The sequence below is a fragment of the Pantoea sp. Seng genome (genome assembly GCF_009829935.1).
Taxonomy (GTDB): Bacteria; Pseudomonadota; Gammaproteobacteria; order Enterobacterales; family Enterobacteriaceae; genus Pantoea; species Pantoea communis.
The window spans coordinates 115,344-159,377 of record NZ_SZZV01000013.1 but is presented as its reverse complement, the minus strand read 5'-3'; the positions used below and the strand labels follow the sequence as shown (position 1 = coordinate 159,377).

The following is a 44,034-nucleotide window of genomic DNA, read 5'->3' as shown; positions in this document are numbered from 1 at the left end:
GTCACCAGATGCAGCAGTTACTGATTGAGATTTGGGAAAAGCATCGCCTGACGGTGATGTTTGTTACGCACGATATTGAAGAAGCCGTCAGGCTGTCGGACCGCATTGTCGTGATGGGCCCAGGAAAAATCGATACCACTTTCGCGGTGAACTTACCGCGCCCCCGTCATGAGGGGATCAATCGCGTACCTGAATTTATCGAGCTGCAGCATAAGGTGCTGAGCCGCATTCACCAACACGAATTCACGCACTGACAATATTGAGGATTAACTATGGCCGTTTCATTTCATGATCTGTCAACGTCTGACGTATTACCTGCGCAGCTATTCAAACGCACCGAATCTGACCTGTCGAGTTTTGCCGAAAAGGTGAAGCCGATTATTGAAGCAGTCAGAACTGAAGGGGATCAGGCGTTAATTCGTTTTGCCCGTGAATTTGATGGCGTGCAGCCAGAAACCTTTGCCATCAAGGCTGACGAACAGGAGTTCGATGCGGCATTCGAACGCGTTGATCCGCAGGTGATCGACGCGATCCGTTTCGCGGTGGAGAATATCCGCGCGTTTCATGAAGCACAGAAGCCCGAGGAGATGTGGTGGAAAGAGATGCGTCCTGGTGCTTTTGCCGGTGATCGCCATGTTCCGATTGATGCCGTAGCCTGCTATGTCCCGCGCGGTAAGGGTTCATTTCCCAGCGTATTGCTAATGACAACCATCCCCGCCATCGTCGCCGGTGTGCCGCTGCCCATTGTGATTACGCCCCCAGGCCCGGATGGCACTGTGGATGATGCAACGCTGGTTGCTGCGCGGTTGGTGGGAATTGAGCACGTGTACAAATGTGGCGGTGCACAAGGGGTGGCGGCAGTGGCGTTTGGCACCGAATCCATTCCGAAATGTTTAAAAATTGTCGGCCCCGGCAGTCCCTGGGTGGTAGCGGCCAAACGTCAGCTTGCGCATTTGATCGATCCCGGTGTGCCTGCGGGTCCTAGCGAAAGCCTAATCTTAGCGGATGATTCGGTGAATGGGGCATTGGCGGCGCTCGATCTGATAATTGAATCCGAACACGGCCCGGATAGCTCGGCTTATCTGGTGACGTCCAGCCGTCGCGTGGCGGAAGAGGCCATCGCCGCGCTACCGGGCTACTGGCAGCAGATCGGTGAAAAAAGGGCAGATTTCTCCCAGCGCGTACTCTGTGGCGACCACGGTGGCGTGATCCTCACCAAAGACTTTGCCACGGCGATTGAATTCGTCAACGCGTACGCCCCGGAACATCTCGAAGTGCTGGCACACGAACCGATGGATGTGATGATGAAAATCCGCAATGCGGGTGAAATTCTGCTGGGAGAGCATTCGCCGATTGTGCTGGGTAACTTCGTGCTCGGGCCTAATGCGGTGTTACCAACCAACGGGGCGGCGAAAACCGCAGGACCGCTCTCGGTGTTTGACTATATGAAGCGTATGTCTATCGCTTATGTCACCAGCCGGGGCTATCAGGAATTGGCTCCTAAAGCCAAACGCTTTGCGGAATATGAAGGGTTCCCCGGCCATGCATTGGCGGTGTCAGATATCCGACAGACCTTACTGAAAGGTGGGCGCGATGAATGATCGCCTGTGTCCTCCACTTGCGGCAGAAGCGCGTCGTTTAACCAAAGAAAACCAGTGGGAACGTGCCAGCGAGAAACTTCAGCAGTTGATCGCAGATGTCACCGGGATCGAGGCGATCAGCCTGCAGATCAACCGCGATCAATACAGCCTGAACTCTTTAAATGGTCGCGTGGTGCTCGCGGATGGGCGCACGCTGTTTTTCAAATTCCATCACGAAGAAGGGGAAGAGCACACCATTGATGAGTATTACCGCGCTGAACTGCTGCGTGAGCATGGCTTCGCTGTCGATGTGCCGGTCTACACCTGCGGTGAACCGGGACGACAAATTCTGCTGTACAGCTTACGCAACGATCAGCGTCTGGCGGATGTGTGCCGTGCAGTGGAATCCACAGCGGACTGGAAGCAATCAGCAGCGATTATTGAGGCTCAGCGTCGCGCCGATAGCGATATTCTCGCTCACACGCTGCCCACGTTGCGTATGGCAACGGCGGCAGAAGTGGCAGCTGAATCTATTCATCAATTGTTCTGGAATCGACTGGTTTCCGAGGGTAATCCGGATGGCTTGGGTGGGCGAGTAGCGCAGTTCTATATTGGGCAGCGCTTCACGCTGGGTGAGGTGCAGCTCGATTGGGAAACTCTGAGCCAGATGCATTGGCAGGTCAACGGCGTGTTATATCCCAAGACTCTTCACCAGCTGTTCCTGGCCGCGGGAGAAGTGTTGAAACCTGCTGCGCTGGCGTCTCACGGTGTCGTGGTGGCACATGGTGATGCACACAATGCCAACGTATGGTACGAAACGCAGTACGGTGAACCTGAACTGGTGAGTTTCGACCCTGCTTTTGCGGGTAGCAATATTCCCGCTTTACTGGCTGAAATTAAAGCCACGTTCCATAACATTTATGCGCATCCGTGCTGGTTGTATGAACCTGACGATGCCGCCGCCCGCTATCAGGTCAATGTGCGGTGCGATGGCAACACGCTGATTGTTGAACATGACTGGCAACTCAGCCCGCTACGCCGCGCATTTCTGACCAGTAAAGGAGAGCTTTACTGGAAGCCTTTGCTTGCAGCCCTGCAGGAGAAAGGCTGGCTGCCCGGCAACTGGCAACAGATTATGCGGCTGGCGTTGTTCTGCTGTCCGACGCTGGTGATGAATTTACGTGCCGGCTCATCCAGTAACCATAATCCGACAAGCTCAGCGATTGGCTTCTCGGTTTCCGTGATGCTGGCGTGCGGCGGAGAGGATGAATCCACCCACTGGATCAACAGCCTGATCACGGAGAACTGAGATGAAAGCGATACGCCTCAAAAGTATTGGTCAGGTCACTGTTGATGAACTCTCCCCACCCGATTTGCCCGCCGGATGGGCCAGGATCAACGTGCACTCAGCAGGAATCTGTGGCTCCGATTTACATAATTTCAAAACTGGAAAGTGGATTGCTCATCTTCCGGTAACACCAGGACATGAGTTGTTCGGCGTCATTAGCGAAATCAACGGCGAGAGCGACCGCTTCCAGCCAGGCATGCGCGTAGTCGCTGATTCGCGCGTGTATTGCGGCCATTGCGCATTTTGCTCGTCTGGCGCGATGAACCTGTGCGAGTCCCTGGGCTTTGTAGGAGAAGTGTTTGACGGTGGTTTTGCTGAACAGGTGGCGTTACCGCTAAGTAGTTTGCTGGCGGTACTCGATGCGATTCCCGATGAGATAGCGGTATTGAGTGAACCGCTAGGCGTGGCGTTGCGAGTGGTGAATCAACTCAATCCCGCAGAAGGTGATGCTGTGTGTGTCACGGGCGGCGGAACCATCGGAGGTTTGACAGCGTTACTTCTGCATCGCTTGAAAAAATGTCAGGTGCAGTTAATCGAACCGAATGCGCAGCGCTATCAATTGATCGCTTCTGTCGTGCCGCTGTCCACGCCCCAAAAATATGCCTTGGGTGTTGAAGCCTCAGGATTTCCTGCCGCACTCTCGCAGCTGATCGCAGGGATAACTTCGGGTGGTCGCATTGCGATGGTCGGAATATTTCACCATACGGACGGCATCGATCTGAATGCTTTAGTGGAGCGGGAGATCACGCTGGTGGGTTGCAGTGTCTTCCAGCATGAACAGCAGGCGGCACTGGATATCATGGCCTTGCTGGCGGACGACTTAACAAGGCTTATCGCGCCACCGGTGCAGCTGGATGATGTGCCTGAAACCTATCAGACGCTGATTGAGGGCAAATCGGCCTTCCTGAAAACGGTAATCAAATTATGAGTGTCATGACGTCATTTTCCTTACAAGGTAAAAACGCATTGGTCACGGGCGGGACACGTGGCATTGGTTATGCGCTGGCACAGGCGTTGGCTCAGGCCGGTGCGCGTGTGACGATCACCGGTCGTGATGCGGTTACACTAAAAGCCGCGGTGGCGCAGTTGCGCGCCTCTGGCGTAGAGGCACAGGGACTGATTCTGGATGTCACTCAGGTTGAAAGCATCCAACAGACGCTAGCCGCTGCGGGGCGGGTGGATATTTTGATTAACAATGCAGGCACCGAACAGATTCGCCCTTCGCTCGAAGTGGATGAAGCGTTGTGGGATACCATTGTTGGCACTAACCTTAAGGGCGCATTTTTTTGTGCTCAGGCGGTGGCGAAAAACATGGTTTCTGCGGCATCCGGCGGTGCGATCATTAATGTGTGCTCGCTGACCACCTGTGTGGGCGTGCCCGGCGCCGTTGCCTATGCCAGCTCCAAGTCAGGATTGGCGGGGATGACGCGCACGCTGAGCGCGGAATGGGCGGCGCATAACATCCGCGTGAATGGCATCGGTCCCGGCTACTTCGAAACGGAAATGACTCAGGTGTTTTATCAGGATGACGCGTGGCGCGACGCGATGCAGAAAAAAATCCCGCTTGGTCGATTTGGTGAATTCGACGATCTGGCCGGCAGTGTGGTTTTTCTTAGCTCGGAGGCTGCCCGATATATCACCGGGCAGATTCTGTATGTCGATGGGGGATATCTGGCCTCTATCTGATCTGCAGCATCTCTGGCCGCAGGTCTGCAAGGGTGTTGCAGCCTAATTGGGCCAGCGTGCGGTCAACTTCCTGAACCAGCGCAGTGATCACCTCGTTCGCCAGTGCTTCGCCACCTGCGGCCACCGCATACAATAAGGGCCGTCCAATCAATACGGCATTAGCCCCGAGGATCAGCGCTTTAATCACGTCGGTGCCGCGGCGGAAACCGCTGTCGATCAGGATGATAAATTCGTCACCGACCGCCGCTCGCACACTGGCAAGCACAGACATTGGGCTGGCGGTACAATCCAGTTGTCTGCCGCCGTGATTCGACAGGACAATGCCTTGAGCACCGATTTTTTGCACCATAAGGGCATCATCAACGGTCATGATGCCTTTCACATACAACGCGCCGTCCCACAGTGAGCGGATCCACGCCAGCGTTTCCCAGCTCAAGGTCTGGTCCATTTGCTGAGCGAAGTAAGTGGCACCGCCGGCTCCTTGTTGCTTTTCAGCGGGCAGGTAAGGCTTAAGATTGCCGAAGCCCGGCATACCGTGTGGCACCAGAGTGCGCAGCACCCAGCCCGGTTTCATCGCCACGTCACAGAGTGCCGGGAATGAGAGTTTCATGGGCCGTCGATAGTGCTGCTTATCGCGCTCACGATGACCAAAATGCACCGCATCAACGGACACCACCAAAGCAGTACAGCCTGCGTCTTTGGCGCGACTGATCAAATTCTCAGTTACTTGCTTATCTTTAAGGACGTAAAGTTGAAACCAACGTTCCTGATGACCAGTCGCTTGTATATCCTCAATAGAAGCGGTTGAAACGGTGCTCTGGATATGGCCAATGCCCGCCTGAGCCGCAGCGCGGGCGAGCATGAGATCGGATTGATTTCTCAGCATGCCGTTATAGCCAGTGGGAGCAACAAGAAGTGGGGCAGCCAACTGCGTGCGGCCAAGGGCAACACCGATATTCCGCTGACTGGAATCGCGTAATACTGAGGGTAAAAATCGCCACTGTTGAAAGATAGCCCTATTGTGATTGAGCGTCACTTCCCCCTCTGCGCCACCATCAATATAGTCGAAAGCGAAATGGGGCAGTGTGCGTCTGGCTTTTGCGCGCAGTTGTTCTGGATTGAGCTTCATCTTTATCCCTGTCTGTCATTCGAGGTTACCTACCTGTATAGACAACCTGCAAGCAGCATGCCAATGATTTCACTGCTGAGGTTCAGAGAAGCTCAATCCGCGAGTCAGCCCAACCAACCAATCAGTGCCGCAGCGCACAAGCAATAGCCACCGAACAGATGCCAGCGATCATGCTCCAGCCAGCGGGAAAGCCAGCGTAGCGCCAGAAGTCCGGCGACAAAACTTAATATCATGCCCACCAGGCTGGGCAGAAGCACTCCGCTGCTCACTGTGACCGTACCAGCAGAACCTGAACTGAAAGCACGCAGGCCCTCTTTAACGATCACCGCCGGTGTCAGCACCACGGCTAACGCAAAACTAAATTCTTCCGCACGTTTACGGGCCACACCCAATGAAAGACCGGTAGAAATCGTGGCGCCAGAACGAGAAAAACCGCGAAATGGCAGGCATAAACCCTGAACGAAACCAATACCTGCAGCGCTTAAGGGCGAAAGTTCGCCGCGATCTTTTTCTTTCAGGCGTGAAGAGAGGATAATTAATAAGCCTGCTGCAGCGAGACCACTGGCGATTATTTTACTGTTACTGAATAAGGATTCTATTTCGAACGTGTCGGCGTTCGCGGCGAAGAAATATTTAATCAGCTTCATTAGCGCTAAACCCACTACGCCGGTCACTGCGGTGGCGAGAATAATTAAAAAAACATTATTCTTAAATGCACGGCTCGAACTGAAATAGGTCTCCCGCCAGTTATTCCTGAAGTAAACAATCACCGCGAACATCGTGCCGGTATGCAGCATCACCAGCAACAGTGTCATATCGGGGGCCGCAGGGTCCAGCCCCAGGAGTTTCTCCGTCATAATGACGTGTGCAGAGCTGGAAACCGGCAGTAACTCTGCCAGCCCCTGTATTACGGCCAGAATGGATACGTCGAAATAATTCACCCGTTCGCCCTCAGATAAAAGAATGGAAAATGAGACTTTGTTTAACCTCGCTCACCCTGACACATTTCTCATTTTATCTGTGATAAGTATTATCCTATTCGTGATGTCGTTTATGAAATGTTTACTGAATTAAAAATCGAATAATACGCAGGTTACAACAGCATGACGTGGCGCTGTATTTTCCGATGATGTTTTATCCATCCAGTGACATTTAGCAACGCTGAAAGCAGCCTGCATCGGTGATGACCAAAATGGCGCATCGCTGCGCTATTTTTGTGCTTCCTGTTAAACCGAATGCATTAAAACGAAACATAAGTATTCGATCTTGTATCCAAGTCCGTATCCCATCAGGCGTTATCTCCTCGCCGCTGATTGTTGGCACCTTCTGGCACGCAAACTGCATTAATCCCGTTAAGTGACCAAATCGGGAGATGAATCATGTTTGAGGCTTTACTGGATGAGGATGCTACTACATTGGCAGCGCTGATCCGCAATGGCGAGGTGTCTGCCCGCGAATTAACGCAAGCCGCGTTGGATCGTATGGAAAAACGCGAACCACTGATTCGGGCTTTTTGTACGGCATCACCCGAATTGGCGTTACAGCAGGCATCAGTGGTGGATGCGAAGCGTGCACGCGGTGAAGCGCTGGGGGCTTTTGCGGGTGTGCCATTGGCGGTAAAGGATCTCATTTGCACGGCGGGTGTGAAAACCACCTCCGGTTCGGCAGCCTATGCCGATTTCATACCTGAAGATGACGACATCACCGTCGAGCGCCTGCTGGCTGCTGATGCTGTGCTGCTGGGGAAAACCACTGCGCCCGAGTTTGGTTATAGCGGCGTTGGGCACAATCCGCTGTTTCCTTCACCGCGCAATCCCTGGGATTTGAGCAAAACGCCCGGCGGTTCCAGTGCCGGATCCGGCGCGGCGCTCGCCGCTCGCCTTTGCCCGATGGCATTGGGCAGTGACGGCGGCGGATCGGTACGTATTCCAGCGGCGCACTGCGGCGTTTATGGATTCAAGGCCTCGATGGGGCGGGTGCCGTTATGGCCCGGCTGCCGCGATGAACGCTTTCCCGGCGTCTCTAGCTGGGAATCACTGGAGCATATTGGCCCCATGACACGCACGGTGCGAGACAGCGCACTGATGATGTCAGTGATGGCTGGCCCGGATATGCGCGATCGTCACTCCATTCCCTGCAGCGACGTGAACTGGATTTCTTCTCTGGAAAAACCCTTAAACGGGCTGCGCATTGCGTTTAGTGCCGATTTTGGCTACATCGCCGTCGATAAAGAGGTGCGTGACGTTGTCACTAAGGCCGCTCGACATTTCGCCCGTGAACTGGGGGCGGAATTAGAAGAGGTTGATCCAGGGATTGCCGATGAAGGCGCCACCTTTGCCGCGCTGGTGGCCTTTGAAAGCGATCTCACAGGCATGCGTCAGATGCAAAGCGAACTGGGCTCACGCATGTCACCTCATCTGAGCGCCATGCTGCAACGCGAATGGCGCGCTGAACACTTTACCGACGCCAATACCGCACGCAAGAAGATCTGCAATCAGCTGTGGCGATTTATGCAGCGTTACGACTTGCTGTTGACGCCAACGCTGGCAGTGCCGCCGTTCCCGCTCAATATGCAGGGACCGGAAATCATCGATGGGCGCATGGTGCGCAGCGATCATTGGTTGTCGTTCTGTTATCCCTTCAATTTCACTGGCCAACCGGCGGCCTCAATCCCTGCGGGCTTCACCGCCAGTGGCTTGCCGATTGGTCTGCAAATCGTGGGTCGTCATCTGGACGATGGCCTGGTGCTGGCGGCAAGTGCCGCTTTCGAGCGCATCCAACCGTGGAATCACCTTTATCCTGACTTAATCGGAGTTGCCCATGAGTAACAAATCCTCCCCTGCGCTGGAGCAGGAATTTGAACACGAACCGGTACCTTTAAGTCACCGTCACTCGACGCGGTCGGTATCAGCTGTCTGGTTCGGTTTCCCGATGATCCTTACCAACGCGTTGTTTGGTGGCATTATTACCTGGCATTTGGGTTTCTGGCCCGCGCTGATTGCCATCCTGCTCGGCAATCTGGTGCTGTTCGCTTATGTTGGCGCACTGAGTTGGTTTGCAGGTAACACCGGGATGAACTTCGCCCTGCAGGCAAAGCGTACCTTTGGCACTAAAGGCTATATTCTCGTTTCCGGTTTTCTCTCGACCGTCGTGATTGGCTGGTATGCGTTTCAAACGGGTTTAACTGGTACAGTCATTAACCAAACCTTTGGCTGGAACGCACTCGCGGTGACCGCTATCGCCATGGTGCTGTATACCGGCGTCACCTTCCTCGGCGTGCGTGCGTTGTCGATCCTGGGCATGATTGCCGCACCGTTGTTTGTGGTGCTCGGTTTGGTCGCACTGTGGTTGATTGGGCAGGATCACGATTTCAGCACCATCACTCAGTTCAAAGGCAGTACTGGTGCAGTCGGCGCCATGAGCATGGGAACGGCGGTGACCATGGTGGTGGCAGGATTCGCCGATTCGGGCACCATGACCGCGGATTTTACCCGCTGGTCGAAAGACGGCAAATCAGCGGTTATCGCGGCGTTTTCCGCCTTTCCTATGGCGAACGTCATCTCATATCTGTTCGGTGTGGTGATTGTAGCGGTGGGCGCGGCGGTTGATCCGGTCAATAATGGCGGTAATTTCCTGCCAATGCTGATGAACCATGGCACGTTACTCTCCATCATCGCTTTCCTGTTTGTTTTCATTAACCTCGGCTCGGTTTGTACCCATTGTTTGTACAACGGTGCCGTTGGCTTTAGCCATCTGTTCAGCAGCAAGATGCGAGTCTGGACGTTGATCCTCGGCGCCATCGGCGGGGCACTGGCGCTGGCGGGCGTCTGGTCTTACTTCCTCGAGTGGCTGAGTTTGCTCGGCATCGTGGTACCGCCGTTTGGTGCGGTCATGATCGTTGACCTGATCTTCATGGCAAGAATCAGCGAGCAGCGCAAAACCCGTCGTCTGCGCGGTAGCGCTTTTGCCGCCTGGGCGATTGGCAGCTTGTGTGCGGTGATTGCCCACATTGAATTCCCGCAGTTTGGTGAAGCGGTGATTGGCCTGGTGACGGCTGCTGCCAGTTACACTTTGATTGTCAAACTGAAACGTGAAAACGCAGCGAGCCTGATGGAGCAGAAAAATGCCTGAATTCACCATTGATTCAACACCTTATCCCTGGCCCTTTGATGGGCGGTGTACGCCTGCGGATACCGCACTGATCATTATCGATATGCAGACCGATTTTTGTGGCAAGGGCGGCTACGTCGATAGCATGGGCTATGACATTGCACTGACCCGCGCTCCGATAGCGCCTTTGCAGCGCGTGCTGGCACGCATGCGGGAGTTGGGCTTCCCGATCATCCATACGCGTGAAGGCCATCGTCCTAACCTGAGTGATTTGCCGGCCAATAAACGCTGGCGCTCAAAACGGATGCAGGCGGAAATTGGTGCGCCTGGTCCCTGTGGTCGCATTCTGGTGCGCGGTGAGCCGGGCTGGGAAATTATCCCGGAGCTGGCGCCACTGGCGGGTGAAACCATCATTGATAAGCCAGGCAAAGGCTCTTTTTATGCCACCGATCTTGAACTGATCCTGCGCAGTCGGGGGATACGTAATCTTATCATCTCAGGTATTACCACCGATGTCTGTGTGCATACCACGCTGCGCGAAGCCAACGATCGCGGCTTCGAATGTCTGGTGCTGTCTGATTGCTGCGCCGCGACCGAGCTAAAACACCACGAAGCGGCACTAAGCATGATTCACATGCAGGGCGGTATTTTTGGTGCGGTGGCCAGTTCGGAGACGTTGCTGGCGGGCCTGGCTCAACCTTCCGCCGCGTTAAGCGTTTAACCATTGCAGATAATGTCCCGGCCACTCAGTCGTTTGTGTGCCGGGCTTACCCAATCCAAAACCATGCCCCCCGATGGGATAGCGATGCATCTCAACCGGCACATGCTGCTGCTTGCACGCGGCAGCCATGATCAAGGTGTTGTGTGGATCGGAAACAGGATCGTCTTCGGCCTGCACCAGGAAAAACGGCGGTGATTGCGGATTAACATAGGATTGAACCGACCAGGCGGTATCCGCGCTGAGTGATGCGTCTTTCCCGACCAACACTTTATGCGTGGAGGTGTGTTCATAAGGTGGCTCAAGCGTAATGATGGGATAGATCAGCGCGGCACGATCGGCCGTTGCGGGGAGATTGTCCATTGCATCACTGGCCTGATAAGCGTGAAAATCCGCGCGGTTCGCCGCCATTCCCAGCAGGTGCCCGCCAGCCGAAAAGCCCAATACGCTGACATTGTTCTCACGGTGGCGCACGATACGCAGTGCGCGCTGTGCATCCTGAAGTGACACTAACGCGCCATCTTTCCAGCCTTCCTGCGGCAGGCGATAACTCAGCACATACGCTGTGTAGCCTTGAGCCGCCAGCCACGCGGCAGCGGGCCAGGCTTCTTTGCCCATTTCGATACGCGTATAGCCGCCGCCAGCCGCAATCAGTACAGCGCGTCCCTTCGGCTGAACAGGCTTAAAGACGGTGAGCGTCGGCATGGCAATATTCCGCTGCGCACCTTTGGCACTAAACGTCATCGCCCCTAAAGGTCCACCGCCACCAGGCGGTTGTTTTGGCCACAAGGGCAATACCTGTGCGGGTTTTGCCGAGGAAGCGGCCAGGCTAAAGCCGCAGCGCGCAGCAAAGGGGGAGAGCAGTAAACCGGTAAGAAAGTGGCGACGGAGCATGGCCGATCCAGACTGAATGCAAAAAGGTATTGAATCAGAAGAATCGGCAGAGAGTATGAAGAAGATGTTGTTAAGTATGACCAATCAACTCATTTTCCTCACGCTATGTGATGTAACGTCTCACCTACAGCGTCAAACAAGCGATCCAACTCGGCAGGCTGTGTATTGAACATCGGGCCAAACTGCAGCGTATCGGCACCGAAGCGCACATAAAAACCGGCTTTCCACAGCGCCATGCCCGCTTCAAACGGCCGAATGGTGGCATCGCCGCCGCGCGGAGCAAGCTGGATGGCACCCACCAGACCGCAGTTGCGGATATCGATGACGTTCGGGCAATCACGCAGCGCATGCAGTGCATGGGCAAAATGCGGTGCCAGCTCGGCGGATTGCGCAATCAGCGCGTCATGTTCCAGTAACTCCAGCGTCGCCAGGCCCGCCGCACAGGCCACCGGATGGGCAGAGTAGGTGTAGCCGTGAGCAAATTCAACCGCGTGTTCTGGCAGTTTTTGCGCCATAAAGGTGTTGTAGATTTCGCTGCTGGCGACCACGCCACCTAGCGGCACCGCGCCATTGGTGATCTGCTTGGCGAAATTGAGAATATCGGGCATGACGCCAAAATACTCAGCGCCGCTCCAGCGGCCCATGCGGCCAAAACCGGTAATGACCTCATCGAAGATCAGTAAAATATCGTGCTGGGTGCAGATTTCACGCAAGCGTTGCAGATAGCCTACCGGTGGGATAATCGCCCCCGCAGAGCCGGAAAGAGGCTCAACAATCAGGGCGGCGATGTTAGAAGCATCATGCAGCTCAATCAATTTCAGCATCTCATTAGCCAACGCCACACCGCCGGTTTCGGCCTGGCCAGCAGTGAAGGGCAGATCGGTTTGCAGCGTATGTGGAATATGGTCAACGTCCATAAACTGACCGAACATCTTACGATTGCCGCCAATGCCGCCCAGGCTGGTTCCGGCGATATTCACGCCGTGGTAACCTCGCGCGCGTCCGATAAATTTGGTTTTCGCCGGCTGGCCTTTGATGCGCCAGTAAGCGCGCGCCATCTTCACCGCCGTGTCTGCTGATTCCGAACCCGATCCGGTGAAGAACACATGGTTTAGATCACCCGGCATATGCTGGGCAATCTTGTCTGCCAGCTGAAATGACAGCGGATGGCCGTACTGGAAGCCGGGGGAATAATCGAGCATACCCAGTTGTTTCGCCACCGCCTGCTGGATTTCACTGCGGCAGTGTCCCGCGCCACAGGTCCATAAACCGGAAAGGCTATCAAAAATCTGCCGTCCTTTATCATCATTCAGCCAGCGGCCCTGTGCGCCGACAATGATACGGGGATCGCGCTGGAAATTCCGGTTGGCAGTAAACGGCATCCAGTGCGCTTGCAGATTGAGATCGGTAGTGTTGACAGCATCAGACATGATGTTTCTCCAGACAGGTGTATGAAGAGTTTGCATTTAACGGTTAGTTAAGTTAAATCCCTATTAATTCATCTTCAGTTATTAATTTACTCACCTATATGAAAAGCAAATCGCTTGCGCAGGTCACCGACTTTGATCTCAAATTATTGCGCCTGTTTAAAACTGTGAATGAGAGCGGCAGCTTCTCTGCAGCAGAAAGTTTGTTGGGCATGACGCGATCGGCCATTAGCCTGCACATGGGCGATCTTGAAAAGCGACTTGGCATGCGATTGTGTCAACGCGGACGGGCGGGTTTTGCCTTGACCGAAGAAGGGCGTGAGATCCTGCGACACAGCGAAAGTATGATGGCGGCTATCGAGCAGTTTCGCCTGCAGGTTAATCAGATGCATAAGCAGCTGCGCGGGGATTTGAATATCGGGATTATCAATAATCTGGTCACGCAACCACGCATGAAAATTACCCATGCGCTGGAGAAACTGCATGAGATAGGTCCCGATATTCGGCTCAATATCAGCATGATGACGGCCGCAGAGATTGAAAGAGGGCTGCTGGATGGTCGCTTGCACGTCGGTGCGCTGCCAGTCACTTCGCCGATTTCCGGCCTGGATTACATGCCGTTATATGATGAGCGGTCGCAGCTTTACTGTAGCAACACCCATGCGTTGTTTTCCCTCGAGCCAGATGAAGCGCAACTGAAGGGATGTGATGCCATCGCACCCGCTTTTCGCATGACGGCAGAAGCGATTGCCATGCACCAGAAACTCAATTGCAATGCCACGGCAACCGACCGCGAAGGCATTGCCTTTTTGATTCTCACCGGCCGCTTTATCGGTTTCTTGCCTGACCACTATGCCGCACAGTGGGTGGAGAAAAAGATGATGCACGCCATCGCACCGGAACGTTTCCACTTCACCAGCAAGATCGCCGTGGTGACACGCAAAGGGCGCAGCCAGAATGCCATTCTTGAACGATTTTTACAGGCGATTGAGTGGGAATGAGTTTTACCACAAGGCGTAAAACGAACACGTTACTAGTTACAACATACTTTAAAGCTGCATCAATACGCTAAATGCCGGCAATTGTGCGTCATCAATCTACAGGAAAGAAGTGAGCGTCAGTCACTGCAGAATATGACGAACCTCCCTGCTTTAAGTTGTAAAAGGGGGTGCATGATGCCGCAAGACGTGATCAACTGGGCTCAGATGACATTAAGCTTGAGTTACAACGGCTGATTATGGCTTATCTGCAAAGCTAGCGGGAAAAGAGCAGGGTGACGAGAGCCACCCTGATATAAACGGTTAAGCGCGCTTCGGTTCACCACGCACCGGCATATCGCCAGCGACGAAGTAATCTGCTTCACTGCGCGGCAACGGTTGACGACCACGAATGTTATCCGCGATCTTTTCACCGATCATGATGGTGGTGGCATTCAGGTTGCCAGTGATGATCAGCGGCATAATTGACGCATCTACCACGCGCAACGCCTGCAATCCATGCACACGACCCTCGCCATCAACCACCGCCATGCTATCGCTGCCCATTTTGCAGGTGCCACACGGGTGATAGGCGGTCTCGGCATGGTTACGCACAAACTCATCCAGCTGTTCATCAGTCTGGCAATCGAGGCCCGGAGTGATTTCTTTGCCGCGATACTTATCCAGCGCAGGCTGATTGATGATTTGACGCGTAATACGAATCGCGTCACGGAACTCATGCCAGTCCTGTTCATGCGCCATGTAGTTGAACAAAATGGCCGGATCACGACGCGGATCGCGCGATTTAATCTGCACATGCCCACGGCTCGGTGAACGCATTGAACCTACGTGACACTGGAAACCGTGCGCTTCAACGGCGTTAGAGCCGTTGTAGTTAATCGCTACTGGCAGGAAGTGATACTGAATGTTCGGCCAGGTAAACTCTTCGCGGCTGCGAATAAAGCCACCGCCTTCAAAATGGTTGCTGGCACCGATGCCAGTGCCGTTGAACAGCCACTCTGCACCGATCTTCGGCTGGTTCCACCATTTCAACGACGGATAGAGTGACACCGGCTCTTTGCACTCGTACTGCAGGTACATTTCGAGGTGATCCTGCAGGTTTTCGCCGACGCCCGGCAGATCATGTACCACCGGAATGTCGAATTTGTTCAGCAGCGCAGCAGCGCCCACGCCAGAACGTTGCAGAATCTGCGGCGAGGCGATGGCACCGGCGCACAGCAAAACTTCACGTCGCGCATGCACCTGATGTGGCGTGTTGCCCGATCCCTGCAAATATTCCACGCCCACCGCGCGCTTGCCTTCAAACAGGATGCGATCGGTGGTGGCATGGGTGACGATCTTCAGGTTTGGACGCTTTTTGGCGGTATCGAGATAGCCACGCGCGGTGCTGGATCGACGACCTTTCGGCGTGACGAAGCGATCCATCGGTCCGAAGCCTTCCTGCTGATAGCCGTTCAAATCTTCCGTGCGCGGATAGCCTGCTTCAACACCGGCTTCAATCATCGCGGCAAACAGCGGATTGTTATCGGGTTTACAGGTGGTGATGCTGACCGGGCCTTCACCGCCGTGATAGTCATTGGCGCCAATATCGCGGGTTTCTGACTTGCGATAGTAGGGCAGGCAGTTCAGGTAGCTCCAGCTTTCCAGCCCAGGCTGCTGCGCCCAGTTATCGAGATCCATCGCGTTGCCGCGGATATAACACATACCATTGATCAGCGATGATCCGCCCAGACCTTTACCGCGTCCGCACTCCATGCGGCGGTTATTCATATGCGGTTCTGGCTCGGTTTCATACGCCCAGTTATAGCGTTTTCCCTGTAGCGGATAAGCCAGCGCGGCTGGCATCTGCGTGCGGAAATCGAAGCGGTAGTCAGGGCCACCCGCTTCTAAAAGCAGCACATTCACGCTGCTGTCTTCGGTCAGTCTTGTTGCCAAAACGTTCCCTGCGGATCCGGCTCCGATAATGATGTAATCAAATTCCATTAGTCGCTCCTCAGGTTAAAGCTCAATTAAAATACGGACTGAAAACGGGATAACTCGACCTGCACCGACTTCACCTGGGTGTAGTTTTGCAAGGTCATCAGGCCATTCTCACGGCCAATACCAGAGTGCTTGTAGCCGCCCACCGGCATTTCGGCGGCAGATTCGCCCCAGGTGTTGATCCAGCAGATACCCGCTTCGATCTGGTGAATCACGCGGTGTGCGCGGTTCAGGTCTTGCGTCACTACGCCCGCAGCCAGACCGAAATCGGTGGCATTGGCGCGACGTACCACTTCTTCTTCGCTTTCGTAAGTCAGAATCGACATCACCGGCCCGAAGATTTCTTCACGCACAATGGTCATTTCATCACGGCAGTCGGTGAATACGGTCGGTTCAACCCAGGCTCCGTCATCGAAATCGGCGCCGCTCAGACGTTTGCCGCCGCACAGCAGACGCGCGCCTTCGTTGATACCGGATTCGATATAACGCATCACGTTGTCACGATGGGGGAAGCTCACCAGCGGGCCGAAATTGGTGTGAGGATCGTTGAGGTCACCCGCTTTGATGCGTGCAACACGTTCAGCGATTTTCGCTTCAAACGCGGCCTGGAATTTTGCCGGGATAAACACGCGCGTACCGTTGGTGCAGACCTGGCCTGAGCTGTAGAAGTTGGCCATCATGGCGATGTCGGCGGCCAGATCGAGATCGGCGTCATCAAAGATAATCAGCGGCGATTTGCCACCCAATTCCATAGTGACTTCTTTCAAGGTGGAGCCCGCAGCATTCGCCATCACTTTTTTGCCGCTGGCCACGCCGCCGGTAAAGGAGACTTTATCGATGCCCGGATGGTCAGTCAGCTGTTGACCAGTGACCGCGCCACGACCGTTCAGCACATTGAATACGCCGGCAGGCACGCCCGCTTCGGTGTAAATTTCTGCCAGCTTCAGTGCAGTCAGTGGAGTGACTTCACTCGGTTTAAAGATCATCGCGTTACCTGCTGCCAGCGCAGGGGCAGATTTCCACAAAGCGATCTGAATCGGGTAGTTCCACGCACCAATACCAGCGACCACGCCGAGCGGTTCACGACGGGTATAAACAAACGCCGTGTCGCGCAGTGGGATCTGCTGGCCTTCCAGCGTCGGGATCAGCCCGGCGTAATATTCCAGCACGTCAGCACCGGTTACGATGTCCACATATTGGGTTTCGCTCAGCGGTTTACCGGTGTCGAGGGTTTCCAGCGCGGCTAACTCGTCGTTGCGCTCACGCAGGATATCGACGGCACGGCGCAGAATACGTGAACGCTCCATGGCGGTCATCGCGGCCCAAACTTTCTGGCCTTTTTGCGCGGCAGCGACGGCACGATCAACATCGGCCTGTTCCGCCTCATGTACTTCGGCCAGAACTTCGCCATTGGCCGGGTTGATGGTCTGGAATGTATTACCTGCGCTCGCCGCAATGAACTGACCATCGATATACAGCTGCTGTTCGGTGAATCGGGACATAATTTCTCCTTCCTCAGTGATTCAGTGCGCCAGCAAGTTGCTGACGGATAAATTGGGTGGTGAGCGTTTTGGCGACATCGATATTGAAGGGCAGACCGCTGAGCGCAGCTCGCAGCCAAAGGCCATCGATTAGCGATGCCAATCCGTGAGCCGCCAGTCGTGCCTGTTCACGCGGCAATTCACGGTGAAACTCGGCGGCGAGGGTTGAAAACAGGCGTCGACTACTGACCCGTTCCAGACGACCCAACTGCGGCTGATGCATGCTGCTGGCCCAGAAATCCAGCCAGGCTTTCATCGCCGCGCTGTGCACCTGCGTGTCATCGAAGTTACCTTCGACAATCGCCAGCAAGCGTGCTTCGGTCTTCGCGCCCGCCAACGGTTTCAGGCGGGCAGCCACGGCATCACGTAACTGACGAGTGATATCGCGCATAGTAGCTTCCAGCAAACCGTTCTTGTCCTTGAAGTAGTGGCTGATGATGCCGGTCGAAACCCCCGCACGGCGGGCAATCTGCGCAATAGTTGCGTCATTAATTCCTACCTCGTTAATCGTATCGAGGGTTGCATCAATCAGCTGCCGACGACGAATCGGCTGCATTCCCACCTTTGGCATGACTCCAGCTCCACCACAATGTCAGAGGACTATTTAAACTTTTTTTGATTGCACGTTCAATATAAAAAAGAATTTTGTTAGGATACTGTGCTTCGATTGTTACAAAAGCGCAGCGGTGAACCGGGCTATGCGGCTCATCGTCAGAAGAAAGCACTACAGGGAGGGACAACAGGGGTACTGATAACAACAAGGCCTGGCAGACAGGTCACGCTAATCCATTGAGTCATCACAGGAAATTAACCAGAGGTCATCGATGATTAATCCACCTGCCAGTGAAAAAGACAGAATCAATCCTGTGGTGTTCTACACCTCAGCCGGACTGATTCTGACATTTTCACTTGTCACTATTTTTTACAGCGAGCTGGCTGCCAGCTTGATTCAGACTGCGGTTAACTGGGTTACCGCTACGTTTGGCTGGTACTACATGCTGGCCGCGACGCTGTATATCGTTTTCGTTATCTACATGGCCTGTTCACGTTACGGCGCCATCAAGCTCGGGCCAGAGCAATCCAAACCAGAATTCAGCTTATTAAGCTGGTCAGCGATGCTGTTTGCGGCCGGTATCGGTATCGATCTGATGTTCTTCTCAGTGGCCGAACCGGTCACGCAGTACATGCAACCGCCTGAAGGCGCCGGACAAACCATGGAAGCCGCGCGTCAGGCGATGGTCTGGACGCTGTTCCACTACGGCGTAACTGGCTGGTCAATGTACGCGCTGATGGGGATCGCGCTGGGGTACTTTAGCTACCGCTACAATTTGCCGCTCACCATCCGTTCTGCGCTGTATCCAATCTTTGGCAAACGTATTAACGGGCCGATTGGCCATACCGTGGATATTGCAGCGGTAGTGGGGACCATCTTCGGCATCGCCACCACCTTAGGGATCGGCGTGGTTCAGCTCAATTATGGCCTGAACGTGTTGTTCGATATTCCGGAAGGCTTTACCGCGCAGGCCGCATTAATTGTGCTGTCGGTGATTATCGCCACCATTTCCGTGACCTCTGGCGTGGATAAAGGCATCCGTATTCTGTCGGAACTCAACGTTGCGCTGGCATTGGGGCTGATTCTGTTTGTGCTGTTCATGGGCAAAACCGACTTCCTGCTGAATGCGCTGGTGCTCAATGTCGGTGATTACATCAACCGCTTTATGGGCATGACGCTGAACACCTTTGCGTTTGATCAGCCAAGAGAGTGGATGAACAGCTGGACGTTGTTCTTCTGGGCATGGTGGGTCGCCTGGTCCCCGTTTGTTGGCTTGTTCCTGGCGCGTATTTCACGTGGTCGCACTATCCGTGAGTTCGTGCTCGGTACGCTGATTATTCCGTTCACCTTCACGCTGTTGTGGCTGTCGGTCTTTGGTAACGCCGCGCTGTATGAAATTATCCACGGTGATGCCGGCTTTGCTCAGGAAGTGATGGCGCATGCAGAACGTGGCTTCTACAGCCTGCTGGCGCAGTATCCGGCGTTTAAGTTCAGCGCTTCGGTCGCCACCATTACCGGCATGCTGTTCTACGTCACCTCAGCGGATTCCGGTTCACTAGTGTTGGGTAACTTCACTTCGAAGCTGAAAGACATCAACAGTGATGCACCGAACTGGCTGCGTATCTTCTGGTCAGTGGCGATTGGTGTTCTGACCATGGGTATGTTGATGACCAACGGTATTTCTGCGCTGCAGAATGCCACGGTGATCATGGGACTGCCGTTCAGCTTTGTGATTTTCTTTGTGATGGCCGGTTTGTATAAGTCTCTCAAAGTGGAAGACCATCGCCGCGCCAGCGCCAGTCGTGAAACGGCACCGTACATTCCGGCCAGCAACGATCGCCTGAGCTGGAAGAAACGTCTGTCGCGTCTGATGAACTATCCAGGCACACGCTACACCCAGCAAATGATGGAGAACGTCTTGTTCCCGGCAATGCAGGATGTGGCGAAAGAACTGGAGTTGCGCGGCGGTCGGGTTTCACTGGACCGCGTGGAGCCGGAAGAGGGCCATCCGTTAGGTTATCTGGATTTGCGCGTGCTGCTGGGTGAAGAGCAAGATTTCGTGTATCAGATCTGGCCGCAGCAGTATTCGGTGCCGGGCTTTACCTATCGAGCGCGCAGTGGTAAATCGACCTATTACCGTCTGGAGACATTCCTGCTGGAAGGTAGCCAGGGCAACGATTTGATGGATTACAACAAGGAGCAGGTGATTATCGATATTCTCGATCACTACGAACGTCACCTGAACTTTATCCATCTGCATCGCGAAGCACCGGGCAGCAACATTACTTTTCCAAGCGTGTAACCCTACGGACAGCGGCAGCCCTGCCGCTGTCCGTGCACTTTCCCTGGAGCAAGCTACACTTTCAGCCTGCTCTAAGGGAGACTGAAATGAAATTGGGTTTTGCGTGTAAGTACTTCGATGCACAGGCTAAGCAGCCGTTTCCGTTTAAAATCACCACGCGTACGCGTTTCCTGAGTCTTGATCGCGAAGAACAAGCGCGTTTACTGTCGCAGCTGGCAACCAACAACCTCGAAAACCAATTCCTCACGCTGCAACAACTGGCGAAACTGCCGGATGCGATGCGCATGATGCGGATTGGCAGCGACCTGTTGCCGCTGTATACCGTACCAGAGGCCACCGCCATCTACAGCGAACTGATGCCCGACTTACAGCCGCTGCTGGGCCGCTGTGGCGAATTTGCCCGCGCTCACAACATTCGTCTCTCATTCCATCCTGGACAATATTCCGTACTCGCTTCGGATAATGAAGGGGTAGTGGATCGGGCAATTGAGGATGTGGAGTACCATGCGCTGTGTGCCGTGTTAATGGGGTATGGTCGCCAGTTTCAGGATTTCAAAATCAATATCCATATGAACGGCAAAAAAGGCATCGAGGGGTTTCGCGCGGCGTTTCAGCGTCTCTCTCCTGAAGCACGCAATATGCTGACGGTTGAAAATGATGAAATCTCTTGTTCGCTGGATGATGTATTACAGGCGCGCGATCTCTGTCCGGTGGTGCTGGATATTCACCATCACTGGGTGAAAGAGAATCAATTTATCAAAGCGGATGATGCGCGTATCCCGTTAATTATCGAATCGTGGCGCGGTGTGCGTCCGGTATTACACTATTCGATTGCGCAGGAAGGATTAATCCCAGAACATGGCTTCCCGGATCAGCACGATTTAACGGTGGCAAAAACCAAACTGCGTGCGCATTCTGACTACTACTTCAATCAGGATTTAAACGACTGGGCGCTGTCATTTACTGACTTCGACATTATGTGCGAAGTGAAAATGAAAAATCTGGCGGTCGAGCGCTTATACCGTTATGCGCTCGACCAGGGTGAGATTAAGGCGAGGTAATTACAATCGCCACACGGCGATTCTGCGCGCGGCCTTGTGCACTGTTATTGCTGGCAATGGGGGCGCTCATGCCCAGACCTCGGGTGGTGATGTTGGTTCGCGGTACATCCGCACCCAACGCCCATTGTGTTGCCACAGCATCAGCACGTTTCAGTGACAACTGCTGGTTATAATCCGCCTTGCCGTAATTATCCGTATGACCGTCAATGCGGACATGCTGAATGCCCGTCGCTGAGAGGTTTTTCGCCATATTGGCGATGTTGGCTTTACTTGTCGCGGTGAGTTCAGACTCATTTACCCCAAACAGGATTTTGTCCGATAAACCTAATCCCCAACCTTCCATGTTTTCAGTAAAGCCCGCGCTTTGCATCGCTGCAATCTGTGCGGCGGTGAAACGACCTTTTGACTGACATCCCGCGCACACCAGAATACACAGCAGCAGAAAGAGTTTGATTTTCATACCCGTACCTTACTTATCCCTTTGTTTTTGTACATATGCATATCCGCACGTTCCAGAATTGATTGCACCGTATCGCCATGCTGCGACCAGGCGTAACCAATTGTGACCGAGGTGGTTATCGGTGTGCCTTCCGCGATCATAATCTTCTGCGCAATGGCTTCCCTGATCTCCTCTGTCAGCTGCAGCAGCTGTTTCTCAGTCGCGCGGCTGGTTATTAACATCGCAAACTCATCACCGCCGAGGCGCGCGACCATATCCTGTTTATAGGCCAGTGCAAGCAGGCGGGAACCGATGGCTTTCAGCACCTCATCGCCCGCCGCATGTCCCCAGTTATCATTGATGCTCTTGAATCGATCGCCATCCAGGAACAGCAACACAAAGCGCTCATGAGCGAATTGGCCATCAAGCAATCGGGTTAACTGCGTGACAAAGGCGGCGCGGTTGGCCAGTCCGGTGAGCGGATCTTCCAACGCTTTCGCCGCTAATGACCGGTTATCACGCAGTAACGAAGCTTGCAGCGATTGCATCTCCGCTAACAACGAGTTGAGATCGTCCGAAAACAGCTGAAATTCTTTGGTCGGGCTTTCAGGGATTCGCAGTGAAAAATCCCCCGAGCTGATGACGTAATGAATCGAGCTGGTGATATTGCGCAGCGTCTGCAAAATGCCCCGATGCAAGAATGCGCTTAGCATAAAGGCGACGATTAACACACACAGCATACCGCTGGATAAAATCATCACCGAGTAACGGATAAAATCCGTCGCCCCTTTGACTGTACCCGCCAGCGTCAACGTCCCGACGACATTTTCCGCATGGTTAATATTCACGCTCAGCGGGCGCGCGTAGATCCATTCGCGTAAGAAGTTCTCATACCAGCCATCCTGCTGCTGTTGATCTTGCCAGTTAACCAGCACCGTTTGGTCGTCCGTCACAAGTTTTGCCGTAGCAAACATGCCTTCGTTGCCCAACATGGCAATTTTTTTGTGGGCGTCATAACTGTCTTCAAAGACGGTGGCGGCGGTCAGGCTGTTGCTCAGCGTCGCGGCAATCAGCTCCAGGTTGCGCTTCTCATAACGCTTGATGAAAAGTAACGAAGTGGAGGTCAGCAGCAACCAGCACAGCAACAAGATAACGGCGGAGTTGATGATGCTGATCTTGCGCAGCCTGATGCGGATAGATGATTTTTCATTTTTAATTTTTTCAAATTTCATCTTATTGGCTTCCTTTGCGCGACAGCAATAACACATCCGGACTCACGCGAACGCCACTGCGAGCCAGTGAATCAAGGTTTACGGCAAACATCGGATGATCGGCATTAAAAATAAGACAGAAAGCGGCTCCGATGGCGCAATCGGTATTATTTTCAGCCAGAGAGAGAACGGCGTGGCCTTTCTCCAGGCTGAGCAATTCGGTCTGTTGCTGCGGCGACTGATCGCCGAAATAGAGGGCATCACAGCGATTGCTGGCTAACTCGGTTTCACTGTTGAGATAGACCACGCTAAAGGGCAGCGCTGTCGCGGTGGCACTGGCAGGAAAATTGACGTGGCGCGCAGAATTGAACACACACAACTGTGGGGCGTCGTGCAACGCTGGCCAGCGGGTGAAGCTAATGATGCCGCTGACAATACGGTTGGCTTTGTCATCTTTCGTCGCGGGGTTTTGCGCCGCAGCGGCAGGCAGGGATAGCGGCAATATCAACAGTGCCAGCGAACCGATGCAGATCAGCGCGGCTTTAAGCTGAGCCAAAAGCAGAAATAAAACTTCACGAGGGTGAAGACGAGGTTCAAAACGTAACATGACGCTATTCCGCTGGATTCAACCCGCAAATAGTACCATCGGCATTTATAAAAGAGTACAGGTGTTCAATAGCGTAAAACGCGGACTATTTACTCTGGCAGGATAATCAGATCCAATCATTAATAGAGAAATTGATGCAGTATTTATATAAACATGTCGGGCGAACTAACATCGCCCGGCAGTGAATCGCAAAGATTATTCACTTAAATCGCGGCCATTGCTGGCAATCACTTTTTTATACCACCAGAAAGATTTTTTGCGGGTGCGCGCCAGTGAGCCATTACCCTGGTCATCACGATCGACGTAAACAAAGCCATAGCGTTTGCTCATTTCGCCCGTTGAGGCTGCGACCAGATCAATGCATCCCCAGGTGGTGTAGCCCATCACCGGGATGCCATCGGCTATCGCCTCGCCCATTGCCTGAATGTGCTGCTTCAGGTAGCTGATACGGTAATCGTCATGAATCTCGCCGTTGGCATCGATTTCATCGCGCGCCCCCAGGCCGTTTTCCACCAAAAATAGCGGCTTTTGATAGCGGTCGTACATCATGTTCATGGTGATGCGCAGGCCTAAGGGATCGATGCCCCAGCCCCATGCGCTCCGGGGAATGTGCGGGTTGGTCAGCGATTTCACCACGTTCGCCGCACTGCTGTTTTTCTCGTTCATATCGGCTGAGGCACAGCGCGACGCGTAGTAGCTGAAGGAGACAAAATCCACGGTATGACGCAGGAGTTCTGCATCACCGTCCTGCCACTCAATCTCAATGCCTTTCTCGCGGAACACGCGTGCTGCGTAGGAAGGATAGGCACCGCGCGCCTGCACATCGATAAAGAACAGGTTCTCGCGATCTTTTTCCATCGCCGCCCAGACATCTTCAGGGTTACATGACCACGGATAGAAATTGCCGCCCGCCAGCATGCAGCCGACCTGATTTTCGGGGTCAATCTCGTGTGCAATTTTCGTCACCAGCGCACTGGCGACCAGTTCATGATGCGCCGCCTGGTATTTAACCTGTTCTCGATTATCCTCTGGTCCGAAGACCAGGCCAGCGCCAGAGAACGGGCTGTGCAGCAGAATGTTGATCTCGTTAAACGTCAGCCAATATTTCACCAGCCCGTTGAAAGCGTCAAAGCAGGTGCGGGCGTAGCGGGCGAAGAATTCAATCATCTTGCGGTTGCGCCATGAACCGTACTCGGTAACCAAATGCATCGGTACGTCAAAATGGCATAACGTCACCAGCGGCGTGATGCCATATTTTTGGCACTCTTCGAACAGGCTGCGATAGAAAGCGATACCTTTAGGATTTGGCGTTAACTCATCACCTTTCGGGTAGATGCGGCTCCAGGCGATGGACGTGCGAAACACCGTGAAGCCCATTTCCGCCATCAAGGCGATGTCATCTTTATAGCGACGATAAAAATCGATGGCATCGTGGCTCGGATAGTATTCATCATCACGCAAGGTGAAGCGCGGTTCCAGCCCGAGTTTGACCGGCATACGGTGTTCGCCATGCGGGATCATATCCACCGTGGTTAAGCCTTTACCGCCCGCCAGATAGCTCCCCTCCGACTGATTAGCGGCTAACGCGCCGCCCCATAAAAATCCCTCTGGAAATGTCACTTCAGACATAAAAAACCTCAGTTAATCAATTCACATTGACGGCTTTAGCAGGATCCACAACCGGTTTAGGCTGCGCTGTTTCACTCACCGGAATATCTTCAAAGCCAAGAATCAGGGTCAGAACAAATGAAAGCACCACCGACAACACCATCACGCCACCCACCCACACAATGCTCATCGGGTTGGCCGGATCAAAAAACTGTACGCTGGTAAACAAGCCGGGTGAGGCCATGGAGTGGCTGGCGAGCCCGCCGATGCCGGCTACCGCGCCACAGATAAATCCGCTGATCAGGCTGGCGATCAGTGGTCGTTTGAGTCGCACCGCAACACCATACAGCGCGGGTTCCGAGATCCCAGCCACGATCGCTGAAGCCGCTGCGGCAAAAGCGGTCTGACGCAATTCCGGATTCTTGGTTTTGAAGGCTACGGCCAACGATGACCCGCCGAGTGACAGATTGGCGCCGATTTCAGAGGGCATCACCATGCCTTCTTTGCCCGTTTCCGCGATGGTCTGAATGATGGTCGGGGTGAAGACGCGGTGCATGCCGGTCATCACCAGCAGCGGCCATAACGCGCCCATAATCGCTACGGATAACCAGCCGAGATAGCCATGAATGGTGTAAACCAGCGCTGAAATACCGCTACCAATCCAGATGCCTAGCGGGCCAATCAGCACAATGGCAATCGGTGCGGCGATCAGCACAATCAGCATCGGTTTGAGGAAGTTTTTGGTGACCGCAGGGGTAAAGCGATCCACCCAGTATTCGATGTGCGACAGGATCCAGGTCATCACCAGCGCCGGGATGACGGTGTAGGTGTATTTCACCGCCGTCACCGGGATATAGGCGAACTCCACGACCTGGCCTTGTGCCGCTTTGGCCATCAAATCAATAAAGTTGGGATGCACCAGCACGCCGGCAATCGCAATCGCCAATGACATATTGGTTTTGAACTTCAGTGCCGCCGAGGCCGCCACCATTACCGGCAGGAAGAAAAAGGCACCGTCACCGATGACATTCAGGATCACCAGCGTAGACGAACCTTTCTCCAGTACACCGCCCATCTCCAGCACCATTGCTAGCAGCTTGACCATCGATCCCCCGATGATCGCCGGGATCAGTGGCGACATGGTGCCCACCAGCGCATCAAGAATGCCCGCGCCAATGCTGCGCAGAGTGATTTTGCGTTTCACTGGGGCGCTGTTATCGCTATTCGGTGTACCGAGTTTAAGCACTTCCTGATACGCGAGATTGACGTTATTGCCAATGATCACCTGGCATTGCGTATCGGTATGCACCACGCCCATCACGCCCGGAATCGCTTTCAGCGTGGCGTTATCGATCAGGGTAGTATCGCGTAGCACGAAACGCAGGCGCGTCATGCAGTGCGTGACGGCTTCAATATTGGTTAAGCCGCCGAGCGAAGCCACGATGGCGCGTGAAACGTCAGCATAATTTTTAGCCATGGATTGTAGGTCTCTGATTTTTTCGAGTAGGGGTACGTTTGCCCGCATATCTATTGCGAGTCATGAGAAACCGGTTTCACAAAATCATGAATATGAAATCATTACCAGGCAAGGAGTTTAAAATTTGATGTTTAAAAGTGTGATAGTGATCGATAACGAGGTGAGGAGCGGGCAAACATTACGGTGAAAAAATTCTCCGCATAATTCGCGACTTAGGTAAACTTCAGCGATACGAGCGTAAATCAGAGTGAAAAATGGCAACCATAGTTGAGGTGGCAAAGGTCGCAGGCGTATCTAAAGCCACGGTGTCACGTGTGCTGTCCGGCAACGGTTATGTCAGCGAAGAGAAGCGGGAATTGGTGTTTAAGGCTATCGCGGCAACCGGTTTTCGCCCCAATTTACTGGCGCGAAATCTGGCAACCAAGTCGAGCCAGACCATTGGTCTGGTGATCACCAATACCCTCTATTCCGGCAGCTATTTTACTGAGCTCATGCAGCATTCCGCCCGACTGATGGAGCAGCAGGGGCGACAACTGCTATTGGTGGATGGCAAACACAGTGCGGAAGAGGAGCGTGCTGCGATTCAATTTTTGCTCGATTTGCGCTGTGACGGCGTCATCATCTATCCGCGCTTTCTCACCATTGAAGAAATGGACGCTATCATCGATCAGCACTCGCATCCGATTCTGGTGATCAACCGTCGTCTGCGGCAACACGACAGCTACTGTATTTACGCCGATCAACAACGCACCAGCGCCGACGCCGTTGAAGCGTTAATCAAACTGGGGCATCGTGACATTGCCTTTATTACCGGCTCGCTCGATTCGCCCACCGGCCGTGAGCGCCTGGCGGGCTACCAATCGGCGCTGGCAAAACACCAGATTCCGGTTCAGCAAGCGTTGATTATTGAAGGGAAGTGGCAGGCGCAAAACGGCGTAGCGGCGGTAGAAACGTTGTTAAAACAGGGCATTCCGTTTAGCGCACTGGTGGCCAGTAATGATGATATGGCGGTAGGAGCGTTAAAAACGTTGGCATCGCACAACATTACGGTTCCTGCTCAGGTCTCCGTGCTGGGATTTGATGATATTCCGCTGGCCCCCTTCACCGTTCCATCGCTCTCTAGCGTGAAAATGCCGGTGACGGAGATGATTCAGGAAACACTTGCAAGGCTGATATCGATGCTCGACGGGGGCGAAATGAGCAATCGCCAGCGCTTCTCGGGTGAAGTGATGATGCGAGAATCCGTCGGGCCTGGGCCTTATGCCAGTGAAAACGTTGTTTGAATGACCCAAGTTGGTGTCGCAATCATTAACGCCACTACTTGAACTCCTTTATCAAGCCTCAATGCCTTTGCTAATCATTGGTATATTAACCATCCAAAATCAGAGGCGTTAAAAAGGGGGCGGTTGTATTTAGTGCATTCAATCGCATTCTATTTTGAATTGGAAAGTCCAAATTAAAGTGAGGTTTAATTGTATATTCTATTAGTTAAATGCATTCGGTGTATAATTTAAACAGAATAAGTCTTATTGTGAGTAAATAATTGTCAGTGCTAAGTTGAATTTACACATCCGGACATCTTTCCTGAGGGAATTATGCACGCACGCATCAAGCATCTTGACGGAATGCGCGGTCTTGCCATCTTAATGGTGATTGGTTACCACGCGTATGCACGTTGGCCAGAACTCTTGCCCTATGTAAACCTCACACAACATATTCCAGTTTTTTCTTTCGGCTGGCTTGGTGTTGAGTTGTTTTTCATGATCTCCGGCTTTGTCATATTTATGACGCTGGATAAGTCTGATAGCTATTTCAGCTTCCTGAAAAAACGCTGGCTGCGACTGTTTCCGGCAATGCTGATTGCCAGTTTGTTACTCTATGCTGTGGGTGGGTTTTTCCCGGAATGGTCAGCTATGACACCCTATGTCAGGAATCTGCTACCTGGGCTTATCTTCACTAATCCTGAAACGTTGACACAAATAACCGGTATTGAATTTAAATCGATGGCGGGTTCATTTTGGTCGCTGTACGTTGAAGCGGTATTCTATCTGATTATTGGTGCCATCTATTTTACACTGGGACGGAAATATTGCTTGCCGGGCTTGCTGGTGCCCATGTTACTGCTGTCCGCCTCCTCGGTATTAAAATCTTTAGGTCATCCCATTTTCATTGATGTTATTGCTAAGTTTGGTTTTATTCACTACGCGTGGTTTATGATCGGCTGCCTGGTGTATGAAAGAATGCATGGCCGTGACAAAGTGCTTCATTATGCGATTGTGGCTTTTGCCATGCTGATTAATTTCAGCTATTACGTCAAGAATGCCGGGGTGCTGACGGTGATCCCGCTGCTTATAGTGATGTTGTTCTTCATTGCCAGTTTTTATTCTAAACAGCTTGAGCGTCTGTTATCACTTCGATTCTTCACCGCGATAGGTTTTGCCAGTTACGCGTTTTATCTGATACACGAAAACCTCATGATTGCCATGCTGATAAAACTCAACGTGCACATTAAAAGTGAGATGATCATGTTGCTCATGCCAATAGTGGTCGCCACCGGGCTGTATTATCTGGCCTGGTTTATCACCAAATATCTTGAACCGGCGTTGAGAAATATGTTGAAGGGCAAGCGGACACCGGCACCAGAGGTGGGGCAATAAAATGGGTGCGGTGTTAATCCCGCACCCGATGCTTCACGTTACAAACCAAACCCGTAACGCAGCGCAGTATACGCCACCATGCCAGCCAGCACGGTGGCAAACAAACCGCGCGTCACGATGCCGGTGATCGCCGCAATCAGCGCTGCCAGTAACGATAAACTCAAACCTGAAGCGGTTAACGCCGGCTTTTCGATCAACTCGGCCGTGACAATGGCCGCCATAATGCCCGCCGGGATAAAGCTCAGCCACTGTTGCGCCAGCGGGGCGAGTCGGAAGCGGGAAAGCAGCAGAATCGGGCCAACGCGCATCACCGCTGTGATCAGCGCGGCAACCACAATGGTCATCAGGACATTACGCTCCATGTTATTTCCCCTCCTTGTATTTCATGCGTAACAGCAGCGTGGCCAGACTGGCGGCCATTGAGGCGGCGATTATAACCACTACGCTGAGATCCAGATGTCCCGCAGAAAAATAGGTCACCAGCACCGCAACCACAATCGCCAGCGTCTCCAGCCATTTGCGGCGGCTGGCAAACCACGTCATTAGAATCAGCCCGATAAACATCGATACCAGACTAAAACTCAATCCGGCCATCAGCGATCCAGGGACGGCAGATGCGGCATAAGCGCCAATCACACAGGCAATAATCCAGTTCAGCCAGGCGGGCAGGTTAAGACCAAACATCCAGGCAAAGGCGATTTTGCCGTGCTGGCTGCCGTGCTGTATCGCGACGCCGAAGGTCTCATCGGTGAGCAGCAGGCCGCTGACGACTTTCTGCCAGCCACTTTGGCCACGGAAGAACACGCTAATCGCTGAACTCATCAGCAAGTAGCGCAGATTAACCAGCATCACACTCAGCACCACCGAGGTCATTTCCGCGCCTGCTGCCCATAGCGAATAAAATAAGAACTGCGCCGAACCGGTGTAGAGCAGCGTCGCCAGCAGCGCGGTTTGCAATACGGAGAAACCGGCCAGCGTGCCAATGGCACCCGCAGCAAAACCGATGCTCAGGTAACCGGGCACGGTAGGTAAACAGGCGATAAAACCCGCGCGAAAACTCAGTGGATCGCTGTGTTTCGGCAGGGTGTGACTATTCAACGACATGACAATTTTCCAAAACCTTCTCAACAGATGCACCAATTTTAAGCCACGATGCGCAAGGCTATAGTAAAATCCTGCTCCCGGAGTACATCAGCGAAGGATTTGTGATGCAGGAAAAACGTGATGACATCAAATTGTGGCGTGACCGTGGTATGCACGGCGGTATGGAAATCCTGCGTGCACGCTGCTACGAGCACAGTTATCCGCCACACTTCCACGACGAATTTGTGATCGCGGCGTTTGCCCGAGGGGCACAACGTACCCGTATTTGCCGTCAACAGGGGATTGCCGCCGCTGGCACGGTGATGGTGATTCTGCCGGGGGAGGTGCACACCGGTGAAGCGGTCCAGCGTGAGGAAGGATGGGATTACTGCGCGTTTTATCCTTCCGCCACACTGGTCAATGAAATTGCGGAGTCACAGATCGGCGGCAAAGGTGAACTCAATTTTGGTGCGGAAGGGATGCGTTACGATCCGCAGCTGGCGCAGCAGATGTTGCAGGCTTCCGCCGTGATGCAAGAAAGTCCGGACGCAGTGGAAAAAGAGTGTGCGCTGTTTCAGGTGCTGAGCGCGTTAATCCGTCAACACGGCGAACGCACGTTAAAAGGCGGTGAGCGGCATGCGTTACGCGCCGATATTCGGCAGGCAATCGATTTTCTGCACAGCGATTACCATCAGCCGCTGGCGGTTAGTGAAATCGCCGCCGTCGCCGGGCTAAGCGAATACCATTTTATGCGCACCTTCCAGAAGCTGACTGGCTTGTCGGTACATCAATACCTCACGCAGATTCGCCTGATGCGGGCAAAACGACTGCTGTCACAAGGCTTCGATGCCGCGCACACCGCCAGTGAAGTGGGCTTCTTCGACCAGAGCCACTTCATCAAGAAATTCCGCGCCCATTTTGGCGTTACACCGGGTGCATTTGCGGCGGCATCGCAATGATGGAGCGAGGATCTTGCCATGACTTCCCGTAACAAACCCAATGAACAGGCGACGCCGCTGTCGGTCGGTTTCGTCCTGCTGAACCGCTTTACGCTGCTGCCGTTTGCGGCTTTTGTGGATTGCCTGCGTCTCGCCGCCGATGAAGGCGATCGCAGCCGTCAGCTGCGCTGTAGCTGGACGTTTATGTCCAGCTCTGGCAGTGAAGCGACTTCAAGCTGTGGCGCGGTGATCTCGCCCTGTGAAGCCCTCAAGAACCCGGAACATTTTGACTACATCGTGGTAATTGGCGGGGTGCAGGATGACAAGGACAAAACCGATCATCGCGCGCTGGATGATATTCGCCTTGCCGCGCAGTTTGGCACGCCATTGGTCGGTTTATGTACCGGTGTTTTTGCATTGATTCAGGCTGGCGTGATGAAAGGCCAATCATCAGCCAAAAAGTTGAAGTGGTGAGTCATGCCGATTCTCTGCCACAGAAGGGGAGTTTAGGTTTGCCCAACTGCAAAATCAAAGGAATAGAAACATGACGAACGCCCTGTGTCAGGCGCTTCAGCTGCAATACCCGCTTATTCAGGCACCGATGGCGGGCGTCTCCACCCCTGAAATGGCCGCCGCCGTCACCAATGCCGGTGCGCTAGGTTCTATCGGTGTGGGGGCCTCCACTCCCGAACAGGCAGCTGTGATGATCGCGCAAACGCAGGCGCTCACCCGAGGCCCCATCAACGTCAACCTCTTTTGCCATGCGCCAGCGGTACGCGACGTTGAACGCGAGCAGGCGTGGATTAATCGCTTTGCGCCGTTGTTTGCGCGTTATGAAGCCGAGTTACCTTCGACTCTCTCGGAGATCTATCAAACCTTCCTGAATAATGACGCGATGCTCAACGTGATTGAGCAGGCGGCGCCGGCAGCAGTGAGCTTTCATTTTGGCATCCCTTCTGCGGCAGTGATTCAACGACTCAAGGAGCGTGGGATCGTGTTGCTGGCCACCGCGACCAGTGTGGCAGAAGCATTGACCATCGCGCGCAGCGGCATTGATTTCATCGTGGCGCAGGGGATTGAAGCAGGCGGGCATCGCGGGCATTTTGATCCTCAGGCTTTCGACCATCAAATGTCGACCTTCACCCTGGTGCAGGCGATCCGTCAGCAAACTGCGCATCCGGTGATTGCCGCGGGTGGCATCATGGAGGGTTCAGGTATCGCTGCCATGTTGCAACTGGGCGCAACCGGTGTGCAGTTGGGTACCGCCTTTGTGTTATGCCCGGAATCGGCGGCAAACGCGGCTTATCGCGCGGCAATGAAACAGGCCAGTGCAACCGGCACCGAACTTACCGCTGCGATTTCTGGACGTCAGGCGCGCTGTTTAAGCAATGATTTCTGCGATTTTAGTCGTGACTTCGCCACCAGTGATGTACCGGATTATCCGTTGACCTATTCGCTGGGCAAAGCGCTGGCCGCAGCGGCTGCGGCGAAACAGCACCACGGCTTTGGCGCGCAGTGGGCTGGGCAGGGTGCAGCACTGGCGCGGGAAATGCCTGCGGGTGAGCTGGTGTCATTGTTGATGAATAAGTGGCAAAGCTAACGAAAACTATCTGCCATTCATGGCAGATAGCCATTGATTCACTGGATTAGGATTTTCAAAACCAACACCTCGGTTAATGCTGTTTTGTCTGCTGCGCGTCGCGCGGTATACCTTGCGGGACATCCATTCATCTCCGCAGGCAGACATGAGCACACATACACGCATCCGCAAATTCAACACCAAAGAAACGTACCCTAACCAAAACCTCGACAACGATCTTTGCCAGGCTGTGCGTGCCGGGAATACCGTTTACGTACGCGGTCAGATTGGCACTGACTTCGAGGGCAATCTGATTGGGCTTGGCGATCCGGCTGCACAGGCCGATCAGGCGATGAAAAACGTCAAGCAGCTGCTGGAAGAGGCGGGCAGCGACCTGTCACACATCGTCAAAACCACCACCTATATTATTGACCCGCGTTATCGTGAGCCGGTTTATCAGGTCGTGGGTAAATGGCTGAAGGGTGTGTATCCGATCTCAACCGGACTGGTGATTTCAGGGCTGGGTCAGCCGCAGTGGCTGATGGAAATTGATGTAATCGCGGTTATCCCGGACGACTGGCAGCCACAAGCAGGAGCCTGATCATGACGTTATCAATTGTAGGACGCTGTGCCGAGACCGGTCAGATGGGTATCGCCATTAGCTCATCCAGTATTGCCGTCGGCGCGCGCTGCCCTTGGTTACGCACCCAGGTGGGCGCCGTTTCCACACAGAACATCACCTTACCGGCGCTGGGCCCGCGCATTCTTGACCAGTTGCAGCAGGGAAAATCTGCTCAGGCCGCCTTAGCCGCCGGGCTGGCGTCTGACGAATATCATCAATATCGCCAGGTCACCGTGCTGGCGGCTGATGGGCAAAGTGCCTGCTTCAGCGGAGAAAAAACCTTAGGAGTGAACCATGCGTTGAGTGGTGTGGATTGCGTGGCGGCAGGAAATTTACTCGCCAATCCCGAGGTAATCGTCGCGATGGTAAACGCCTTTGAGCGGAGCGAGGGGCACCTCGCCGATCGCCTGATCTGTGCCATGCAGGCAGGTATGAAGGCGGGAGGTGAGGCCGGGCCAGTACATTCGGCTGCGCTGTCGATAATAGCTGAACCAGTCTGGCCTATTGTTGATCTGCGCGTTGACTGGACCGAGGCCGATCCCATCGAGGAGCTCAACACCCTGTGGCAGGCTTATCAGCCTCAGATGCAGGATTACGTGATCCGCGCATTGGATCCCACCAAAGCCCCCAGCTATGGCGTACCCGGCGACGAGTGATGCAAGGAGCTTCTATGGTGACCAGCCGTACGTTACTGGCTCAGTTGGTGGCCTTTGATACCACCAGCCGTGAGTCCAATCTGGCGCTGATCGATTTTGTCTGGCGCTATCTGACCGATCTGGGTGTGAACTGCGAACTGATTCATAACGCTGAGCGCAGCAAAGCCAATCTGTATGCGAGGCTCGGTCCCGCAGGCAAGGGCGGCGTGATGCTCTCAGGGCACAGCGATGTGGTGCCTGTAGATGGGCAAGCGTGGAGCGTTCCGCCTTTTGCGCTGACCGAGCATGACGGCAAACTCTACGGGCGCGGCACCGCGGATATGAAGGGATTTATCGCCTGTATGCTGTCGGCCGTACCGCATTTTCTGGCACAACCTCTCACTCAGCCGCTGCATCTGGCGATCTCTTATGACGAAGAAGTGGGTTGCCTCGGCGTCAGAACCTTGCTGGATGCGTTAGCGCAGCGCCCGGAAAAGCCGGACATTTGCCTCATCGGCGAACCCACCGAGCTGCAACCGGTTTTAGGCCACAAAGGCAAACTGGGCATGCGATGTGAAGTGCAGGGCGCGGCGTGCCACTCTGCTTATGCGCCACAAGGCGTGAATGCTATCGAGTACGCAGCAAAATTGATTCATCGACTAACCGAGATGGGTGAGCGACTGGCTGCTGCGGAAAATCAGGATGCGCGTTTTGATCCGCCCTATACCACCGTGCAAACCGGCGTGATTCAGGGCGGGCGGGCGCTGAATATTGTGCCTGCAGAATGTAGTTTTGATTTTGAAGTTCGCACCTTACCCAAAGATGATGCGCAACAGGTAGCCGACGAACTGGAGCGTTACGCACAGCGCGACCTGTTGCCCCTTATGCAGGCCGTCAATCGCGACACGTCGATTCGTTTCACATCTATCAGTGGTTATCCCGGTTTATATACTGACGCGGAGAGTCCCGCAGCGCGTTTGATTGCGCACCTGACCGGTACCGACAGCTTTAGCACGGTGGCCTTTGGCACCGAGGGCGGCTTGTTCCATCAGGCTGGTATCCCAAGTGTTATCTGCGGTCCTGGCAGTATGGCGCAAGGGCACAAACCCGATGAGTTTATCAGCCTGGAACAGCTGACCGCCTGCGATGCCATGTTGCGGCGGTTAGCGGAGTGGATGTGTCTATAAAGTGACGCTGTCACTCATTGCGCAAGCTTATTGAGCCGCACCCTTCAGTTATCTCGTTCTTGTTTTCATCAATCACACACCAGGCTGAAGGGCGCGGTTATCAGGCCGCGCCCAGCCAATTTGCCTGCTTTAACTTTTCCAAACACCAGCTTCAGGAAGCACTAACCGCATGATGCACGCATTCACCGTATGCTGGTGGTAAGCAAAGATAGCCCGTTTCTGGAGAGTCCATGGTCAGTGCAGAAGTCACCCCGTTCCCGCAGCCCGACGTGCTGCATCCTGTAGCCAATAAAGCCAACGTTGCCGTGCAACTGGATGGCGTACTTAAACGCTTTGGCGATGCCATAGCGCTACACAAAATTTCGTTAACCATCGAAGAGGGTGAGTTTATTACGCTGCTCGGCCCATCAGGCTGTGGCAAAACCACACTGCTAAACCTGATGGCAGGCTTTGCCGAAGCAGATGGCGGCGAAATCTTTATTGATGGCGATCTGGTCACCGAGATCCCTCCTTACCAGCGTGAAATCGGTATCGTCTTCCAGAACTACGCACTGTTCCCGCATATGACCGTGGAGAAGAATGTTGGTTATGGTTTGCGTATGCGCGGTGTACCTAAGGCGGAAATCGCTGAGCGTGTAGAACAGGCATTAGCGCTGGTTAAACTGGCGGGCTACGGTCAGCGTAAGCCGCGTGAACTTTCTGGTGGGCAGCAGCAGCGTGTTGCCCTGGCGCGCGCTCTGGTGATTCGCCCGAAAGTGCTGCTGCTGGATGAGCCGTTTTCCGCACTCGATAAAAATCTGCGTTTATCGATGCAGGTCGAGTTAAAAGCTATTCAGCGCAAACTCGGCGTCACCACGGTATTTGTCACCCACGATCAGGGCGAAGCGCTGAGCATGAGTGACCGGGTAGTGGTGATGTCTGCTGGACACGTTCGCCAGATTGGTACCCCGGATGACATCTATCGCCGTCCGCAGGATCCTTTTGTCGCGGGATTTGTCGGCGATGTGAATATCTTGCCAGGCCACTACGCTGGCCGCGACAGCACCGCCGTTATAGAGCTAGGTGGCAATAAACTGCGTCTTCCGTCAGAGCGAGTAAATGCCCATGTGGGCGAACGTCTTGATGTCTACATGCGCCCAGAAAACCTGCAACTGGCACCGTTGAGCCCCCACTCCCTGTTCAGTGCCACGGTGATTACCCATGTTTTCCAGGGTGATCATGTGGATGTACATCTTGATGCGCCAGCACTGGGCAGCGCGGCATTATTTGCGCGCCAATCGGGACTCGAATCCCTGACGCGCTGGCCGGTAGGCAGTGTGGTGGGCGTGAGCGTTGATGATGAAGGTGTTTGTGCGTTTAGCGCGGCGAAGCAAGGATAATCGATGTTACCTGAAATGATGAACGCCGTAATAGCACGCCAGCCCGGCGGTCCTGAAGTACTGGCATCAGTCAGCCGTCCTGTGCCGCAACCGGCGGCTGGAGAAGTGTTGATTCGCGTCAGCTGTGCGGGCGTTAATCGCCCGGATATTATGCAGCGTAACGGTATGCCGCTACCGCCAGGCATCACCGATATTCTCGGGCTGGAAGTCTCAGGCACCGTGGTCGCACTCGGCGCGGGTGTCGAATACCCGAGAATCGGGAGCGCCGTGATGGCGTTACTCAACGGTGGCGGATACGCCGACTATTGTGTCGCGCGTGCCGAACTCTGCCTGATCGTCCCGCATACCTTGCCGCTGAATCATGCCGCTGGCGTGCCGGAAGCCGCATTTACCGTCTGGCATAACCTGTTTGAGCTGGGCCGTCTGCAACCGGGGGAAACGGTATTGATCCATGGTGCTGCCAGCGGCGTCGGGACCTTTGCGATTCAATGCGCTCAGGCTTGCGGAGCAAAGGTATTCGCCACCGCAGGCGGTGCCGATAAAATCGCCGCGCTGCAGCAACTCGGTGTTTGTCGAGCCATTGACCGACATCACGAAGACTTTGTTTTCGTTATTGAGGATGAAACCCAGGGCCGCGGTGTGGATGTGGTGCTGGATAACGTAGGCGGCGATTACGTGGCGCGCAACCTCAGCGCTCTGGCACCCGGCGGACGCCACGTGAGTTTGTCGTTTATGCAGGGGGCGAAAGTTGAGCTCGACTTACAGCTGGTGATGCGCAAAGGGTTAAGCCTGACGTCATCCACGTTGCGTCCCAAAAGCGCCGCAGAGAAAGCACGGCTGGCGCAGAACATCAGCAAACACCTGTTGCCACTGATGGCGAGCGGAAAGATTTCCCCGATCATTCATACGACACTACCGCTGGCACAGGCCGCCGACGCCCATCGCATTCTTGAAGCCAACGCCAACATTGGCAAAGTTCTGCTGCAGGTGGCGTCATGATGCAACTCTTCTACGCCAGCACCTCGGCGTATGTACGTAAAGTCATGGTCTGTGCGCAGGTGCTGGGGTTAGCTGACGCGATCGCGTGGCTGGATTCGGCGGCACATCCTGTCGAACGGGATGAACGGATCGCGGCGTTTAATCCGCTGGCGAAAGTGCCCGCATTGCGAACCCATCATGGGCTGTGTCTGTATGACAGCCGCGTCATTTGTGAATATCTGAACACGCTGTCACAAGGCACGCTGTTCCCCGCAACCGGGGATGCACGCTGGGAAAGCCTGACACGACAGGCATTAGGCGATGGCTTAATCGATGCCGCCTTATTGGCCCGCTATGAATTTAGCGCGCGTCCGGAAGAGAAACAGTGGCAAAACTGGGCCGACGCGCAGTTAAAAAAAGTCACCGCCGCTCTGGCAGAAATCGAACGACAGGTTTCGCAATTCAGCCAGCAGCCTGATGATATTGGTTTGATTGCAATTGGCTGTGCACTGGGCTATCTCGATTTTCGTTTCGCAACGCTTAACTGGCGTGATAGCTATCCGCTGACTGCCGCATGGTTCGCCGGTTTTGATGCTCATCCGGCAATGGCCGCAACGCGTCCGCACGTTTAATCAGGAGTTTTCATGTCACAGCAAATCTATTTTCTGAATGGACCCAATGCCAATTTGTACGGCCTGGATAAAAACGGCACCTACGGAAGCGAGAGTTTTGTCAGCATCGGCGAACGTTGCCAGCGCCGCGCAGCATCACATGGCGTGGTATTGCACTTTCGTCAAAGTAACCATGAGGGCGTCCTGGTCGACTGGATTCAGGAAGCGCGACAAAACGCCGCCGGGCTGATTATCAATGCCGCCGGTTTGACCTACAGCTCAGTGCCAATTCTGGATGCATTGCTGATGTTTGATGGCCCGATCATCGAAGCGCACATGAGCAATATCTGGAAGCGTGAGCCGTTCCGCCATCACTCCATGGTATCCAAAGCGGCAACCGGTGTGATAGCTGGACTCGGCGTGTTGGGCTACGAACTGGCCATTGATGCGGTGGTCACCCTCATCAAGGCGGATGTGGCATGACAACCCTGGTGTTTTACAGCGAGTTTGACAGTTACTCCGAGTGGTCAGCACTGCTGGCCCCACATCTGCCCGGTGTCAAAATTTGCCGAGCAGAGGAGGTTCTGGACGCCAATGACGTGCACTTCGCGCTGGCGTGGAAACCGCCGCACGGTTTTTTTGCCCCGTACCGCAATCTTAAGCTGTTGGTGAATCTCGGTGCGGGTGTTGATTCGCTGGTAGGACGCGATGACCTGCCGGATATCCCGATTATCCGCCTGTCCGATCCTGATATGGCCAGGATGATGGCTGGCTATGTGCTGTTCGCGGTGCTGCGCTATACGCGCGACATCCCGGCATTTGAACGGGCGCAACGCGAGCGGCGCTGGCACTACCTTCATCCTCGGGTGCCATCAAGCGTACGGGTTGGCGTGATGGGTTTGGGAGAGTTGGGGGCTTTTGCCGCGCAGGAATTAGCACGGCAGGGGTTTGCTGTGCGTGGCTGGTCACGCTCACAAAAAAACATTGCCGGTATTGAATGCAGCAGCGGGCTGGCATCGCTGGATGATTTCCTCAGTCAGAGCGACATTTTGGTCGTGATGTTGCCATTAACGCCGAGTACCACCGGTTTGCTCAGCCAACAACGGCTGGCGCAACTGCCAAAGGGGGCGGCCTTTATCAATGTGTCACGCGGCGCGATTGTAGATCAGGCTGCGCTGACCTGCGCGCTACAATTGGGAGATATTGCCGAAGCTACGCTGGATGTGTTTGACCGCGAACCGTTGCCGCCGGAAGATCCGCTGTGGCGTATGGAGAATGTGTTAATCACCCCCCATCTGGCCTCGGTCGCCATTCCCGCCAGCGCAGCGTTACAGGTTGCTGAAAATATTCAGCGCGCCGCGCGCGGGGAAGCGGTATCCAATCAGGTGTTCCCGGAACGCGGATACTAAGCGGGTTCAGGCCACGCGCACCACTTGCGGGTCGAAATAGCTCGGGGCTGCCATGCCCGGAATGTATTGATCGGAGATGAACATCTGGCAACGTTCGGCAAAGGCGTTCACCACCATGGATTGCTGGGTGTTAGCCATGGTGGCATAGCCGAGTTGCATCGGCTTGTTCACGCCTGCCAGACGCACGCGGATCAGCCGTTTGCCATCCTGTGACAGGTGCGCTTTCGGGCGCACGTTGGCAATGCCAAATCCGACGCCGTTGGCCACCATAGCACGCACCACTTCCATATTGCTCGAGCGCATCACCACATTCGGCGCCACACCCGCTTCACTGAACAGGCCGAGGAAATATTCGCGGCTCCATGGCATATCCAGCAACACCATCGGCATCGTTGCCAGGTCCTGAATGGTTACCGCCGATTGTGTCGCCAATGGATGATGTTCGCCCACCATCACATACGGCGGCAACTGCGCCAGGGATTTAAACGCCACGTCATTGGCCGGCACTAAATCATAAGTGAGGGCGATGTCGATATCTGCCGAGCGTAATTGCTTCAGCAATTGCTCGTGGTTGCCTTCGACGAGGGTGATACGCACGCCAGGAAATGCGCGACCAAAGCCAAACACCAGTTCCGGCGTCAGCATCGGTGCCAGCGTATCCAGACAGCCCACACGCAGAGGACCACGCACGTTGTTGAGTGACTCAGAGGCGATGGTATAGAGATTGTTCATCTGATCCAGAATCAGCTTGGCCTCTTTTAACACTTGATGACCAATAGCCGTCAGGGAGACGCCCTGCGCATGGTGACGCACAAACAGCTGCACCCCCAGCTCAGATTCAATATGTGTAATAGCTGCGGAAATCGACGGTGATGAAACGTGAATACGTTCCGAGGCACCAATAATGCTTCCGGCCTCACCGGACGCGACAAAGTATTCCAGCTGACGCTGGGTGATGCGACTGAGCATGCAGATTCTCCTGGGATCGCCGACGCGATCATGTCGCGCCAGTCATTGTAATAGTCCCGATGACCCTGCATTAATCATGCCAGAGGACGGTTAACAGCATAATCGCCTGACCGCTCCATCACGCCCATTCGCTTCTGCCTCATCACTGATTAAGAAAATCCGTTGTAAAGCAGCGTCCTTTTTAGCCTCAGAAATTCTGATGCAAGGGCGAGGAAAAGGCTGTTTTACCGAATCACCTCGCGACGGCATTATCCCAGCAACACCAGAAGAGTCCGATAGCACTGTTTTGGTGCATCGCGTTTCACATTGCTGTTACAGCCATTTCATTCATTGGGGACGAGAATATGTTGCGTAAGATTTTTGCCTTAACGTTGCTGACGACGAGTGTATTAACTGCAGGTAATGCAATGGCCGCCGACAAGCTGATTGTCAGCACCTGGGGCGGCAGCTTTAAAGACCTGATTGATGAAACCATCGCCAAAGAGTTCACCAAAGAAACCGGCGTCGAGGTGCAGTTTGTCACCGGCGGCACCATTGATCGTTTGAACAAAGCCAAGCTGGCGGGTGGCACACCGGAGACGGATGTGACCTTTACCACCGCGCACGTCGGCTATCTGTATGCCAACAGCGGCCTGTTTGAAAAGCTCGATATGAGCAAAATTCCTAACGCGGTGAATCTGGTTGAGCAGGCGAAGGTCAGCCCGTATCACCTCGGCGTGTGGGGCTATGTCTATACCATCGGCTATCGCCCGGATCTGGTACCGAAAGGTGAAACCTTCACCAGCTGGAATGACCTGTGGAAACCAGAGCTGAAGGGCACGCTGGCCCTGCCAGATTGGGACCCAAGCCATATCATTGCCGTTTCCGCCAAACTCTCCGGGGCTGATGCCGCACACTGGCAGCAGGGCGAAGCGAAGATGAAAGCGCTGATTCCGAACATCAAATCCTTCTATACCGATGACGCCAACAGCCAGCAGTTGATCTCCACCGGTGAAACACCCGTGCAGGTGATGCTGTCGATGAATGCCTACAGCATGATGGCCGAAGGGGTGAACATCAAACTGGCGATACCGAAAGAGGGTGCCATTTTGGGTGTGGACACCGTGGGCATCAACAAAGGGACCAAACACGCCGATCTGGCCTACAAGTTTATGAATATCGCGCTGAAACCGGAAATTCAGGAGCAGGTGGCGAAGATCTATCGTGGCAGCCCAACGGTGACCAACGCGCATATCGATCCTGAACTGGCGAAATTGCCTGGCATGTTGACCACGCCAGCGCAGTGGAATGCCACCATCAACACCGATCCACAACTGCGTGCCGAGAAAACAGCCGAATGGCGCCAGTGGTTCTCTGAAAACATCATGTCTCACTGATTGGTTCATCACGGGCGGCCACCAGGCCGCCCACAAGCAACACTTTATTCAGGCAGCAACGTCTATGACGAGAAAACCGACATTCTTACCCTGGTTCATTATTCCCGCCACACTGACAGCACTCGGACTGGTTGTGGCCATGTTCGCGGTGATGCAGTTTAGCGTGCGGGCTTATATTCCCGGTTCGCTCGACGTGGGCGGATTTACCCTGGCTAACTTTAACGGACTGCTGAAAAGCATTTACGCCGATGCTTTTATTAACACGGTGATGTTAAGTGCCAAAACTGCCATCTTTGGCCTGCTGATGAGTTACCCATTGGCCTATGCGCTGGTGCGCACGCGCACCACCTGGATCAAATCGACGATTCTGATTATCGCGATTACGCCGCTGTTTCTCGGTGAAGTGGTGCGTACCTACTCGTGGATTATCGTGTTGGGAAACAGTGGCTTCCTGAACAGCCTGCTGCTGGCACTCGGCATCATCTCAAAACCGATTCAGTTTATGTTCACCCAGAGCGGCGTGGTGGTAGCACTGGTGCACGTCACCATGCCGATCATGGTGCTGATGCTGGCCACGGCGCTGTCGCATATCAACCCTGACTATGAAAAAGCGGCAACCAGTCTCGGTGCCGGACCCGTTCGTACCTTATTGACGGTGACGATTCCACTATCGATCCCAGGTATCGTGGCCAGTCTGACCACGGCATTTGCCTGGACCTTTAGTGCTTTCGCCACGCCGCAGTTGATTGGTGGCGGACGCGTAAGCACCGTGGCAACCATGGTGTATCAGCTTGGTTTCTCGTCAATGAACTTCCCGTTTGCCGCCGCGCTGAGTATTGCCGGCTTGATTCTGACCATCCTGCTGCTGATGGCATTGAAACGCCTGACCCGCTTCCTGCACGCTATGGGAGAACATTAATATGACCCGTTCGATGAACGATAAACTGGTGACGCTGGCCGGACGTTTGCTGGTGGCCGCCATCCTCATTTTTGTCATGCTGCCCACCGTTGTGGTGTTTATCTCTTCGTTCAGCAGCACTGCGGTCCTGTTTTTCCCGCCCAAAGGCTGGTCGCTGCGCTGGTTCGAGCGTGCGGTGAATTACGATGATTTTCGTCACGGCTTTTATTCCGGACTGATCGTCACCGCGTGGGCATCTTCGCTGGCAGTGATCATTGGTGCAACGCTGGCGATTGCCATTGAGCGCTATTCCTTTCCGTGTAAGCGCGTGCTGGAAGGCATTTTACTGTCGCCACTGTTTATCCCGCATTTCACTATCGGTTTAGGACTGCTGATGCTGGTCTCACAGCTGGGCCTCGGGCGCGGCTATCCGCTGGTGATTTTCTGCCATATTGTGCTGGTGCTGCCATTTGTATTGCGCAGCGTCTACGTTTCGCTCAAGAACCTCGAACAGCGTATTGAAATGGCGGCAGCCAGTCTGGGTGCTTCGCCACTGCGGGTCGTCTGGACCATTACGGTGCCGTTGATTTTACCGGGCCTGTTTGGTGGCTGGATGTTTGCTGCGATTCTCTCTTTTAATGAATTTACCGCGTCGCTGTTTATTACCACCCAGGCAACACAGACCTTGCCGGTCGCCATGTACAACTATGTGCGTGAATTTGCCGACCCAACGCTGGCCGCGCTGTCAGTGATTTATATTGCGGTAACGGCAGCCATGCTGATTATTGCGAATAAGTTTTTGGGCCTTGGCAAGATATTAAACGTTGAAGCCCGCCACTAATCATGAATCTGTGCGCTTTGGTTTTACCGAAGCGCTGAATTAAAAAAGCTTGCTTAGCGTTAACACGAACAATGATTACGATGATGAATAACCCATCGCGTTAAAATCTATTTAGGGATTCCACATGTCAGTAGAAAAAATTAATACCGTAATTGTCGGTGCAGGTCAGGCGGGCATTGCAATGAGTGAACATCTTTCATTGA

Annotated in this window: 42 protein-coding genes and 1 pseudogene (1 of these 43 cut by a window edge); 28 read left to right on the top strand and 15 right to left on the bottom strand. The window is 54.1% G+C overall.

What is annotated here, in order from left to right; all coding sequences use genetic code 11:
• From FD737_RS15180 to FD737_RS15160, 5 genes and pseudogenes are all read left to right on the top strand, one after another.
• Positions 1-254: pseudogene (locus FD737_RS15180) on the top strand (ABC transporter ATP-binding protein); the annotation flags it as partial.
• Positions 255-272: 18 nt separating this feature from the next.
• Entirely contained in the window at positions 273-1,601 is a 1,329-nt protein-coding gene (gene hisD, locus FD737_RS15175; RefSeq protein WP_160833904.1) for a histidinol dehydrogenase, read from the top strand.
• A complete protein-coding gene (locus FD737_RS15170) occupies positions 1,594-2,889 on the top strand; it encodes a hypothetical protein (RefSeq protein WP_160833903.1) in 1,296 nt (431 codons plus the stop codon). Before hisD ends, FD737_RS15170 begins: the two co-directional genes overlap by 8 nt.
• 1 nt (position 2,890) lies before the next feature.
• Entirely contained in the window at positions 2,891-3,856 is a 966-nt protein-coding gene (locus tag FD737_RS15165) for a zinc-binding dehydrogenase (protein WP_160833902.1), read from the top strand.
• Positions 3,857-3,861: 5 nt separating this feature from the next.
• Entirely contained in the window at positions 3,862-4,614 is a 753-nt protein-coding gene (locus FD737_RS15160) for an SDR family NAD(P)-dependent oxidoreductase (RefSeq protein WP_058961388.1), read from the top strand.
• Here the strand turns inward: FD737_RS15160 and FD737_RS15155 are convergent.
• On the bottom strand, positions 4,607-5,743 hold the full coding sequence (locus FD737_RS15155) for an alpha-hydroxy acid oxidase (RefSeq protein WP_160833901.1): 1,137 nt from the start codon (positions 5,741-5,743) through the stop codon (positions 4,607-4,609). The genes FD737_RS15160 and FD737_RS15155 overlap by 8 nt on opposite strands.
• 104 nt (positions 5,744-5,847) lie before the next feature.
• Complete coding sequence (locus FD737_RS15150; protein WP_160833900.1) at positions 5,848-6,684, bottom strand: undecaprenyl-diphosphate phosphatase; 837 nt, start codon at positions 6,682-6,684, stop codon at positions 5,848-5,850.
• A 438-nt stretch (positions 6,685-7,122) separates the two neighbouring features.
• Here FD737_RS15150 and FD737_RS15145 point away from each other — a divergent pair, with 438 nt between their 5' ends.
• Genes FD737_RS15145 through FD737_RS15135 form a run of 3 tightly spaced genes read left to right on the top strand, consistent with a single transcriptional unit; the run spans position 7,123 to position 10,574 of the window.
• Positions 7,123-8,571: an amidase gene (locus FD737_RS15145; protein ID WP_058961337.1), complete on the top strand. Its 1,449-nt coding sequence runs from the start codon at positions 7,123-7,125 to the stop codon at positions 8,569-8,571.
• A complete protein-coding gene (locus FD737_RS15140; RefSeq protein ID WP_160833899.1) occupies positions 8,564-9,874 on the top strand; it encodes a cytosine permease in 1,311 nt (436 codons plus the stop codon). Before FD737_RS15145 ends, FD737_RS15140 begins: the two co-directional genes overlap by 8 nt.
• Positions 9,867-10,574: a cysteine hydrolase family protein gene (locus FD737_RS15135; RefSeq protein WP_160833898.1), complete on the top strand. Its 708-nt coding sequence runs from the start codon at positions 9,867-9,869 to the stop codon at positions 10,572-10,574. Before FD737_RS15140 ends, FD737_RS15135 begins: the two co-directional genes overlap by 8 nt.
• Here the strand turns inward: FD737_RS15135 and FD737_RS15130 are convergent.
• Together FD737_RS15130 and FD737_RS15125 are read right to left on the bottom strand one after the other, a co-directional pair.
• On the bottom strand, positions 10,563-11,465 hold the full coding sequence (locus FD737_RS15130; RefSeq protein ID WP_097119124.1) for an alpha/beta hydrolase: 903 nt from the start codon (positions 11,463-11,465) through the stop codon (positions 10,563-10,565). The two genes, FD737_RS15135 and FD737_RS15130, sit on opposite strands and share 12 nt — an antisense overlap.
• Before the next feature lie 98 nt (positions 11,466-11,563).
• Positions 11,564-12,895 (bottom strand): aspartate aminotransferase family protein, encoded by a 1,332-nt coding sequence (locus FD737_RS15125; protein WP_160833897.1) that lies wholly within the window; start codon positions 12,893-12,895, stop codon positions 11,564-11,566.
• 98 nt (positions 12,896-12,993) lie between these two features.
• Here FD737_RS15125 and FD737_RS15120 point away from each other — a divergent pair, with 98 nt between their 5' ends.
• Positions 12,994-13,893, top strand: a complete 900-nt coding sequence (locus tag FD737_RS15120; protein WP_160833896.1) for a LysR family transcriptional regulator — start codon at positions 12,994-12,996, stop codon at positions 13,891-13,893.
• Positions 13,894-14,193: 300 nt separating this feature from the next.
• Here FD737_RS15120 and betA read toward each other — a convergent pair whose 3' ends face one another.
• From betA to betI, 3 genes are read right to left on the bottom strand one after another with little or no spacing between them, the layout of a single operon-like run.
• The gene (gene betA / locus FD737_RS15115) at positions 14,194-15,873 is read right to left on the bottom strand and encodes a choline dehydrogenase (RefSeq protein WP_160833895.1); all 1,680 of its coding nucleotides are present in this window, start codon (positions 15,871-15,873) and stop codon (positions 14,194-14,196) included.
• A 26-nt stretch (positions 15,874-15,899) separates the two neighbouring features.
• Positions 15,900-17,372 carry a betaine-aldehyde dehydrogenase gene (gene betB / locus FD737_RS15110; RefSeq protein ID WP_160833894.1) on the bottom strand — a complete coding sequence of 491 codons (1,473 nt, stop codon included), beginning with the start codon at positions 17,370-17,372 and terminating at the stop codon, positions 15,900-15,902.
• Between the two features lie 13 nt (positions 17,373-17,385).
• A complete protein-coding gene (gene betI, locus FD737_RS15105; protein WP_034824050.1) occupies positions 17,386-17,982 on the bottom strand; it encodes a transcriptional regulator BetI in 597 nt (198 codons plus the stop codon).
• 253 nt (positions 17,983-18,235) lie between these two features.
• Between betI and FD737_RS15100 the strand changes: the two genes are divergently transcribed.
• Both FD737_RS15100 and uvsE read left to right on the top strand, forming a co-directional pair.
• Positions 18,236-20,266, top strand: a complete 2,031-nt coding sequence (locus FD737_RS15100) for a choline transporter (RefSeq protein WP_160833893.1) — start codon at positions 18,236-18,238, stop codon at positions 20,264-20,266.
• 86 nt (positions 20,267-20,352) lie between these two features.
• Positions 20,353-21,327, top strand: a complete 975-nt coding sequence (uvsE, locus tag FD737_RS15095; RefSeq protein ID WP_097119129.1) for a UV DNA damage repair endonuclease UvsE — start codon at positions 20,353-20,355, stop codon at positions 21,325-21,327.
• Here the strand turns inward: uvsE and FD737_RS15090 are convergent.
• The 5 genes from FD737_RS15090 to ascF all read right to left on the bottom strand — a co-directional run bounded on the left by FD737_RS15090 (position 21,314) and on the right by ascF (position 26,669).
• On the bottom strand, positions 21,314-21,787 hold the full coding sequence (locus FD737_RS15090; protein WP_034824042.1) for an OmpA family protein: 474 nt from the start codon (positions 21,785-21,787) through the stop codon (positions 21,314-21,316). The genes uvsE and FD737_RS15090 overlap by 14 nt on opposite strands.
• Positions 21,784-22,998, bottom strand: coding sequence for a diguanylate cyclase domain-containing protein (locus FD737_RS15085; protein ID WP_058961349.1), 1,215 nt, complete (start codon positions 22,996-22,998; stop codon positions 21,784-21,786). The genes FD737_RS15090 and FD737_RS15085 overlap by 4 nt, the downstream gene beginning before the upstream one ends.
• 1 nt (position 22,999) lies before the next feature.
• Complete coding sequence (locus tag FD737_RS15080; protein ID WP_097119131.1) at positions 23,000-23,584, bottom strand: YfiR family protein; 585 nt, start codon at positions 23,582-23,584, stop codon at positions 23,000-23,002.
• A gap of 195 nt (positions 23,585-23,779) precedes the next feature.
• Positions 23,780-25,213, bottom strand: coding sequence for a 6-phospho-beta-glucosidase (locus FD737_RS15075; RefSeq protein WP_160833892.1), 1,434 nt, complete (start codon positions 25,211-25,213; stop codon positions 23,780-23,782).
• 16 nt (positions 25,214-25,229) lie between these two features.
• Positions 25,230-26,669, bottom strand: coding sequence for a PTS cellobiose/arbutin/salicin transporter subunit IIBC (gene ascF / locus FD737_RS15070; RefSeq protein WP_160833891.1), 1,440 nt, complete (start codon positions 26,667-26,669; stop codon positions 25,230-25,232).
• Positions 26,670-26,923: 254 nt separating this feature from the next.
• On the opposite strand from ascF, the gene FD737_RS15065 reads away from it, so the two are divergent.
• Entirely contained in the window at positions 26,924-27,952 is a 1,029-nt protein-coding gene (locus tag FD737_RS15065; protein ID WP_160833890.1) for a LacI family DNA-binding transcriptional regulator, read from the top strand.
• A 312-nt stretch (positions 27,953-28,264) separates the two neighbouring features.
• On the top strand, positions 28,265-29,326 hold the full coding sequence (locus tag FD737_RS15060) for an acyltransferase (protein ID WP_160833889.1): 1,062 nt from the start codon (positions 28,265-28,267) through the stop codon (positions 29,324-29,326).
• A gap of 38 nt (positions 29,327-29,364) precedes the next feature.
• On the opposite strand, the gene FD737_RS15055 is transcribed toward FD737_RS15060, so the two are convergent.
• Entirely contained in the window at positions 29,365-29,688 is a 324-nt protein-coding gene (locus FD737_RS15055) for an AzlD domain-containing protein (RefSeq protein WP_034824025.1), read from the bottom strand.
• Between the two features lies 1 nt (position 29,689).
• On the bottom strand, positions 29,690-30,430 hold the full coding sequence (locus tag FD737_RS15050) for an AzlC family ABC transporter permease (protein WP_160833888.1): 741 nt from the start codon (positions 30,428-30,430) through the stop codon (positions 29,690-29,692).
• A 104-nt stretch (positions 30,431-30,534) separates the two neighbouring features.
• Here FD737_RS15050 and FD737_RS15045 point away from each other — a divergent pair, with 104 nt between their 5' ends.
• The 11 genes from FD737_RS15045 to FD737_RS14995 all read left to right on the top strand — a co-directional run bounded on the left by FD737_RS15045 (position 30,535) and on the right by FD737_RS14995 (position 39,747).
• On the top strand, positions 30,535-31,368 hold the full coding sequence (locus FD737_RS15045; protein ID WP_160833887.1) for an AraC family transcriptional regulator: 834 nt from the start codon (positions 30,535-30,537) through the stop codon (positions 31,366-31,368).
• Positions 31,369-31,386: 18 nt separating this feature from the next.
• A complete protein-coding gene (locus tag FD737_RS15040; protein ID WP_160833886.1) occupies positions 31,387-31,821 on the top strand; it encodes a DJ-1/PfpI family protein in 435 nt (144 codons plus the stop codon).
• Between the two features lie 70 nt (positions 31,822-31,891).
• Positions 31,892-32,947 carry a nitronate monooxygenase family protein gene (locus tag FD737_RS15035; protein ID WP_160833885.1) on the top strand — a complete coding sequence of 352 codons (1,056 nt, stop codon included), beginning with the start codon at positions 31,892-31,894 and terminating at the stop codon, positions 32,945-32,947.
• 145 nt (positions 32,948-33,092) lie between these two features.
• Positions 33,093-33,527 carry a RidA family protein gene (locus FD737_RS15030; protein WP_045815588.1) on the top strand — a complete coding sequence of 145 codons (435 nt, stop codon included), beginning with the start codon at positions 33,093-33,095 and terminating at the stop codon, positions 33,525-33,527.
• A 2-nt stretch (positions 33,528-33,529) separates the two neighbouring features.
• On the top strand, positions 33,530-34,204 hold the full coding sequence (locus FD737_RS15025) for a DUF1028 domain-containing protein (protein ID WP_058961369.1): 675 nt from the start codon (positions 33,530-33,532) through the stop codon (positions 34,202-34,204).
• Positions 34,205-34,218: 14 nt separating this feature from the next.
• The gene (argE, locus tag FD737_RS15020) at positions 34,219-35,370 is read left to right on the top strand and encodes an acetylornithine deacetylase (protein WP_153012316.1); all 1,152 of its coding nucleotides are present in this window, start codon (positions 34,219-34,221) and stop codon (positions 35,368-35,370) included.
• 230 nt (positions 35,371-35,600) lie between these two features.
• Positions 35,601-36,749 (top strand): ABC transporter ATP-binding protein, encoded by a 1,149-nt coding sequence (locus tag FD737_RS15015; RefSeq protein ID WP_097119141.1) that lies wholly within the window; start codon positions 35,601-35,603, stop codon positions 36,747-36,749.
• Positions 36,750-36,752: 3 nt separating this feature from the next.
• The gene (locus FD737_RS15010) at positions 36,753-37,748 is read left to right on the top strand and encodes an NAD(P)H-quinone oxidoreductase (protein ID WP_160833884.1); all 996 of its coding nucleotides are present in this window, start codon (positions 36,753-36,755) and stop codon (positions 37,746-37,748) included.
• Positions 37,745-38,359 (top strand): glutathione S-transferase N-terminal domain-containing protein, encoded by a 615-nt coding sequence (locus tag FD737_RS15005; RefSeq protein ID WP_160833883.1) that lies wholly within the window; start codon positions 37,745-37,747, stop codon positions 38,357-38,359. The genes FD737_RS15010 and FD737_RS15005 overlap by 4 nt, the downstream gene beginning before the upstream one ends.
• A gap of 12 nt (positions 38,360-38,371) precedes the next feature.
• Positions 38,372-38,821 carry a type II 3-dehydroquinate dehydratase gene (locus tag FD737_RS15000; RefSeq protein WP_045815582.1) on the top strand — a complete coding sequence of 150 codons (450 nt, stop codon included), beginning with the start codon at positions 38,372-38,374 and terminating at the stop codon, positions 38,819-38,821.
• Complete coding sequence (locus FD737_RS14995) at positions 38,818-39,747, top strand: glyoxylate/hydroxypyruvate reductase A (protein ID WP_202404564.1); 930 nt, start codon at positions 38,818-38,820, stop codon at positions 39,745-39,747. Before FD737_RS15000 ends, FD737_RS14995 begins: the two co-directional genes overlap by 4 nt.
• Before the next feature lie 6 nt (positions 39,748-39,753).
• On the opposite strand, the gene FD737_RS14990 is transcribed toward FD737_RS14995, so the two are convergent.
• Positions 39,754-40,716 (bottom strand): LysR family transcriptional regulator, encoded by a 963-nt coding sequence (locus tag FD737_RS14990; RefSeq protein WP_045815580.1) that lies wholly within the window; start codon positions 40,714-40,716, stop codon positions 39,754-39,756.
• 344 nt (positions 40,717-41,060) lie between these two features.
• Here FD737_RS14990 and FD737_RS14985 point away from each other — a divergent pair, with 344 nt between their 5' ends.
• The 4 genes from FD737_RS14985 to FD737_RS14970 form a co-directional block, all read left to right on the top strand.
• A complete protein-coding gene (locus FD737_RS14985) occupies positions 41,061-42,092 on the top strand; it encodes an ABC transporter substrate-binding protein (protein WP_058961376.1) in 1,032 nt (343 codons plus the stop codon).
• A gap of 64 nt (positions 42,093-42,156) precedes the next feature.
• Positions 42,157-43,011 carry an ABC transporter permease gene (locus FD737_RS14980; RefSeq protein ID WP_097119146.1) on the top strand — a complete coding sequence of 285 codons (855 nt, stop codon included), beginning with the start codon at positions 42,157-42,159 and terminating at the stop codon, positions 43,009-43,011.
• 1 nt (position 43,012) lies between these two features.
• Positions 43,013-43,831 (top strand): ABC transporter permease, encoded by an 819-nt coding sequence (locus FD737_RS14975; RefSeq protein ID WP_160833882.1) that lies wholly within the window; start codon positions 43,013-43,015, stop codon positions 43,829-43,831.
• A gap of 124 nt (positions 43,832-43,955) precedes the next feature.
• A protein-coding gene (locus FD737_RS14970; RefSeq protein ID WP_160833881.1) for an NAD(P)/FAD-dependent oxidoreductase crosses the window boundary here: on the top strand, positions 43,956-44,034 show its start. Its footprint extends 1,172 nt past the window's final position; 79 of the gene's 1,251 nt are visible here — the first part of the coding sequence; its start codon is at positions 43,956-43,958; the stop codon falls past the right edge of the window.

Bases quoted from the DNA above. Each gene is read 5' to 3' on its own strand.
- betI (WP_034824050.1), bottom strand. From the start codon at position 17,982: ATGCCAAAGGTGGGAATGCAGCCGATTCGTCGTCGGCAGCTGATTGAT.
- FD737_RS15000 (WP_045815582.1), top strand. From the start codon at position 38,372: ATGTCACAGCAAATCTATTTTCTGAATGGACCCAATGCCAATTTGTAC.
- betB (WP_160833894.1), bottom strand. From the start codon at position 17,372: ATGTCCCGATTCACCGAACAGCAGCTGTATATCGATGGTCAGTTCATT.
- FD737_RS15130 (WP_097119124.1), bottom strand. From the start codon at position 11,465: ATGCTCCGTCGCCACTTTCTTACCGGTTTACTGCTCTCCCCCTTTGCT.
- FD737_RS15030 (WP_045815588.1), top strand. From the start codon at position 33,093: ATGAGCACACATACACGCATCCGCAAATTCAACACCAAAGAAACGTAC.
- FD737_RS15035 (WP_160833885.1), top strand. From the start codon at position 31,892: ATGACGAACGCCCTGTGTCAGGCGCTTCAGCTGCAATACCCGCTTATT.
- FD737_RS14985 (WP_058961376.1), top strand. From the start codon at position 41,061: ATGTTGCGTAAGATTTTTGCCTTAACGTTGCTGACGACGAGTGTATTA.
- FD737_RS15085 (WP_058961349.1), bottom strand. From the start codon at position 22,998: ATGAAATTTGAAAAAATTAAAAATGAAAAATCATCTATCCGCATCAGG.
- FD737_RS15135 (WP_160833898.1), top strand. From the start codon at position 9,867: ATGCCTGAATTCACCATTGATTCAACACCTTATCCCTGGCCCTTTGAT.
- FD737_RS15050 (WP_160833888.1), bottom strand. From the start codon at position 30,430: ATGTCGTTGAATAGTCACACCCTGCCGAAACACAGCGATCCACTGAGT.
- FD737_RS14995 (WP_202404564.1), top strand. From the start codon at position 38,818: ATGACAACCCTGGTGTTTTACAGCGAGTTTGACAGTTACTCCGAGTGG.
- FD737_RS15120 (WP_160833896.1), top strand. From the start codon at position 12,994: ATGAAAAGCAAATCGCTTGCGCAGGTCACCGACTTTGATCTCAAATTA.
- FD737_RS15090 (WP_034824042.1), bottom strand. From the start codon at position 21,787: ATGAAAATCAAACTCTTTCTGCTGCTGTGTATTCTGGTGTGCGCGGGA.
- FD737_RS14990 (WP_045815580.1), bottom strand. From the start codon at position 40,716: ATGCTCAGTCGCATCACCCAGCGTCAGCTGGAATACTTTGTCGCGTCC.
- FD737_RS15010 (WP_160833884.1), top strand. From the start codon at position 36,753: ATGTTACCTGAAATGATGAACGCCGTAATAGCACGCCAGCCCGGCGGT.
- betA (WP_160833895.1), bottom strand. From the start codon at position 15,873: ATGGAATTTGATTACATCATTATCGGAGCCGGATCCGCAGGGAACGTT.
- FD737_RS15140 (WP_160833899.1), top strand. From the start codon at position 8,564: ATGAGTAACAAATCCTCCCCTGCGCTGGAGCAGGAATTTGAACACGAA.
- FD737_RS15055 (WP_034824025.1), bottom strand. From the start codon at position 29,688: ATGGAGCGTAATGTCCTGATGACCATTGTGGTTGCCGCGCTGATCACA.
- FD737_RS15060 (WP_160833889.1), top strand. From the start codon at position 28,265: ATGCACGCACGCATCAAGCATCTTGACGGAATGCGCGGTCTTGCCATC.
- FD737_RS15160 (WP_058961388.1), top strand. From the start codon at position 3,862: ATGACGTCATTTTCCTTACAAGGTAAAAACGCATTGGTCACGGGCGGG.
- FD737_RS15025 (WP_058961369.1), top strand. From the start codon at position 33,530: ATGACGTTATCAATTGTAGGACGCTGTGCCGAGACCGGTCAGATGGGT.
- hisD (WP_160833904.1), top strand. From the start codon at position 273: ATGGCCGTTTCATTTCATGATCTGTCAACGTCTGACGTATTACCTGCG.
- FD737_RS15165 (WP_160833902.1), top strand. From the start codon at position 2,891: ATGAAAGCGATACGCCTCAAAAGTATTGGTCAGGTCACTGTTGATGAA.
- FD737_RS15075 (WP_160833892.1), bottom strand. From the start codon at position 25,213: ATGTCTGAAGTGACATTTCCAGAGGGATTTTTATGGGGCGGCGCGTTA.
- FD737_RS15155 (WP_160833901.1), bottom strand. From the start codon at position 5,743: ATGAAGCTCAATCCAGAACAACTGCGCGCAAAAGCCAGACGCACACTG.
- FD737_RS15065 (WP_160833890.1), top strand. From the start codon at position 26,924: ATGGCAACCATAGTTGAGGTGGCAAAGGTCGCAGGCGTATCTAAAGCC.
- FD737_RS15125 (WP_160833897.1), bottom strand. From the start codon at position 12,895: ATGTCTGATGCTGTCAACACTACCGATCTCAATCTGCAAGCGCACTGG.
- FD737_RS15015 (WP_097119141.1), top strand. From the start codon at position 35,601: ATGGTCAGTGCAGAAGTCACCCCGTTCCCGCAGCCCGACGTGCTGCAT.
- argE (WP_153012316.1), top strand. From the start codon at position 34,219: ATGGTGACCAGCCGTACGTTACTGGCTCAGTTGGTGGCCTTTGATACC.
- FD737_RS14975 (WP_160833882.1), top strand. From the start codon at position 43,013: ATGACCCGTTCGATGAACGATAAACTGGTGACGCTGGCCGGACGTTTG.
- FD737_RS15040 (WP_160833886.1), top strand. From the start codon at position 31,387: ATGACTTCCCGTAACAAACCCAATGAACAGGCGACGCCGCTGTCGGTC.
- FD737_RS15170 (WP_160833903.1), top strand. From the start codon at position 1,594: ATGAATGATCGCCTGTGTCCTCCACTTGCGGCAGAAGCGCGTCGTTTA.
- FD737_RS15145 (WP_058961337.1), top strand. From the start codon at position 7,123: ATGTTTGAGGCTTTACTGGATGAGGATGCTACTACATTGGCAGCGCTG.
- FD737_RS14980 (WP_097119146.1), top strand. From the start codon at position 42,157: ATGACGAGAAAACCGACATTCTTACCCTGGTTCATTATTCCCGCCACA.
- FD737_RS15080 (WP_097119131.1), bottom strand. From the start codon at position 23,584: ATGTTACGTTTTGAACCTCGTCTTCACCCTCGTGAAGTTTTATTTCTG.
- FD737_RS15045 (WP_160833887.1), top strand. From the start codon at position 30,535: ATGCAGGAAAAACGTGATGACATCAAATTGTGGCGTGACCGTGGTATG.
- ascF (WP_160833891.1), bottom strand. From the start codon at position 26,669: ATGGCTAAAAATTATGCTGACGTTTCACGCGCCATCGTGGCTTCGCTC.
- FD737_RS15005 (WP_160833883.1), top strand. From the start codon at position 37,745: ATGATGCAACTCTTCTACGCCAGCACCTCGGCGTATGTACGTAAAGTC.
- FD737_RS15100 (WP_160833893.1), top strand. From the start codon at position 18,236: ATGATTAATCCACCTGCCAGTGAAAAAGACAGAATCAATCCTGTGGTG.
- uvsE (WP_097119129.1), top strand. From the start codon at position 20,353: ATGAAATTGGGTTTTGCGTGTAAGTACTTCGATGCACAGGCTAAGCAG.